The sequence below is a fragment of the Porphyrobacter sp. MBR-49 genome (genome assembly GCF_053628655.1).
Genome location: NZ_JBRJGU010000001.1, coordinates 337,799 through 394,864 on the forward strand (window position 1 = coordinate 337,799; position 57,066 = coordinate 394,864).

The 57,066-nt window shown below is 62.6% G+C and carries 49 protein-coding genes (1 of these 49 running past the window's edge); 25 read left to right on the forward strand and 24 right to left on the reverse strand.

What is annotated here, in order from left to right:
• The 3 genes in view from ACSSV3_RS01605 to glnE are tightly spaced (at most 8 nt apart) and all read right to left on the reverse strand, a layout consistent with a single transcriptional unit that may run on beyond the window.
• On the reverse strand, positions 1-141 hold the start of the coding sequence (locus ACSSV3_RS01605; RefSeq protein ID WP_354325947.1) for a ferritin-like domain-containing protein. The gene continues 651 nt to the left of window position 1, outside the view; only the first 141 of its 792 coding nucleotides appear in the window; it begins with the start codon at positions 139-141; its stop codon lies off the left edge, out of view.
• Between the two features lie 8 nt (positions 142-149).
• Positions 150-623 carry a peroxiredoxin gene (locus tag ACSSV3_RS01610; RefSeq protein ID WP_354325946.1) on the reverse strand — a complete coding sequence of 158 codons (474 nt, stop codon included), beginning with the start codon at positions 621-623 and terminating at the stop codon, positions 150-152.
• On the reverse strand, positions 620-3,382 hold the full coding sequence (glnE, locus tag ACSSV3_RS01615; RefSeq protein WP_354325945.1) for a bifunctional [glutamate--ammonia ligase]-adenylyl-L-tyrosine phosphorylase/[glutamate--ammonia-ligase] adenylyltransferase: 2,763 nt from the start codon (positions 3,380-3,382) through the stop codon (positions 620-622). Before glnE ends, ACSSV3_RS01610 begins: the two co-directional genes overlap by 4 nt.
• A 115-nt stretch (positions 3,383-3,497) precedes the next feature.
• Here glnE and ACSSV3_RS01620 point away from each other — a divergent pair, with 115 nt between their 5' ends.
• From ACSSV3_RS01620 to ACSSV3_RS01630, 3 genes are read left to right on the forward strand one after another with little or no spacing between them, the layout of a single operon-like run.
• Positions 3,498-5,198, forward strand: a complete 1,701-nt coding sequence (locus ACSSV3_RS01620; RefSeq protein WP_354326100.1) for a M28 family metallopeptidase — start codon at positions 3,498-3,500, stop codon at positions 5,196-5,198.
• 7 nt (positions 5,199-5,205) lie between these two features.
• Positions 5,206-6,207: an agmatine deiminase family protein gene (locus ACSSV3_RS01625; protein ID WP_354325943.1), complete on the forward strand. Its 1,002-nt coding sequence runs from the start codon at positions 5,206-5,208 to the stop codon at positions 6,205-6,207.
• 35 nt (positions 6,208-6,242) lie between these two features.
• The gene (locus ACSSV3_RS01630) at positions 6,243-6,365 is read left to right on the forward strand and encodes a hypothetical protein (protein ID WP_354325942.1); all 123 of its coding nucleotides are present in this window, start codon (positions 6,243-6,245) and stop codon (positions 6,363-6,365) included.
• Positions 6,366-6,398: 33 nt separating this feature from the next.
• Here the strand turns inward: ACSSV3_RS01630 and thrS are convergent, their stop codons facing one another.
• Entirely contained in the window at positions 6,399-8,384 is a 1,986-nt protein-coding gene (gene thrS / locus ACSSV3_RS01635) for a threonine--tRNA ligase (RefSeq protein WP_354325941.1), read from the reverse strand.
• Between the two features lie 352 nt (positions 8,385-8,736).
• Between thrS and ACSSV3_RS01640 the strand changes: the two genes are divergently transcribed.
• The 3 genes from ACSSV3_RS01640 to ACSSV3_RS01650 are packed head-to-tail and all read left to right on the forward strand — an operon-like array spanning position 8,737 to position 9,496.
• Positions 8,737-8,913, forward strand: coding sequence for a hypothetical protein (locus tag ACSSV3_RS01640; RefSeq protein WP_354325939.1), 177 nt, complete (start codon positions 8,737-8,739; stop codon positions 8,911-8,913).
• Positions 8,910-9,308 carry a hypothetical protein gene (locus ACSSV3_RS01645; protein ID WP_354325937.1) on the forward strand — a complete coding sequence of 133 codons (399 nt, stop codon included), beginning with the start codon at positions 8,910-8,912 and terminating at the stop codon, positions 9,306-9,308. Before ACSSV3_RS01640 ends, ACSSV3_RS01645 begins: the two co-directional genes overlap by 4 nt.
• Positions 9,305-9,496 carry a helix-turn-helix transcriptional regulator gene (locus ACSSV3_RS01650; RefSeq protein WP_354325935.1) on the forward strand — a complete coding sequence of 64 codons (192 nt, stop codon included), beginning with the start codon at positions 9,305-9,307 and terminating at the stop codon, positions 9,494-9,496. The genes ACSSV3_RS01645 and ACSSV3_RS01650 overlap by 4 nt, the downstream gene beginning before the upstream one ends.
• Positions 9,497-9,505: 9 nt before the next feature.
• Here the strand turns inward: ACSSV3_RS01650 and ACSSV3_RS01655 are convergent, their stop codons facing one another.
• Positions 9,506-11,200 carry an alkaline phosphatase D family protein gene (locus ACSSV3_RS01655; protein ID WP_354325934.1) on the reverse strand — a complete coding sequence of 565 codons (1,695 nt, stop codon included), beginning with the start codon at positions 11,198-11,200 and terminating at the stop codon, positions 9,506-9,508.
• Between the two features lie 50 nt (positions 11,201-11,250).
• Here ACSSV3_RS01655 and ACSSV3_RS01660 point away from each other — a divergent pair, with 50 nt between their 5' ends.
• The 5 genes from ACSSV3_RS01660 to ACSSV3_RS01680 all read left to right on the forward strand — a co-directional run bounded on the left by ACSSV3_RS01660 (position 11,251) and on the right by ACSSV3_RS01680 (position 20,079).
• Positions 11,251-12,000, forward strand: a complete 750-nt coding sequence (locus ACSSV3_RS01660; protein ID WP_354325932.1) for an alpha/beta fold hydrolase — start codon at positions 11,251-11,253, stop codon at positions 11,998-12,000.
• Positions 12,001-12,009: 9 nt separating this feature from the next.
• The gene (locus ACSSV3_RS01665; protein ID WP_354325931.1) at positions 12,010-12,888 is read left to right on the forward strand and encodes a tetratricopeptide repeat protein; all 879 of its coding nucleotides are present in this window, start codon (positions 12,010-12,012) and stop codon (positions 12,886-12,888) included.
• A complete protein-coding gene (locus tag ACSSV3_RS01670) occupies positions 12,885-13,880 on the forward strand; it encodes an LLM class flavin-dependent oxidoreductase (protein ID WP_354325929.1) in 996 nt (331 codons plus the stop codon). Before ACSSV3_RS01665 ends, ACSSV3_RS01670 begins: the two co-directional genes overlap by 4 nt.
• A gap of 127 nt (positions 13,881-14,007) precedes the next feature.
• Positions 14,008-18,732: an NAD-glutamate dehydrogenase gene (locus tag ACSSV3_RS01675; RefSeq protein WP_354326099.1), complete on the forward strand. Its 4,725-nt coding sequence runs from the start codon at positions 14,008-14,010 to the stop codon at positions 18,730-18,732.
• Positions 18,733-18,831: 99 nt separating this feature from the next.
• The gene (locus ACSSV3_RS01680; RefSeq protein WP_354325927.1) at positions 18,832-20,079 is read left to right on the forward strand and encodes an NAD(P)/FAD-dependent oxidoreductase; all 1,248 of its coding nucleotides are present in this window, start codon (positions 18,832-18,834) and stop codon (positions 20,077-20,079) included.
• 43 nt (positions 20,080-20,122) lie between these two features.
• Here the strand turns inward: ACSSV3_RS01680 and queG are convergent, their stop codons facing one another.
• Positions 20,123-21,229, reverse strand: coding sequence for a tRNA epoxyqueuosine(34) reductase QueG (gene queG / locus ACSSV3_RS01685; protein ID WP_354325926.1), 1,107 nt, complete (start codon positions 21,227-21,229; stop codon positions 20,123-20,125).
• A gap of 46 nt (positions 21,230-21,275) precedes the next feature.
• On the opposite strand from queG, the gene ACSSV3_RS01690 reads away from it, so the two are divergent.
• From ACSSV3_RS01690 to msrB, 4 genes are all read left to right on the forward strand, one after another.
• A complete protein-coding gene (locus ACSSV3_RS01690; RefSeq protein ID WP_354325924.1) occupies positions 21,276-22,286 on the forward strand; it encodes an ABC transporter ATP-binding protein in 1,011 nt (336 codons plus the stop codon).
• Positions 22,283-23,566, forward strand: a complete 1,284-nt coding sequence (locus ACSSV3_RS01695; protein ID WP_354325922.1) for an ABC transporter permease — start codon at positions 22,283-22,285, stop codon at positions 23,564-23,566. The genes ACSSV3_RS01690 and ACSSV3_RS01695 overlap by 4 nt, the downstream gene beginning before the upstream one ends.
• 103 nt (positions 23,567-23,669) lie before the next feature.
• Positions 23,670-25,010 (forward strand): cytochrome P450, encoded by a 1,341-nt coding sequence (locus ACSSV3_RS01700; RefSeq protein WP_354325920.1) that lies wholly within the window; start codon positions 23,670-23,672, stop codon positions 25,008-25,010.
• A gap of 100 nt (positions 25,011-25,110) precedes the next feature.
• Complete coding sequence (msrB, locus tag ACSSV3_RS01705) at positions 25,111-25,608, forward strand: peptide-methionine (R)-S-oxide reductase MsrB (RefSeq protein ID WP_354325918.1); 498 nt, start codon at positions 25,111-25,113, stop codon at positions 25,606-25,608.
• 45 nt (positions 25,609-25,653) lie between these two features.
• Here msrB and ACSSV3_RS01710 read toward each other — a convergent pair whose 3' ends face one another.
• From ACSSV3_RS01710 to ACSSV3_RS01725, 4 genes are all read right to left on the reverse strand, one after another.
• Complete coding sequence (locus tag ACSSV3_RS01710; protein ID WP_354325917.1) at positions 25,654-26,295, reverse strand: PilZ domain-containing protein; 642 nt, start codon at positions 26,293-26,295, stop codon at positions 25,654-25,656.
• A gap of 786 nt (positions 26,296-27,081) precedes the next feature.
• On the reverse strand, positions 27,082-27,732 hold the full coding sequence (locus ACSSV3_RS01715; protein ID WP_354325915.1) for a hypothetical protein: 651 nt from the start codon (positions 27,730-27,732) through the stop codon (positions 27,082-27,084).
• Complete coding sequence (locus ACSSV3_RS01720) at positions 27,729-28,727, reverse strand: type I restriction-modification enzyme R subunit C-terminal domain-containing protein (protein WP_354325913.1); 999 nt, start codon at positions 28,725-28,727, stop codon at positions 27,729-27,731. Before ACSSV3_RS01720 ends, ACSSV3_RS01715 begins: the two co-directional genes overlap by 4 nt.
• Positions 28,700-30,883, reverse strand: coding sequence for a type IV secretory system conjugative DNA transfer family protein (locus ACSSV3_RS01725; protein ID WP_354325912.1), 2,184 nt, complete (start codon positions 30,881-30,883; stop codon positions 28,700-28,702). The genes ACSSV3_RS01720 and ACSSV3_RS01725 overlap by 28 nt, the downstream gene beginning before the upstream one ends.
• A gap of 459 nt (positions 30,884-31,342) precedes the next feature.
• Here ACSSV3_RS01725 and ACSSV3_RS01730 point away from each other — a divergent pair, with 459 nt between their 5' ends.
• Positions 31,343-31,555: a hypothetical protein gene (locus ACSSV3_RS01730; RefSeq protein WP_354325911.1), complete on the forward strand. Its 213-nt coding sequence runs from the start codon at positions 31,343-31,345 to the stop codon at positions 31,553-31,555.
• Between the two features lie 183 nt (positions 31,556-31,738).
• Here ACSSV3_RS01730 and ACSSV3_RS01735 read toward each other — a convergent pair whose 3' ends face one another.
• The gene (locus ACSSV3_RS01735; RefSeq protein WP_354325910.1) at positions 31,739-33,214 is read right to left on the reverse strand and encodes a Fic family protein; all 1,476 of its coding nucleotides are present in this window, start codon (positions 33,212-33,214) and stop codon (positions 31,739-31,741) included.
• A 546-nt stretch (positions 33,215-33,760) separates the two neighbouring features.
• On the opposite strand from ACSSV3_RS01735, the gene ACSSV3_RS01740 reads away from it, so the two are divergent.
• The gene (locus ACSSV3_RS01740) at positions 33,761-34,453 is read left to right on the forward strand and encodes a hypothetical protein (RefSeq protein ID WP_354325909.1); all 693 of its coding nucleotides are present in this window, start codon (positions 33,761-33,763) and stop codon (positions 34,451-34,453) included.
• Between the two features lie 602 nt (positions 34,454-35,055).
• Here ACSSV3_RS01740 and ACSSV3_RS01745 read toward each other — a convergent pair.
• The 3 genes from ACSSV3_RS01745 to ACSSV3_RS01755 all read right to left on the reverse strand — a co-directional run bounded on the left by ACSSV3_RS01745 (position 35,056) and on the right by ACSSV3_RS01755 (position 37,412).
• Entirely contained in the window at positions 35,056-36,228 is a 1,173-nt protein-coding gene (locus tag ACSSV3_RS01745; protein ID WP_354325907.1) for a tyrosine-type recombinase/integrase, read from the reverse strand.
• Positions 36,229-36,563: 335 nt separating this feature from the next.
• Positions 36,564-36,845 carry an integration host factor subunit beta gene (locus ACSSV3_RS01750; protein WP_354326940.1) on the reverse strand — a complete coding sequence of 94 codons (282 nt, stop codon included), beginning with the start codon at positions 36,843-36,845 and terminating at the stop codon, positions 36,564-36,566.
• A 213-nt stretch (positions 36,846-37,058) separates the two neighbouring features.
• Positions 37,059-37,412, reverse strand: coding sequence for a GntR family transcriptional regulator (locus ACSSV3_RS01755; RefSeq protein ID WP_354326938.1), 354 nt, complete (start codon positions 37,410-37,412; stop codon positions 37,059-37,061).
• A 230-nt stretch (positions 37,413-37,642) separates the two neighbouring features.
• On the opposite strand from ACSSV3_RS01755, the gene ACSSV3_RS01760 reads away from it, so the two are divergent.
• The 4 genes from ACSSV3_RS01760 (at position 37,643) to ACSSV3_RS01775 (ending at position 42,995) form a co-directional block, all read left to right on the forward strand.
• A complete protein-coding gene (locus ACSSV3_RS01760; RefSeq protein WP_354326936.1) occupies positions 37,643-39,415 on the forward strand; it encodes a peptide MFS transporter in 1,773 nt (590 codons plus the stop codon).
• Positions 39,416-39,506: 91 nt separating this feature from the next.
• Positions 39,507-40,943 carry an amidohydrolase gene (locus ACSSV3_RS01765; protein ID WP_354326934.1) on the forward strand — a complete coding sequence of 479 codons (1,437 nt, stop codon included), beginning with the start codon at positions 39,507-39,509 and terminating at the stop codon, positions 40,941-40,943.
• Entirely contained in the window at positions 40,940-42,286 is a 1,347-nt protein-coding gene (locus tag ACSSV3_RS01770; RefSeq protein WP_354326932.1) for an amidohydrolase family protein, read from the forward strand. Before ACSSV3_RS01765 ends, ACSSV3_RS01770 begins: the two co-directional genes overlap by 4 nt.
• A gap of 25 nt (positions 42,287-42,311) precedes the next feature.
• A complete protein-coding gene (locus ACSSV3_RS01775; protein WP_354326930.1) occupies positions 42,312-42,995 on the forward strand; it encodes an NnrU family protein in 684 nt (227 codons plus the stop codon).
• Here the strand turns inward: ACSSV3_RS01775 and ACSSV3_RS01780 are convergent.
• Positions 42,982-43,779, reverse strand: a complete 798-nt coding sequence (locus tag ACSSV3_RS01780) for a crotonase/enoyl-CoA hydratase family protein (RefSeq protein ID WP_354326928.1) — start codon at positions 43,777-43,779, stop codon at positions 42,982-42,984. The genes ACSSV3_RS01775 and ACSSV3_RS01780 overlap by 14 nt on opposite strands.
• A 116-nt stretch (positions 43,780-43,895) precedes the next feature.
• Here ACSSV3_RS01780 and ACSSV3_RS01785 point away from each other — a divergent pair, with 116 nt between their 5' ends.
• On the forward strand, positions 43,896-44,936 hold the full coding sequence (locus ACSSV3_RS01785) for an MlaA family lipoprotein (RefSeq protein WP_354326926.1): 1,041 nt from the start codon (positions 43,896-43,898) through the stop codon (positions 44,934-44,936).
• A gap of 1 nt (position 44,937) precedes the next feature.
• Here ACSSV3_RS01785 and dxs read toward each other — a convergent pair whose 3' ends face one another.
• The 6 genes from dxs to rpe form a co-directional block, all read right to left on the reverse strand.
• The gene (dxs, locus tag ACSSV3_RS01790; RefSeq protein WP_354326925.1) at positions 44,938-46,902 is read right to left on the reverse strand and encodes a 1-deoxy-D-xylulose-5-phosphate synthase; all 1,965 of its coding nucleotides are present in this window, start codon (positions 46,900-46,902) and stop codon (positions 44,938-44,940) included.
• A 69-nt stretch (positions 46,903-46,971) separates the two neighbouring features.
• On the reverse strand, positions 46,972-47,442 hold the full coding sequence (locus ACSSV3_RS01795) for a Fur family transcriptional regulator (protein WP_354326923.1): 471 nt from the start codon (positions 47,440-47,442) through the stop codon (positions 46,972-46,974).
• A 98-nt stretch (positions 47,443-47,540) separates the two neighbouring features.
• A complete protein-coding gene (locus tag ACSSV3_RS01800; protein ID WP_354326921.1) occupies positions 47,541-47,864 on the reverse strand; it encodes a hypothetical protein in 324 nt (107 codons plus the stop codon).
• Between the two features lie 79 nt (positions 47,865-47,943).
• Positions 47,944-49,545, reverse strand: a complete 1,602-nt coding sequence (gene purH, locus ACSSV3_RS01805) for a bifunctional phosphoribosylaminoimidazolecarboxamide formyltransferase/IMP cyclohydrolase (RefSeq protein ID WP_354326919.1) — start codon at positions 49,543-49,545, stop codon at positions 47,944-47,946.
• A gap of 10 nt (positions 49,546-49,555) precedes the next feature.
• Complete coding sequence (locus ACSSV3_RS01810) at positions 49,556-51,436, reverse strand: heparinase II/III family protein (RefSeq protein ID WP_454184742.1); 1,881 nt, start codon at positions 51,434-51,436, stop codon at positions 49,556-49,558.
• Positions 51,436-52,098 (reverse strand): ribulose-phosphate 3-epimerase, encoded by a 663-nt coding sequence (rpe, locus tag ACSSV3_RS01815; RefSeq protein ID WP_354326915.1) that lies wholly within the window; start codon positions 52,096-52,098, stop codon positions 51,436-51,438. The genes ACSSV3_RS01810 and rpe overlap by 1 nt, the downstream gene beginning before the upstream one ends.
• 230 nt (positions 52,099-52,328) lie before the next feature.
• On the opposite strand from rpe, the gene ACSSV3_RS01820 reads away from it, so the two are divergent.
• Positions 52,329-52,886: a DUF2141 domain-containing protein gene (locus ACSSV3_RS01820; RefSeq protein ID WP_354326914.1), complete on the forward strand. Its 558-nt coding sequence runs from the start codon at positions 52,329-52,331 to the stop codon at positions 52,884-52,886.
• Between the two features lie 98 nt (positions 52,887-52,984).
• Here ACSSV3_RS01820 and ACSSV3_RS01825 read toward each other — a convergent pair whose 3' ends face one another.
• The 3 genes from ACSSV3_RS01825 to mnmA all read right to left on the reverse strand — a co-directional run bounded on the left by ACSSV3_RS01825 (position 52,985) and on the right by mnmA (position 56,189).
• Positions 52,985-53,908, reverse strand: a complete 924-nt coding sequence (locus tag ACSSV3_RS01825) for a hypothetical protein (protein WP_354326912.1) — start codon at positions 53,906-53,908, stop codon at positions 52,985-52,987.
• On the reverse strand, positions 53,905-54,954 hold the full coding sequence (locus tag ACSSV3_RS01830; RefSeq protein WP_354326910.1) for a diacylglycerol/lipid kinase family protein: 1,050 nt from the start codon (positions 54,952-54,954) through the stop codon (positions 53,905-53,907). The genes ACSSV3_RS01825 and ACSSV3_RS01830 overlap by 4 nt, the downstream gene beginning before the upstream one ends.
• A 65-nt stretch (positions 54,955-55,019) precedes the next feature.
• On the reverse strand, positions 55,020-56,189 hold the full coding sequence (gene mnmA / locus ACSSV3_RS01835; RefSeq protein WP_454184737.1) for a tRNA 2-thiouridine(34) synthase MnmA: 1,170 nt from the start codon (positions 56,187-56,189) through the stop codon (positions 55,020-55,022).
• Positions 56,190-56,489: 300 nt separating this feature from the next.
• Here mnmA and ACSSV3_RS01840 point away from each other — a divergent pair, with 300 nt between their 5' ends.
• Positions 56,490-56,750 (forward strand): hypothetical protein, encoded by a 261-nt coding sequence (locus tag ACSSV3_RS01840; RefSeq protein ID WP_354326908.1) that lies wholly within the window; start codon positions 56,490-56,492, stop codon positions 56,748-56,750.
• The gene (sciP, locus tag ACSSV3_RS01845) at positions 56,747-57,046 is read left to right on the forward strand and encodes a CtrA inhibitor SciP (protein ID WP_354326906.1); all 300 of its coding nucleotides are present in this window, start codon (positions 56,747-56,749) and stop codon (positions 57,044-57,046) included. Before ACSSV3_RS01840 ends, sciP begins: the two co-directional genes overlap by 4 nt.
• Positions 57,047-57,066 lie beyond the last annotated feature (20 nt).

Here is a 57,066-nt window from a genome sequence, read left to right on the forward strand (position 1 = left end):
CTGATCGGGCATGGGGACGTCATGCCGCCAAGCCAGCGCGCCCTTGCGCCAATCGCGTGCTACGCGGCGCGCAGCAAAGCATTTGGCGCGCGGATCTGGCGTCAGCAGCGCGGCGCGGATGGCATGGGCAACGCTTTCCACCGGCAGAGTCAGAGCGCCTTGGCCGCCGCCAGCACTTCCTCGGCATGGCCGGCGACCTTCACCTTGGGCCAGATGCGGGCGATTTTGCCGTCGGCATCCACCAGATAGGTCGCGCGCACCATGCCCATATAGGTTTTGCCGTACATCTGCTTTTCCGCCCACACGCCCAGCGCGTCGGACAGCCCGCCTTCCTCGGCATCGCTGGCGAGCGGGGCGGTGAGGCCGTGTTTGGCGATGAATTTCTGGTGCTTTTTGGCCGGGTCTTTGCTGACGCCGAGCAGCTTGGTGCCCGCCGCTTCGAATTCGCCCTGCAAGGCGGAGAAATCCTTGTTTTCAGTGGTGCAGCCGGGGGTGTCGTCCTTGGGATAGAAGAAGATCACCAGCTTTGATCCGGCAAAGTCCGACGGCTTCACATGGTCGCCATCGGGGGTTTCCATGGCGATATCGGGGATGGCGTCACCAATGCCTGCGAAATTACTCATCTTGTGTGCTCCTGTTGGTCGGGATCGATAATGTCTGTGCCCAGAATTTGTTTCCACACCCCCGCGACGATGTGCCGCGCCGTAGCAAACGCCTGCACCAGCGCATCATAGCTTTCGAACCCGCACGCCCGCGCCAAAACGCGCGCGCCCGATGGCGGCGGCTCCCGCCCGCCCGGTGCCAGCAGGCGTCCGGCGACCAGCATTCGCCGCATCAGCGCCAGCGGTTCGATCAGCGTGTCAGACAGCAGCCCGGCGCTGATCAGTCCCGCCAGCGCGGTTGCCAGATCGGGATCGAACGCTTGCGGCGCGACTTCGGCCAGCGGCGCGCCATCCGCCGCCTCACCTTTCAATTGCAGGTAGTGAATCACAAACTCGATGTCGACGAGGCCGCCGCGCGCCAGCTTGGCATCCAGCGGCCCGCCCGGCTGTTTGTGCTTCGCCATTTCGGCGCGCATCTCAAGCACCGCATCGCGCAATGCGGACTTGTCGCGCGGGGCGTGCAGCACTTCGGCCAGAACTGCTTCCAGCGCGGCGCGCGCATCGGGTGAGCCATGCAGCACCCGCGCGCGGGTGAGCGCCATGTGCTCCCACGTCCACGCCGCCTCGCGCTGATACTTGCCGAACGCCTCGCAACTGACCGCCAATGGCCCCTGATTGCCTTGCGGGCGCAGCCGCGTGTCGACTTCGTATAAGGCTCCCTGCGCGGTCGGCACAGACAGCGCGGCGCTGACCCGGCTGGCGAGGCGATTGTAATAGCGGGTTGCACCCAAAGGCCGCGGCCCGTCCGATTGCGCGGCGAAATCGCCCGTGAACAGATAGACGATATCAAGATCAGACGCATGGGTGAGCGCCCCGCCGCCCAGCCGCCCAAGCCCGAGAATCAGCAATTCGCTGCCCGCGATGCGTCCGTGGTTGATCGCAAATTCCTGCGCGGCCGCATCGGCGGCGAGGTTCAGCGCGGCCTCGGCGGTGCGTGACAGCGCGTGGGCGATGTCGAGCGGATCGGCCAATCCCTCGATCAGCTGAATGCCGAGCGCGAAGCGAATCTCGCCCGTCACCACCCGGATCGCGTCGAGCAGCGCCTCGTAATCATCGCGGATCGCCGCGCCGCGCATCCGCGCCATGATCGCGGCAATGTCACCGGGCAGATCGAGCGCATCCTTGTCGATCAGCGTGTCGAGCAATTCGGGCTTGCGCGCTAACTCATCCGACAGCGCCGGGGCCAGCGTCAGCGCGGCGACCAGCCGGTTCAGCAGATCAGGCCGTGCGTCGAGCAGGCGGAAAGTGGTGATCGCTGATGGCACGCTTTCTATAATCCGTTCCCAGCGGGTGATCGCGCGCATCGGATCATCGCTGTGTGCAATCGCCTGGATCAGCGCCGGGGCGAGCCGGTCCCACGCTTCCACCGCCTGTGGCGAACGGATCGCGGCGTGCCGCCCATCGCGCCAGCTTTCGATCCGTTCGGCCACCACATCCGGTTCGGCAAAGCCCCATGTGGCAAGCTGATGGGTAAGCGCGCTGGTCGGCATGGCCACCGCCACTGGCGCGGCTTCGGGTGCGCCGATCAGCTCTTCGTAAATGCGCGCGCTGCGTGCTGTGATTTCGGTGAGTTCCGCGACCAGCGCCGCGCCATCGGCCAACCCGTCAAGCCGCGCGACATTATCCAGCGCTGCGCCTTCGGGCAGCGCATGGGTCTGGCGGTCATGCACCATCTGCAAACGGTGTTCGATCATCCGCAGCCGGTCATAGGCATCGCCGAGCGTGGCGGCGTTGCTGGCGCTGATCCACCCCGCCGCCGCCAGCGCATCGAGCGCGGCGCGCGTGCCGCGCACCCGCAGCGATGTATCGCGCCCGCCGTGGATCAGCTGATGGGTCTGGGCGTAGAATTCGATTTCACGAATACCGCCGCGCCCGCGCTTGATATCGAAACCGGGGCCGGGGTCGGCCGGGCCTTCGTAGCTTTCACGAATACGCAAGGTGAGCGCGCGGATTTCCTCCACCGCACCAAAATCAAGCTGGGCGCGCCATACGAACGGCCGGATTGCGGTGAGAAAATCCTCACCCGCCGCAATATCCCCTGCGGCCGCGCGCGCGCGGACAAAGGCGGCGCGTTCCCACGCCAGCGCCGCGCCCTGATAATGCGCCATTGCCGAACCGACCGGCACAGCCAGCGGGCTGATCTCGCTCGCCGGACGCAGGCGCAGATCGACCCGCAACACATATCCATCCGCCGTGCTGGCCGATAGCAGCGACACCACCCGGCGGGCATAGCGCTGCGCCGCCTCCCCCGGATCATCGCTCGCCCGCCGCGTCAGACGATTACGGTCGAACAGCAGGATCGGGTCAATGTCGGACGAATAGTTGAGCTCCCCCGCGCCCTGCTTGCCCAGCGCCAGCGCGATGAAGCCATCAGCTGCGTCACTATCAGTGCGTTCGGCAATCGCGGTGCGGATTGCGCGGTCCAATGCGCGGTCGGCAAAGGCGGTGAGTTCGCCCACCACCTGCGTCAGCGCGAAGGCTCCGGCCAGATCACCCACCGCCAGCGCTGCTGCCAGCGCCAACCGCTCGCGCCGCAGCGCCACTTCGGCATCAGGATGCTCGCCCTGTGCCCGCGCCCATGCCAGCGCCGCGTCACCCTCGCCTGCGCTCAGCAAGGCGGCCAGATCGGGCTGGCGTTCCAATGCGCGGGCGAGGAAGGGCGCGTGGGTGCGGGCGCGGGTCAGCGCGCTGTCCCAATCGGCGTGTGCAGCATCGGTCATCGCCCGCCTGTCTGGCGCTGCGGGAGGCTTGCTGCAAGACCTGATGCTTGCGCGCCCGCGCTGGCTCTGCAATTGCACTGCCATGACACGGATCAGACACAAGGATGCGATGGCGATGAAACCACGGATCGGGGCGCTTGGCGCGGTAATGGCGGCGGCATTGGCGCTGGCGGGATGCGATGCGCTTGCGCCGAATGGCGGGATCGACGGGATGGATATTCCCGAAGTGGCTGACGGCGACATTTCCGAAGCCACCATGAAAGACGTCACCCGCATCCTGTCGAGCGACGAATTTGAAGGGCGGATGCCCGGCACTGTGGGTGAGGAAAAGACCATCGCCTTGCTCACCGAACGCTTCAAGGCGGCGGGGTTGCAGCCGGGCAATAATGGTTCGTGGGTGCAGGAAGTCCCGCTGATCGAGATTACCGGCAAGGATTACGCCCCGCTGACGATTGCGGGCAAGGGTGCGAACATCGCGCTCGATTTCGCCAACGACTGGGTTGGCGTGACCTACCGCGAAGAAGCCAAGACCACGCTGGCGAACAGCGAAATGGTGTTTGTCGGCTATGGCATCAACGCGCCCGAACGCGGCTGGAACGATTACGAAGGGCTCGACGTCAAGGGCAAGACGGTGGTGATCCTTGTCAATGATCCCGACTGGCAGGCGGATGGCCTTGACGGCCCGTTCAATGGCCGCGCGATGACCTATTACGGTCGCTGGACGTATAAGTATGAAGAAGCCGCAAGGCAGGGCGCGGCCGGTGCGCTGATCGTGCATCAGACCGAACCGGCCAGCTATGGCTGGAACGTGGTCGAAAGTTCGTGGAGCGGCCCACAAGCCTATGCCCAGCGCGGCGAAAACGCCCCGCCGCTGACCCAGATGAACGGCTGGATCACCGAAGATGCCGCGCGCAAGGTTTTGAAAGCCGCCGGACAGGATCTCGACGCGCTGACCACCGCGGCGCAGGCGAAGGGGTTCAAACCCGTTCCGCTCGGCCTGACTGCGGCAACCAGCTTTGCCAGCACCTTCCGCAGTTTCAAATCGCACAACGTGATCGGCATCCTTCCGGGCACCGAAGCGCCCGATGAATATGTGCTCCACACCGCGCATTGGGATCATCTTGGCCGCTGCACGCCTGCGCCTGATGGCGATGATATCTGCAACGGCGCGGTCGATAACGCCACTGGCACTGCTGCGCTGGTGGCGCTGGCCGAAGCCCATGCCAAGGCTGGGCTTGCACGGCGCAGCCTGGTGTTTCTCGCGGTGACAGCGGAGGAATCGGGCCTGCTTGGTGCAAGTTACTATGCTGCCAACCCGGTGTTTCCGCTCGACAAGACAGTGGGCGGGATCAACATGGATGCGTTCCAGGTGGCTGGCCCGGCGCGCGATGTGACGGTGGTTGGCCCCGGCAAGTCGCAGCTTGACGCCTTCCTCAACACCGCGCTCGAAGCCAGCGATCGCAGGATCACGCCCGATCCCAAGCCGGAGGCCGGGTATTATTACCGCTCGGATCACTTCGCCTTTGCCAAGCTTGGCGTGCCGATGCTGTATATTGATGGCGGCGTCGATCTGATCGACGGCGGGATCGACGCGGGCACTGCCGTGGCGAAGGACTATACCGAAAACCGCTACCACGGGCCGAAGGATGAATTCGACGAAAGCTGGGACTGGTCGGGCGTGATGGCCGATTTGCAGCTGTTCTTCCGCATCGGCCGGATGATGGCGATGAGCACGAGCTGGCCCAACTGGAATGAGGGGGACGAGTTCAAGGCGGTGCGTGACGAGGATTGCGCGGCGGCGGATGGGGGCTGCTGATCCGTTCATGACGATGATCATGCCGCCCGAATGGGCGCCGCAGGACTGGCTGTGGATCGGCTTTCCGCATCTGGCGGAGGAATGGCCCGGCTGGCTTGAGCCTGCGCAAGAGCAGATCGCCGCGTTCGCCAATGCCGTGGCCGAAAGCGGGCAGGACGTGCGGCTGCTGGTGCGTGATGACGCCAATGAAGCCCGCGCGCGCCAGCTTGTCAGCGCCAAGGTGATACTGGAGCGGCGCACCTATGGCGATATCTGGCTGCGCGACACCGGCCCGCTGGGGGTGTTTGACGGTTCCACCCGCACCGCGCGGCGGTTTGGCTTCAACGGCTGGGGCGGCAAATATCTGATGCCGGGCGATCAGGAAATCGGCGCGCAGCTGGCGCGCGATGCGGGCTTGGCGATCAGCACGTCGCCGATGATCCTCGAAGGCGGGGCGATTGACGGGGATGGCACCGGGCTGGTCGCCACCACGCAGCAATGCCTGCTTAATCCCAATCGCAACCCGGCGATGACCCGCGCCGACATCGAGGCGCAGCTGGCCGCGCAACTCGGTTTCACCCGCGTGCTGTGGCTGGGCGATGGGCTGATCAACGATCACACCGATGGCCATGTCGATAACCTTGCGCGGTTTGTCGGGCCGAACCGGCTGGTGGTGCCAGAGGCGACCGGGCGGGATGATCCCAACGCGGACATCTATGCCGATGCCGCCGCGCGCGCCGCTGATTTCGGGGTGGAGGTGGCGCGCATCCCCTCATCCGGACGCATCGAGCGCGATGGGGCGATCGAACCCGCCAGCTATGTGAACTTCGCCATCACCACCCATCTGGTGGTGGTGCCGACCTTCGGTTCGCCCCATGATGCCGAGGGCGTCGCCGCGATTGCCGCGCTGTTTCCCGACCGCGCCACGATCGGCCTGGCGGCAGAGGCAGTGCTGGCAGGTGGCGGCGGGTTCCACTGCGCCAGCCAGCAAATGCCCGCCGCGCCCGCCCCCGCAGCGACGGCGGTTTAACGATTCGTTAGCGGTTCGGCGCGATGATCGCCGGAATGAACCGCGCGCTTGCCCTTGCTCATCCGCTTATCGCTGCCACTGGGCGGAGTGACCCGTTCAATCTTGCGCGCAGCATGATCGTGCTCGGCTGTGCGGCAGCGCTGATCCTTGCGGGCTAGGGTCTGACCCTGGGCACTGCCGGTCTGATCGGTTCAGCCGCGCAGATCGGGCGGGGTCGCTTCGGCACGGATCAGCGCGATGGCATCGGCAAGGCTCATCACCCGCTGATGCTCTGCGCCCAGCGTGCGGATGGCGACGGTGCCTTCGTCGGCCTCACGTTTACCCACCACCAACAGGTGCGGAACCTTGGCCAGCGAGTGTTCGCGCACCTTGTAGTTGATCTTTTCGTTGCGCAGGTCGGTTTCGACCCGCAGGCCTGCCGCCTGCAACTGCGCTGAAACGTCGCGGGCGTAGTCATCGGCTTCAGACACGATGGTCGCTACCACCGCCTGCACCGGGGCGAGCCAAACCGGCATCCGCCCGGCAAAATGTTCGATCAAGATGCCGATGAAACGCTCATACGAACCGAAGATCGCGCGGTGGAGCATCACCGGGCGGTGCTTGTCGCCATCCTCACCGATGTAATGCGCATCCAATCGTTCGGGCAGCACCCGGTCGGACTGGATCGTGCCAACCTGCCAGGTGCGCCCGATTGCATCGGTCAGGTGCCATTCGAGCTTGGGCGCATAGAACGCGCCTTCGCCGGGGAGCTCCTCCCATTCGAGGCCGTTCGCCGTCAATGCGTCGCGCAGTTCCTGTTCGGCCTTGTCCCAATCGGCATCGCTGCCGAAGCGCTGTTCGGGGCGCAGCGCCAGCTTGATGTCATAGGTGAAGCCGAAATCGGCATAGACGCTATCGGCGAGCGCGATGAAATCCTGCACTTCGGCCACCACCTGGCCTTCGGTGCAGAAAATATGCGCATCATCTTGCGTGAACTGGCGCACCCGCATCAGCCCGTGCAGCGCGCCGTGGGGTTCGTTGCGGTGGCAGCAGCCCATCTCGCCCAGCCGGATCGGCAAATCGCGGTATGAGGTGATGCCCTGCTTGAATACCAGCACATGCGCCGGGCAGTTCATCGGTTTCAGCGCCATCCACTGCGCTTCGCCCGAAATCACCGGGCCTTCATCCTCGGTGTTGGGCACTTCGTCGGGAATCACGAACATGTTTTCGCGATATTTGCCCCAGTGGCCCGATTGCTCCCACTGGCGCGCGTTCATCACCTGCGGGGTCTTGATCTCGCGGTAGCCCGCGCCGTCCATCTTGCGGCGCATATAGGCTTCCAGCTCGCGCCAGATGCGATAGCCCTTGGGGTGCCAGAACACGCTGCCATGCGCCTCTTCAGCCAAGTGGAACAAGTCCATCTCGCGCCCCAGCTTGCGGTGATCGCGCTTGGCGGCCTCCTCCAGTCGGGTGAGGTGGGCGTTCAACTGCTTCTTGTTGAGCCAGCCGGTGCCGTAGATCCGCGTCAACTGCGCATTGTTCTGATCGCCGCGCCAGTATGCGCCCGCGACACGCATCAGCTTGAAGGCATCGGGATCGAGTTTCCCGGTCGACGGCAGGTGCGGGCCGCGGCACATGTCGAGCCAGTCGTTGCCGCTCCAATAGACGGTGAGTTCTTCGTTTTCGGGAAGTTCGCGCGCCCATTCGGCCTTGAAGCTTTCGCCATCGGCTGCCCATTTGGCGATGAGCTGTTCGCGGCTCCACACTTCGCGGCGCAGCGGCTTGTCAGCGCGGATGATCGCGCGCATCGCATCCTCGATGGCGGGCAGATCGTCCATGCTGAACGGCTCGCGGCCCTCGGGCGCCTTCACGTCGTAATAAAAGCCGTCGTCGGTCGCCGGGCCGAAGGTGATCTGCGTGCCGGGGAACAATGCCTGCACCGCTTCGGCGAGCACGTGGGCATAATCGTGGCGCGCGAGTTCGAGCGCGTCGGCCTCGTCACGGGCTGTCACCAGCGCGAGGTCGGCATCGCCTTCGAACGGGCGGGTCAGGTCGCGCAGTTCCCCGTTGACGCGCGCGGCAATCGCCGCCTTGGCAAGGCCGGGGCCAATCGCGGCGGCAATGTCCGCCGGGGTCGATCCGGGGGCCACTTCGCGCACCGATCCATCGGGCAGGCTGATCTTGAGCAGTTCGGTCATTGTCGCAAATCCGTCTGGTTTGGCCGCGCCTTAGGACAAGCAGGCGCGCACCGGAAGAGCGGTGTTGAACAAATCACGGTTGGAGGCAGAACACCGCGCCGCCCCGAACCGGGCGGCGGGCCTCGCGCTTAACGCACAGCCCCCCGCCCCCGGATAGTCCGGGTGGTGGTGGTTGTGAGCGTGGTCAGCAGGCGAGCCATGCGAGGTAGATAGCGAGCAGGAGTTGCGATGTCATTAGCAAAGCGGCGAGACGAAAAAATGGAAAGCACCCCACCCTTTATGGAAAGAACACTTGACTAAATTGCGAATCAATGACAAACACCCTTTCCATAAGAGAAAGGAAATTTGTCATATGTTGAATATCTGGAAAGCTGCTGTTTGGGCGATGCTGATCATCGCGGTCGCGCTTGCCGCGAGCGGTGGCGTATTTCCCCATAAGGCGGGCATGGTGCTGGTCACTGCGCTTCCCATACTCGCCGTGGCCTCACTCAAAGGACGTAACTGCTGCGGCGGGGGGGCAAAAACATGAAGCTGTCACCACAACGGCTAGACATGTTCCTTGTCCTGCCATTGGGCGCCAGCCTGCTGATGATCGGCGAGGCGGCCAAGGAGGGGACGGTTTCCCATATCTTTACGTCGTGGGAACAGGCGGGCCTGCTTGGCATTGGCACGCTTGTGCTGGTTTTCCTGGTCGCCAAGGCAACCGCATTCGATCGCCGGTGCAGCGAAGAATATATCTTCCAGTTGATGGCCAATGCGGCGCTGGTTGGCCTCGGCTGCATGGCAATTGTCAACGTGATTTGGCTTCTGGCAACCAAATTCTATGCCATACCCGAACTGACCGGACAGAACATGACGGGAATTGCGATGCTGGCATGGATATTGGCCTATTACTGGTACCGCATGCGTGGACTTCAGGAATGAACAACCGCCTCAAAGTCCTCCGCGCTGAACGCGACTGGAGCCAGCAGGATCTCGCCGAGCGGCTGGGCGTCAGCCGCCAGAGTGTGAACGCGATCGAGAAGGGCCGTTATGACCCATCGCTTCCGCTCGCGTTCAAAATCGCCGATGTGTTTGGCTTGACGATCGAAGCGATCTTCAGCCGTGACTAGGCCCTGCCCCTAAACCCCCAGCATCCCCGAACCTGCCTCGGTCACGATCCGTTTCGTCCCCGCCAGCCGGGTTGATCGCTGCTTCACCCCGCCCGTAAAGCGATATTCGGTCACGGCGCGGGTGGGGGTGAGGTCGATCACCATATAACCGCGCTGCGACGTGTCGGCCCATTTGAGCTGTTCGTTCTCCGCCACCAGCGCGCCCGCCAGCGTTTCGGGCGCGATGGACGAAAGGTAGCTTTCAAACCCCGGCGAGCTGACCGCACATACGCCCAGCTCCACCCCGACATTTGCGCCTTCGTGGCCGAGTTCAAACGCCCAGCCATTGTGGGTGTCACCCGCGAGTACCATGAGGTTGGCGTTGGCATTCAGCGCGGCCTTGAACAGTCGCTCGCGCGCGGCGGGGTAGCCGTCCCATGCGTCCATATTCAGCGGCAGGCCGACCTTGCTTGCCATGGTTGCGGCAGTCAGGCGCTGGCGGATGTAGGCGGGCAGATCATCGCCCAGCTGGCTGGTCAGACTGACGGGGCTTTTGAGGTTGCCGATTAGCACTTGTTGCACCAGCACCTGCCACGCGGTGCCGCCCGCAGTGGAGGCGGCGAGGCCCTGCGCCAGCCACCCTTCCTGCGCTGCGCCCAACAATTGCCGCGCGGGATCGGCCCATTCGCCGTCGCGGAACTTGGCCAGCGCCGCCACCATCGCTTGCGGATCGCTCTGCCCTTCGAGCACTTTGCCCAGATCAAGCTGTTCGTCGCGCCCTTCGATCCGGGTGTCGAGGCGGAACAGCGTGGCAAGATCGCCCACCTGATAGGCGGCATAGGGTTCATCGGACACCGGCATCCATTCGCGGTAGGCCTGCTTGGCCGCCGCCTTGCGAACCGCCCATTCGCCCTCGGTGTCCGGCTGATGGTTTTCCGCGCCGTCTTTCCAACTGTCATTGGCGGTTTCGTGATCATCCCACACCGCGATCATCGGCAGCACCTGATGCAGCCGCTGGCAATCAGGGTCGGCGCGGTAGGTGGCATAGCGCAGGCGGTAATCGGTCAGGCTGATGATCTCGGTTGCCGGGGCCAGCACCCGCGATGGATCGGCCTGGTTGGGATCAGGATAGGTGCCCGCGCCATATTCGTAGATATAATCGCCCAGATGCACCGCAAGATCGGCATCATTGGCCTCATCCGCGTGGCCATAGGCGTTGAACCAGCCAAATCCGTAGTTCGAGCAGGAAAACACCGCGAGTTTGAACTTTGCCGTCGGCCCTTCGGGAAGCGTGCGCGTGCGGCCCACCGGCGAGGTCGCGCCGCCCGGTGCGATGAAGCGGTAGAAATACCAGCGGTCAGGTTCAAGCCCGGTGGCGATCCCCTTGGCGCACCAGTCGCGATTGGGCGAAGCGGTGACTTCGCCTTCGGCAAGGGTGCGGGTGAAATCTTCGGTGGCGCTTACCTGCCAGGTCAGCGTGGTTTCCGCCTCGCCGACAAACCGCGTCCACAACAGCACGCTGTTCGCCGATGGTTCGCCGCTTGCCACCGCATGGGTGAAGCCGCTGCCAAATGTGCGCGCCGCCAGCGGGGTCGCGGCCAAGGCGGCAGACGCCCCGGCGAGGGTGAACAGATTACGGCGGGTCAGCGCCGTTTGGGAAGGGACGGGTTGGCCCGCAGGTGTGGTGATGTTCATGGCGGTGTGCGTAACCCTCTCTCTTGTCATTGCGATGACAATGGTTGCCTTTCCCCCGCTGCGCAAGGCATGGAGCGTGCATGAGCGCAATCATGCATCACACGCTATATGATGGCCGCCGGATTGCCTTTCGCCTGACGCAGGGAACCGGCCCGGCGCTGGTGTTCCTGCCCGGCTATATGTCCGACATGACAGGCAGCAAGGCGACCGCGCTGTTTGCTGAGGCTGAGGCGCAGGGGCGAAGCTGCCTGCTGATGGATTATTCGGGCTGCGGGCACAGCGCCGGGCCTGACATGGGCGGCGATTTTGCTGATGGCACATTGTCGCGCTGGCGCGACGAGGTGCTGGCGCTGATCGCAAGCTATGTCGCCGGGCCGGTAGTGCTGGCAGGATCGTCGATGGGCGGGTGGCTGATGCTGTTGGTGGCCGCGCGGCTGAAGGATCGCGTGGCCGGGATGATCGGGATCGCGCCTGCGCCCGATTTTACCCGCTGGGGCTATACCGAGGCGCAGCGTAGCGCCTTGGCGGCGGGCGAGACGATTTACGAACCCAATCCCTATGGCCCCGACCCTACCCCCACCCATGCGCGCTTTTTCGCTGATGCCGAATGCCATCTGCGGTTGGAGCGCGCGATCGACCTGGCCTGCCCGGTGCGGTTGATCCACGGCAAGGCCGATGCCGATGTGCCGTGGGAGATTTCCATGCGTTTGAAGGCGGCATTGCGTTCGGACGATGTACAGGTCACCCTGATAGAGGACGGTGACCACCGCCTGTCGCGCGAATGCGACATCGCCCTGATCAAGGCCATTGTGGCCCAGTTTTACGGATAGAACGCCCCAGTGCCCCTAACGTCCCTGTTTCTTGCCATGCTGCTTCAGGTTGGCCCCAATCCGATGGTCGGGGGAATGCCGACCGATGATCTGGTGCGCGACCGCCCGCCGCGCGATTCTGCCGTGAAGGGCGAATTGAACGCCAGCAGCGCATGGCACGCATCCTGTCTCGATCAACTCGCGGCTGACCCGGCGCGCGCGCACAGCATCGCGCAAATTCGCCGCAGCGAAACCACCGGGGTTGATCGGGTGCTGGCCAATCACTGCCTTGGCATCGCCGCGAGCGAGTTGGGATTGTGGGATGATGCTCGCGCCGCCTTTATCGCCGCGCGTGAAGAGACGCCGCCGGACGAAGTCCGCACCCGCGCGCGGTTTGCGGCGCTGGCGGGCAATGCCGCGCTGGCGGGCGGGGATGCGGCAGGCGCGCTTGATCTGCTGACGTTGGCGCAGACGGACGCACAGGCGGCGGGCGCAGCTGTGCTTGCAGCATTGGCCGCGATTGACAGTGCCCGCGCGCTGGTGACGCTGGGGCGCAGCGATGACGCACTGACCGCGCTGGAGGCCGCCACCACGCTGGCACCCGAACGCAGCGAGGGCTGGCTGCTCAAGGCCACCTTGCTGCGGCGGCTTGATCGGCTGGACGAAGCGCAAGCCGCGATTGAACGGGCAGCACTGCTCACTCCCGAAAATCCCGAAATCGGGCTGGAGGCCGGGGTAATCGCGGCGCTTTCCGGGCGGGACGATGCGGCGCGGCAAAGCTGGCAATCGGTGATCGATCTTGCGCCCCAAAGCCCGTTTGCCGCCACCGCGCAGGGCTATCTTGCGCAGCTTCCCCCTGAAGCAGACGCGGGGCCTGCCATGACAGTGGAACAGGGGCCGCAGTCATGACCCGGTTCTCCGTGCTCGATCTGGTGCCGGTGCGCGAAGGCGGCACTGTATCGCAAGCCTTCGCCGCCGCCACCGACCTCGCCCGCGCCGCCGAAGCGTTGGGGTGCGACAGGTTCTGGGTGGCCGAACATCACGCGATGGAAGGGATCGCGGGCGGCGCGACGTCGGTGGTGCTCGCCCATATCGGCAACGCCACCAACCGCATCCGCATCGGTTCGGGCGGGATCATGCTGCCCAATCACACCCCGTTCCAGATTGCCGAACAATTCGGCACCTTGGACGCGCTGTTTCCGGGGCGGATCGATCTGGGGCTGGGCCGCGCGCCGGGCGCCGGGCCGGAATTGCAGCGCGCTTTGCGCAAGAACCTGCATCAGGCGTCCGAATATTTTCCGCAGGACGTGGTTGAACTGCGCGCGCTGCTGACCGGTGATATCGACTTGCCGATCACCGCCACGCCGGGGCTGGGTGCCAAGGTTGAGCTGTGGATGCTGGGATCAAGCCTGTTCGGCGCGCAACTCGCCGCGAAACTGGGCCTGCCTTACGCGTTCGCGGCGCATTTCGCGCCCGATCATCTGGATGGGGCGCTGGCGCTGTACCGCCGCGATTTCCAGCCATCTGCCGCGCTCGATCGCCCGCATGTGATGGTGGCGATGAATGTGTTCGCCGCTGAAACCGAAGGCGAGGCGCGCCTGCTCGCCTCCAGCCAGCAGCAGAGCTTTGTGCGGCTGCGCAGCGGCAACCCCGGCAAGCTGCCCCCGCCGGTGGCCGATTTCACCAGCACTCTGCCCGCTCCCGCACAGGCGATGCTCGCGCATATCGGGCAGGCGGCGGCGGTTGGCACGCGCTCGCAGGTGCGCGACGGGATCGCCGCCTTCATCCAGCGCACTGGCGCGGACGAGATCATGCTGTGCGGCGCGACCTATGATCCGGACGCGCGCATCCGCTCGCTCGAATTGACGCTGGACGCCTGCAAAACCATGGCGGCGGTGTAAAACACGCAATCAACGCGCTTGCGCCGGATGGGGGTAAGCGCGTATCGCCAGCAACACGATTAAAACAATCCGGCACAATATAATTACAGGAAATTGATGCTGGATCGCAGGACGCCGGGAGCCAATGATGGGGCTGAAAACCACCACCGAAGCGACGCCCAAATCTAACGAGCGCGCGCTGATCAATGCCCTTAGCCTTCATTTGGGAGCCTCACAGCTGCCTGGCGACAGGCCCGTAGACAAGCCCGCGCTTGAGGCGGCGGCAGGGTATCTGCTGGCCGCCGCGCGCAATCGCGCGCCGGGGCAGCCGCTGGTGCAGATCGAATCCACCAGCGGCGAACGGCGCCATCTGCGGATCGCGATTATCAATGAAGACATGCCGTTTCTGGTCGATTCAGTAGCGGCGACGATCGCCGCGCAAAGCCTTGGTATCGATCTGTTGCTGCACCCGGTCATCGTGGTGGAACGCGATGCGGCAGGTGCGATCACCGCGTTGGGCAAGCCCGGCGAAAAACCCGTGTCCGGCAAGCGCGAATCGCTGATTTATTGCGAAACCCCGCGCGTCGATGCCCGCCAGCGGCGCGAGCTGCTCGAAGCCTTGCAGGCCACGCTTGGTGATGTGCACGCGGCGGTCAATGATTGGCCCGTGATGCAGGCCGCGATGGCGGCGGATCGCGAACAGGTTGACACTGTTGATGCCGAAGCGGGCGCGCTGCTCGACTGGCTCAATGGCGGGATGCTGACGCAGCTCGGCCACCTTACACGCCACCGCGATGGCAGTGAAACCGCCGTGCTTGGCATCTGCACCGGTTCGGCGCGGGAATTGCTGGCCGAAGTGTCGCTTGAGCGTGCCTTCGAATGGTTTGACCATCCCGATGCAGCGGGCAAGCCGCGGGCGCTGCTGGCGATCAAGTCCAACGTGCAATCACGCGTGCACCGCGCCAGCCCGCTGGATCTGTTCATTGTGCCGCAGCGCGAGCAGGGCAAAGTCACCGCGCTATCCATCCATGCGGGCCTGTGGACGAGCGCGGCGCTGGCTGCGCGACCGGGCGAAGTTCCGGTGCTGCGCGATGTGCTGGGCCGGTTGACTGCGACGCTCGGCTATGATCCGGCGGGGCATAATGGTAAAGCGTTGGTGCACGCCTTCACCTCGCTTCCCAATGATCTGCTGACCGCGTTCGATCCGGCCAAGGTGGTCAATCTGGTCACGGCCAAGATGGCGCTGCTTGACCGCCCACGCCCGCGACTGGTGATGGTGCGATCAAGCCTTGAACGCCACGTGTTTGCGTTTGTGTGGTTGCCGCGCGATCAGCTTTCCACCGATGTGCGTTTGCAGATTCAGGCGATGTTGCTGGCGACCCCCGGCGCGGCGCTGCTCGACTGGAGCCTTGAGGTTGAAAGCGGCTCGCTGGCGCTGCTGCGGTTTCTGATCGATGTGCGCGGATGCGATGATCTGCCCGATGACGTCGCGGTTGAGGCGTTGCTGGTGGATCTGCTGCGCGGCTGGAACGAGGCGGTGGCGACGCATCTGGCCACCCACGGAGAGGAAGGCCGCGCCGCTGCGCTGGCTGGTCGCTATGCCCCTGCGTTCCCCACGGGATACCGTCTGTCCTACGGTGCTGCAGAGGCTGCGCGCGACATTGCCAAGCTGCGCACGCTGGCCTTGGCCGAAACGGAAGCCAATCCCGCCGACCGCGCGGTGCGGCTCTACCGCCTGGGCGAGGATGGGCCGGACACGCTGCGGCTCAAGGTCTATGTTCTCAAAGGCGCGCTGGAATTGTCCGATGCGGTTCCCGCGCTGGAGAATTTCGGCTTCCGGGTCGCCGCCGAAGTGCCGACCTTCCTGACCGACCCGGCGTTGGGATCGATCCATGATTTCATCCTGACCGTGCCCGCCGGGCTTGAGGCAGGTGCGTTGCTCGAACGCTCTGGATTGATCGAAGATGCACTGGCCGATGTGCTGAACGGCCTGGCCGAAGATGATCCGTTCAACCGGCTGGTAGCGGCGACCGGGCTGGCCCCGCAGGCGGCAAACTGGATGCGTGCGGTTTATCGCTATCTGCGCCAGACCGGGGTGAGCTACACGATTTACACCGTGGTCGATGCGCTGGTCGGTGCGCCGCAGGTGACGCGCGCGATGGCGGCGCTGTTCACTGCGCGCCACGATCCGGCCTTTGCCGGTGGGCGCGGCGAAGCGATTGCCGCTGCGCAAACTGCATTCACGCGCGGGCTGGCGAAAGTCAGCGCGATCAACGATGACCGGCTGCTCAGGCTCTACCGTGCGGTGATTGATGCGGTGCTGCGCACCAATGCCTTTGCCCCGGTGGCGGGTGAGGCGTTGGCGTTCAAGATCGACAGCGCGCTTGTCCCCGGCCTGCCCAAGCCGCTGCCGTGGCGGGAGGTTTTCGTCTATTCGCGCCGGGTCGAAGGCATTCACCTGCGGTCTGGTGCGGTGGCGCGTGGGGGCCTGCGCTGGTCTGACCGGCGCGACGATTTCCGCACCGAAGTGCTCGGATTGATGAAGGCGCAGCGGGTCAAGAACGCGGTGATCGTGCCGACCGGGGCCAAGGGCGGGTTCTATCCCAAGCAACTCCCCTCGCCCGCGCTTGATCGCGAAGCCTGGGCCGCAGAGGGCCGCGCATCTTACGAAATTTTCATCCGCACGCTGTTGTCGATCACCGACAATATCGTCGGCGGCAAGGTTGTGCATCCGCAGGCGGTGCAGGTGCTTGACGGCGAAGACCCCTATTTCGTGGTCGCCGCGGACAAGGGCACTGCGACTTTCTCCGACATCGCCAACGGGATCGCGCAGGCCCGCAATTTCTGGCTCGACGATGCCTTCGCCAGCGGTGGTTCCAACGGATATGACCACAAGGCAATGGGCATCACCGCGCGCGGCGCGTGGGTTTCGGTGCAGCGCCACTTCCGCGAAATGGGGATCGACGTGCAGTCGGATTCCATCACCGTGGCGGGTTGCGGCGATATGTCGGGCGATGTGTTCGGCAACGGGATGCTGCTATCCAAGGCGATAAAACTGGTCGCCGCGTTTGATCACCGCCACATCTTTATCGACCCTGCGCCCGATCCGCTGGCCAGCTGGAAAGAGCGCAAACGCCTGTTTGAACTCCCCCGGTCAAGCTGGGAGGATTACAACGCCAGCCTGATTTCCAAGGGCGGCGGAGTGTTTTCGCGCGCTGCCAAGCAGATCAAACTGCCCAAACAGGCGCGCGAATTGCTTGGCATCCAGGCCAAAGAGATCGAACCCGAAGCGCTGATTACCGCGATTCTGCGCAGCCCCGTTGATCTGATGTGGTTCGGCGGGATCGGCACCTATGTCAAAGCTCCGCAGGAAAGCCACATTCAGGTTGGCGATCCGGCCAATGATGGCTTGCGCGTCGACGCCACCGAGGTGCGCGCGCGGGTGATCGGCGAAGGCGCCAATCTTGGTATCACGCAGGCCGGACGCATCGCCTTTTCGCTGGCAGGTGGGCGGATCAACACCGATTTCATCGACAATTCCGCCGGGGTCGATTGTTCGGATAACGAGGTCAACATCAAGATCGCGCTCGCCGCAGCGACCGCGTCGGGCAAGCTGACCGCGAAAAAGCGCAACACGCTGCTCGCCGCGATGACCGATGAAGTTGCCGCCATTGTGCTTGAAGACAACCGCCTGCAGGCGCTGGCGCTGTCGGTCGCGGAAAGCCGCGGGCCGGAGGCCATCCCCGCCTATATCCGCCTGATTGAGCGGCTGGGCGAAGTCAGCGATTTCGACCGCCGCACCGAAGGGTTGGCCGATGGCGAAGCCTTGTCGCGCCGCGCCGCTGACGGGCGTGGGTTGACGCGGCCTGAACTGGCGGTGTTGCTATCTTCGGCCAAACTGGCCTTGCAGGCCGCGATCGAAGCGAGCGCACTGGCCGATGATCCGGTGCTGGAACCGCTGCTGATCGCACGCTTTCCTTCGGCCATGCGCAAGACCTATGCCGCCGAAATCCGCGGCCACCGGCTGCGGCGCGAGATGATCGCGACCAGCCTTGCCAATCGCATGGTCAACCGGCTGGGCATGGTGCACCCGTTTGAGCTCGCCGAAGAAGAAGGCGTTGGCCTCGCCGAAGTTGCGGGCGCTTTTGTGGTGGCGGAACGGCTGTTCGCGCTGGAACCGCTATGGCGCGAACTGGACGAGGCGGCGATCCCCGAAGCTGCGCGCCTTGCGCTGTTTGATCGGCTGGCAGCGGCGGTCGGCAATCTGATGTCCGATGTGTTGCGAACGGCGGCGGGCAAGGCTTCCGCTGGCGCGATGATTGGCGAATTGTCGCAGGGCGTCACATTGCTGACTGCGGCGCGTGAGGAATTGCTCAGCGCCGAACCACGCGCGCGTTCGCTGGAACTGCGGCAGGGGTTTGTCGCCGCCGGTGCGCCCGATTCGCTGGCGGCGCGGGTTGCCAACCTGTTTGACTTCGATGGCGCGGTGGGCCTTGCGCGGTTGGCGCTGGATAGCGAAATCGATGCAAAGCTACTGACCCATGCCTTTGCCGGAATCGGCACGCGGCTGGGGCTGGACTGGGCGCAGGGGGTGGCAGCGCATATGTCACCGTCTGACGTGTGGGAACGGTTGCTGGTATCGGGCCTGGCGCGCGATTTCCAGCAAATGCGGATCGAATTCCTGCGGCGGCTGATGCGGCGCAAGGGCGGCAAGGATGACCCGCTCGGCGCGGTTACCGAATGGGCGACGTATAATGCCGCATCGGTCGCGCAGTTCCGCAACATGATCGCCCGCGCGCAGGCCCGCCCGCCGGTGGGCGCAGCAATGCTGGCGCAGATCGCCAGTCAGGCGCGCAATCTGCTGGAGAGATAGGCGGCACGTCTCGCCTCTATCCCGTTTCTGGCAGCTTGACCCTTCGGCAATTTGCGGCAAGTCAAAGGCCGCAGACAGCCGGAAGGGCATAGGCACGCTATGACAGCATCTACTATCGACCACGCTGACGTCGTGATCGTCGGCACGGGCCATGGCGGCGCGCAGGCGGCGATTGCCTTGCGCCACCACGGCTTTGACGGGTCGATCCTGATGATCGGGCGCGATCACGCGCCGCCTTACGAACGCCCGCCGCTATCAAAGGAATACCTTGCCGGGGACAAGGGGTTTGAACGGATCATGATCCGCCCCGAAAAGTTCTGGGCGGACAAGGAAATTGCGCTCAGGCTGGGCGCGGCGGTGACGGGTATTGATGCGCGCGCGCGCCGCCTTACCCTGTCGGACGGCGGCAGCGTCACCTATCGCAAACTGATCTGGTCGGGCGGGGGCGATCCGCGCCGCCTGCCGGTGCCGGGTGCAGTGCTACCCGGCGTGTTCTATGTGCGCGACAAGGGTGATGCCGATGCGATGATGGCCGCGCTGGCGGGCGGGGCAAAGCGGGCCGTCGTGATCGGCGGCGGTTACATCGGGCTGGAAGCGGCCGCTGTGCTGCGCAAGCTGGGCTGCGAGGTCACGCTGGTGGAAATGCTCCCCCGCCTGCTGGCGCGGGTGGCAGGCGCGGAGATGTCTGACTTCTACGCCGCAGAACATCGCCGTCAGGGCGTTGACGTGCGCTTGGGCGAAGGCGTGCGTGCGGTTCTGGGTGAGGATGCAGGCCGAGTAACCGGGGTGATGCTGGACAGCGGCGAAGAAATCGCCTGCGACATGGTGGTGGCCGGCATCGGCATTGTGCCCGCCGTCGCGCCGCTGATTGCTGCGGGCGCTGCCGGGTCTAACGGGGTCGATGTCGATTTCTGCTGCCGCACCACTCTGGATGACATTTACGCCATCGGAGACTGCGCCGCCCATGCCAATCCCTTTGCCGATGGCGCGGTGATCCGATTGGAATCAGTGCAGAACGCGCATGACATGGCAAACACCGTGGCACGCGCGATCATGGGCGAAAAAGAACCCTATCACGCGCTGCCGTGGTTCTGGTCGAACCAGTATGATCTGAAATTGCAGACCGCCGGATTAAGCCTTGGCTTCGATCAGACCGTGCTGCGCGGCGATCCTGAAACCCGCAAGTTCACGGTGGTGTATCTGCGCGATGGCAAGCCGATTGCGTTCGATTGTGTGAACACGATGAAGGATTACGTGCAGGGCCGCAAACTGCTCGAAAGCGGGGTCGGCAAGGTCGATCCGGCGCTGCTCGCCGACCCTGAAATGCCGCTCAAGGATTTGCTCTAATACCAGCGCGCTAAGATGCTGACGCATCACGCGCTGGAGATGCTCAAGCGCCGCACGGGCTTATACCAAAGTTCGATGAGTCAGGCTCATCGAACTTTGGTATAAGCTGGCGCAAAGCCCATCCGGCGGCCTCGGCCACCACCGGGTCAGGGTCTTCGGTTAGCGCCTGCACCTGCGGGATCAGTGCATCATTGCCGCTATTCCCCGCCGCATAGAGGCAATTGCGCACAAACCGATCCCGCCCGATGCGCTTGATCGGGGAGCCGGAAAACAGCGCGCGAAACCCCGCATCGTCCAGCGCCAGCAATTCACCCAGACGCGGCGCAACCAGTTCGGCGCGGGGGAGGAATTCGCGCAATCCTTGTGCCTGATGGGCAAACTTGTTCCACGGGCAGACGGCGAGGCAATCATCGCAGCCATAGATGCGGTTGCCCAAACCTGCGCGCAGCCCCTCGGCCACCGGGCCCTTGTGTTCGATGGTGAGGTAGGAAATGCAGCGCCGCGCATCGAGTCTGTAGGGCGCGGGAAAGGCATTGGTGGGGCAGGCATCCAGACAGGCGCGGCACGATCCGCATTGGTCGCGGTGTGGCTGCGCAAGGGGCAATTCCAGCGTCGTGTAGATCGCGCCGAGAAACAGCCAGCTACCATGTTCGGGGCTGACCAGATTGGTGTGCTTGCCCTGCCAGCCGATTCCTGCCGCCTCACCCAGCGGTTTTTCCATCACCGGGGCGGTATCGACGAAAACTTTCACCTCAGACCCCGGTTCGGCTGCCACCAGCCACCGCGCGAGCGCCTTTAGCCGCTTCTTGACCACATCGTGATAGTCCTTGCCCTGCGCATAGACCGAAATCCGCGCATGGTGGGACGACCCCTCCAGCGCCAGCGGATCATGCGCGGGGGCATAGCTCATGCCCAGGGCAATCACACTGCGCGCGGCGAGCCACAGCCCTTGGGGGGAGCGGCGATGGTCAAGCCGCGCTGCCATCCATTCCATGCTGCCATGGCGGCCTTCGCCCAGCCACGTCTCCAGCCGCGCAGAGCGCAGCGGGTCTTCGCCCGCGCTGGCAAACCCGCAGGTCGCAAACCCCAATGCTGCCGCCTGCGCGGCAATCTGCGCCGCCAGATCAGGTATTGCCGGGGGGTTAACCATATTTCGAGAGGCTCCCGTTTAATCCTGCCGCCTAACCGCGTAAGGCATGGACATGGCGGTAAGCGAACATCATCGGGCGGGCAATCACACAGCAGGCGGGACTGCGGCGACAATCGACGCCCGCCTTCTCGCGATCGAAGCGCGCGGGCTGGTCAAAAGCTTTGACGGCACCCGCGCGGTTGACGGGGTGGATATTTCTGTCCCCGAAGGCGCGATATACGGCATCCTTGGCCCTAATGGCGCGGGCAAGACCACGACCTTACGAATGTTGCTCGGCATTATCGACCCCGACGAAGGCGTGCGCCGCGTGTTCGGGCATGATCGCCCGCACGATATCGGCCGGTTGATCGGCTATCTGCCCGAAGAACGCGGGCTGTATCCGGCGATGAAAGCGATTGAGGCGATTGCGTTTATGGGTGCGTTGCGCGGATTGCCACTGAAAGAAGGCCGCGCGCGCGGAGCTGAGTTGCTCGAACGTCACGGCCTTGGCCACGCGGCTGACCGGCAGATCAGGCAGCTGTCCAAAGGCATGGCGCAAACCGTGCAATTGCTCGGCACGCTGGTGCACCGCCCGCGGCTGGTGGTGCTGGATGAACCCTTTTCAGGCCTCGACGCGATCAATCAGGGCAAGCTAGAGGTGATGATCCGCGCGCTGGCAGAAGATGGCGTGACGGTGATCTTTTCCACCCATGTGATTCACCATGCCGAACGGCTGTGCGAAGGCGTTGCGATCATCGCCGGGGGCAAGGTGCCCTATGCCGGCAGTGTCGAGGCCGCGCGCGACCGGATCCCGGCGCAGGTGCGGCTGGAAACCCGCGCGCGTGAAGGCGCATGGCTGGCCGCGCTGCCCAAGGATGCCAGGCGCAACGGTGATTTCTTCCAGTTCCCGCTCCCCGAAACCGGGATCGAACCTTTGCTGCGGCAATTGATCGAAGGCGAGGCAGGGATTCTGTCGCTGTCAATCGAACGGGCGGGCCTGCACGATGCCTTCGTCGCCATCGCGGGTGAGGCCGCCGCTCGCCAGCTCGAAGCCGATTCGGCGGAGGTGCAGGCATGACCGAAGGTTCCGCCCCGATCCGCCCACGCCTCAGCGCGCTTGAAGCAGCGTGGGTGATCGCCCGGCGCGATTTCGTGGCGGTGTTGTTCAGCCGTGCCTTCCTGTTCTTCCTGCTTGGCCCGCTGTTTCCGGTGATCGTCGGCGGGCTGGCGGGCAGCATCGGCGGGCAGGTGCAGCGCGGTGCGGTGAGCATCGAGGTTGGCCTCGCCATGTCGGCGGCCGATAATGCCGCGATGATCGCCGCGCGCGAACGGATCGCCCCGCAATTGGGCGGTGCACTGCCAGCCTTGCGCGAAGTGCCCCAGGCGGCGGGCGACCCCGCGTTTGACGCACGCGCCTTCATGGAGGCGCGCCGGGGCAATTACGCTGCGATCATGACCGGCACGCCAGTCGCGCCCGTGCTGACCGGCACCGAAGGCCAGATCGCCCGTTGGCAAGGCCCGGTCGGCCTGATCGCCGCGGATGCGCTGTCGGTTGAACCAGCCAGCTTCCCCGACATCGCCGCGCAGGTGGTAACCACCAGCGCCGCATCGGAACGATCAACCCGGATCCAGACCGCGCAGATCGCGCAGATGCTGCTGTTCCTGCTGACGATGCTGCTGGCGGGGATGGTGTTGTCCAACCTCGTCGAGGAAAAGGCCAACAAGATCATCGAAATCCTCGCCGCGGCGATCCCGATGGATGCGGTGTTCACGGGCAAGCTGTTTGCGATGCTGGGCGTGTCGTTTGTCGGCATTGCGGTATGGGGCGGGGCGGCATGGGGGCTGTGGGCGCTGGGCGGCGATGGCATCACGCAGGCCACCGGATTTGACCTTGCCCGCCTGCCCGCGCCTGCGGTCGGCTGGCCGTTGTTTATCGCGTTGGGGGTGGTCTATTTTGCGATGGCCTATCTGCTGCTTGGCGCATTGTTCCTGACCATCGGCGCGATGGCGAACACCGTGCGCGAAGTCCAGACGCTGTCGATGCCGGTCACGATGATGCAATTGATGGTGTTCTTCCTCGCCGCCTACACCATCAACCATCCCGGTTCGGGCATGGAGATGGCGGCGATTGCCTTCCCGCTGTCATCGCCCTTCGCGATGCTGGCGCGCGCGGCGATGGAGCCTGCCTTGTGGACTCACGCGCTGGCGCTGGCGTGGCAGGCGCTGGCCGTGCTGGCGCTGGTCAAGGGCGGATCACTGTTGTTCCGCAAGCGGGTGATGAAATCGGGCGGAGCCGGACGGGTGAAAAAGGCATGGTTCACACGGCGCGCGAAAGGCACGCTTGAACCCGCCGAATAAGTCCTGAAACGCAACGCACTATTGACAAGCCTGTCAGTTACGGCAGGATGCGGTTCATACGAGAGCAGCCGCAAACCCATCGGCTGCCCGGCGGGAGAGAATAATGGCCACCATCGCCCCACCCCAGCGCCCGCAAGTGCGCCGCGAACCGACCTCATACGAGGCGCTGAAAGCACATTTCGCCGCCCATCCCGAAGAACGCCCGCAGCACCCGCACAAGTGGGATGTCAGCCGCTCGGACATCTATTTCAATGACACCTGGCAGCCGATCTTTGCCGAAATGCGCGCCGCCGGACCGCTGCATTACATCCCCGAAAGCCCGTTCGGCCCCTATTGGGCAGTGGTCGGCCACAAGGCGATTCAACATATTGAAGCCCTGCCCGAAACTTTCTCATCCAGCTGGGAATATGGCGGCATCACTATCCTTGAACGGCTGAGCGAGGAAGAGGCTGCGGCGGCCAATATTTCGACTCGCGAACTGCCGATGTTCATTGCGATGGATCGCCCGCAGCACACCGGCCAGCGCCGCACCGTCGCGCCCAAATTCACCCCCACCGCGATCACCGACATGGAAGCGGAAATCCGCGCCCGCACCGGTGAACTGCTCGATTCGCTGCCGCGCGGGGAGGTGTTTGACTGGGTCGATACCGTCTCGATCGAACTGACCACCGGGATGCTCGCCATCCTGTTCGGCTTCCCGTGGGAAGACCGCCGGTTGCTCACCTTCTGGTCGGACTGGTCGGGCGATACCGAACTCGCCACCGTGCGCGAGCTGGACGAACTGCGCTGGAGCGTGTTGCAGGAAATGGCGGCCTATTTCCAGTCGCTGTGGATCGAACGCACGATGGACAAGGAACCGGGCAATGATCTCATCTCGATGATGCTCCATTCCGAAGCGATGAACCAGATGCGGCCCGAAGAATTCATGGGCAATCTGGTGCTGCTGATCGTCGGCGGCAATGACACCACCCGCAACACCATGAGCGGCATCATCCACGCGCTCGACAAGTTTCCCGATCAGCGCAAATTGTTCGAAGAACAGCCCGAACTGATCCCCAACGCGGTGCAGGAATGCCTGCGTTACCAGACCCCGCTCGCCCATATGCGCCGCACCTGCACCGAAGACACCGAACTGTTCGGGCAGACCATCAAAAAGGGCGAAAAGGTGGTGCTGTGGTATCTATCGGCCAATCGCGACGAAGAGGTGTTCGATAATCCGGACAAGCTCGATATCACGCGCGAAAATGCCCGGCGGCATCTTGCGTTCGGTTACGGCATCCACCGCTGCGTTGGTGCGCGGCTGGCGGAATTGCAGCTGAAGGTGCTGCTCGAAGAAATGCACAAGCGCCGGATGCGGGTGCACGTCGCGGGCGATGTTGAGCGCGTGCGCGCCAATTTCGTCCACGGCTTCCGCAAGCTGGAGGTGGAAATCACCACCTTCTGATTCGGCCAGAGAATGCAAAGCGCACAGGCGTGAAACCATCGCGGCGATTCGCGCGTAACATCAGGGTGAGTTGCCGCCCCCGATGACGAAGGATCGCCCGATGCGCCTGCCCCTGCTTCACCGCCGCACTGTGATCGCCGCTGCCGGGATCGGTGCTGCGCTGCCGTTTCTGGCGTCCTGCGGCGCGGCACCGGCGGAGGCCAAGAGCTTTCCCAAGGCCAAAAGCGAAGCCGAATGGCGCCGGGTTCTGACGAAAGATCAGTTCCATGTGCTGCGCCAGGGCGGGACGGAACGCGCCTTTACCTCGCCCCTCGATAAGGAAAAGCGCGCGGGCACATTCGTGTGCGCGGGTTGCGGCAACGCGCTTTATGCCTCGGCGCATAAATACGACAGCCGCACCGGCTGGCCGAGTTTCTGGCGGGCCATAGACAAGGGGGCGGTTGGCACCAGCACCGATTACAAGATCGGCTTTCCCCGCACCGAAGTGCACTGCGCCGATTGCGGTGGGCATCTGGGGCATATTTTCGGAGATGGGCCGAAACCCACGGGCAAACGCCACTGCATCAACGGGGTGGCGCTGACATTCGTTCCCGCCTGACGCATCACGCGCTGGGAATGCTCAAGCGCGGCACGGGCCTGCGAATTATTCTCTTAACAGCGCCGGGGCCTGCAACCGCGCTGCAAGACGCGCGAAATCGCCAAGCGCGAAGGTGTCGTCGAACACCACGCCATAGTGCGAATCGCGCCGCCACCGCACCTTGGCGCGCACTTCGCGCATTTCGCCGTTCACGGTCGGCACCTCGATTCGCACGCTCTGATCAATCGCCAGCAAACCGTCGCAGGCAATTCGTGCGCCCTGCTGCGACAGGTTTTCGACCACGCCCTCCAACCGCTGAGAAAGCGAGGCGATCGTCACCGGGAAGCACAGGCCCAGTCGCAAGCCGCGCTTGGGATATTCGCCGGATTCGCTGATCAACTGTTGCACGGCGACTGTGTTCACAAAGGTGAAGCCCGCTTCGTTGCCGCGCTCCCAGACCTGGGTGAGCTCATAGGTCGCGCCCCCAGCCAGGTGCAGCGCGAAATTCTTGCAGCCGGGCAGCGTATGGAACAGCCGAACGCTCACCCCGGTTTCGGACACGTCGCGGATAACGCACACGAATTCGCCCTGAGCAGAGATCAGTTTGGCCGCGCGGATCAGCAAGGTAAAGCGCGGTGCGGCGCGCATTTCCTCACCCGTGATGGGCGGTTGCTGATCCAGCTTTGCTGTATTCGCAGCCTTGTCCATGCCGTGTTGTCCCAACCCGCCACGCACCCTGCTGGGCCGCTGACGGGACGCGGTTGCCCCATGATTCTTTGCGAGAATTAGGGGTAAGGCGTTAAGGCGGAGCTAATCGCGGTTAGGGGTGGTGCGTCGCTTGCGCTTGGGAGTAATCCGGCCAACCTTTTCGCCGGAAAGGGTTGAAGCGCGGATTACTGGTGCGGGTGACTGGACTCGAACCAGCACGATCAAAGATCAGGGGATTTTAAGTCTGATAGGGGCTAGGTTAAGCCATTGAATTGAATGGACCATTTAGCCGATGATGTGATTTTGTGCTAAAGCTTGTGCTAAACGGGCTAACAACTCAAGATTACAATTCCACGATCTCGAGTCCCTGTCCACCAAAAATCCGATGCGTCTGAAGTTTGATTTTCCGCCGTTTGCAAAGGGTGCGGCGGCGGGTGCACGGCGGCAGCCGTGGGGAGGGTTAGGTTCGGTTCCATTGTTCTGCTCCATTGGGCTTGGGTTTCAGGTCGCGCTCTGAAACCCTGCCTCGTGGCGAACAGCGGAGAGAGAGGGGGCAAGGTCTGGTGCCGGTGGGTGGTGCGGGCGCAGCCGAAGGCGAGCCACGGCCACCAAAGCATGGCCTTGCAGGGAGAGAGAGGCAGAGCCATCTTTCCCTCGAAGAACAGAAATAGTTCGGCCCATAAGGCCGTCAGCTATTCAAGCGTCAGGGATCGTCACCCGAATTGGCGGAAACCGCGAGGCGGGTTTCGTCGCGCCAGCGATAGAGCACGGCCCGAAGGGGGATGCTCAAATTATTGTATAAGGTTGATGCCCAATTATCTTACCATTGCTGGCCTTGTCGAGCTCATCGGAGATTGAGAGGCTTCTCGGAGATTTTGTATCGACGCCTTTCAAGCCATCGTTGTTCGCTGCGAGGATAATCATGTAAGTGGATCGATCTGGAAAGACAGCTTTTAGAGCGTCTCGTAAATCAACGATGCCTACAGTGGCCTGCTCGTAGTCAGCTTTTGTCGAAAGCTCGTTGCACCTTACTCTGCCACCATCACGCGTGATGTGCGTAAGCAAATCGCTCAATAGGGTATTGAGCTTGCTCTCAGAGGCGGCGTTCGGGTCAATAAGTACGTGGGCGTGGATGTGCCTTACATCCTTACTAATTGCTTCCAGTAGGCGAAATTCTATGTTTGGGATTAGAAGTTTTTGGCTATCAGGATATGCAGTTATATATGCATTTCGTACAAGGAAGTAGCTGTCGAATGAAAAATAGTCTGTGATGCCGAAACCGTGGACGTCAGATTTTTCGAGAGTGTCTACATATCTTTTAAGGCCCGCTTCGTCGGGGGATCCAAAACCACTGGACAGTTTGGTGCCTGGTGCATGAAGATGCAAATCCCACCTGCGCCATATTGATCCAGAGAAGTTTTTATTTGGGTTCCTCACGCAGCCGCCCTCCCGCTAACGTCATTGAGAACTTGCACGATCCGCCGCACGTCGGCTTGCGGGAAGACGCCGCTGACACCCTGATCGTCGAAGTCGGTAAACGGACTTTCGTAAAGACGTCGTGGATCCATTGCACCGCGCTCGGTCAGGTAGTCGATGATCAGGTTGATGAACTCAATCTGGTTCGCATTGAGGTTCTGTCCTGCGAGAACCTCTGCAAAGGCATCCTTTGCCGCATCACGATCAAGGCCAATCAGCGAACGGACAAACAATCCTAGTCCGCCTTCGCTCGTTATAACTGCTAGGTCCGCGTCGCTCGCCTCTGTTTCTTCGCGTAAGATCCGCTCCAGCTCTAACAAATCCTGCGGGGTGAGCTGTTCGTTGCGGCGCAACTTCTGAACGGTTATGTGATCGAGGTGCTGCTTCAGGAAATGGCGCACTTTCATCTGGAAGCGCGCCTTATCGGTTCCCACGCTAACGTCGGGAAGGTCGATTTTCGATCCTGCACCGATCTCGTCTTCGAAGTCTGTATAGACGATGTGGCGTTCGTCACTTTCGATCAGCTTTATCAAGCCGCGCAGGCGGCGACGCATCTGTTCCAGCGACCACGCGTCAATGTCCTGCCAGTATTCATCAGTCTGCAACTCAAGGATCAAAGCCATCTCGGCAGCGACCATTGGCACGTTGCCAAGCGTTTCCAGCTTGGCGGCAAGCGCGGTCACTTTCTCCCTGCAACGGCTGAACGCTGCCTCGTTGCGCAGCAAGGCAAGCTGGCCGGACAGGACGATATAATCGAACTGCTTGGCTGCGGTGTCATTGTCTTCCAGCGCCGAGGGCAGCCCCGCAACATCGGCAATCAACGCCTCGCGGTCGTCGCCTGAAAGGGTTTGCCATGCTGCGGGCTGCTGGAAATGTTCGACCGACTTTCGCTTGGCACGGACAAGGAAGTTGTCGAGGCTCATGCCGTTCACTTCGTCGAGCAGGCGTGCGCGCACATCGCGGTTGAGGTAGCCAAGGGTGCTTGCGTCAGCACGCCCAGCTTGTCCTCGGACAAAAGCGCATTGCGCTTGTCGTCCAGCGAATAGCCATCGGCCTGCATGTCGTAGACCCCTTTCCCTAGCTGCATGACTTCTTCCGGCATCAGGAGGGGACGAGCCATTTCGCCCATCGTGGTGCTGCCTCCGCCCCCGCTCCCGGTCGTCTGGCTAAAGCTTTCGACCGTTGTCGTGCCCAAGGCCGAGCTGACGTATTGGGCCGTCTTGAGGTCTTGGACGTTACAAAACCACTTCCAGCCGCAGTTGCTCAGGATGGTGTCGGCTTCCTCGCCATAGAACTTCCTAAGCCGTCCGAGATCCTGAATGACTATCGTAAGGTCGAGCCCGTATCCGCGCATGAAGGTGAGGTCTTCTACGATCTGGTCGACACGGCCCAGCACGAGAAACTCGTCGAGCAGGAACATACCCCGACGCCCTTTCGAGGCGGGAGAGTGGCGCCTGAACGTGCTGGTGACGGATGCCAACAGGAGCCGGACCCAAACCGACTGTGTCTTAAGCTGCTCGGTAGGGATGACGAGGAATACCGTCGTGTCCGCACGGGTCAGATCGGCAATGTCAAAAGTGGAGTGGTCTGTCGCCGCTACCAACAGGTCGTCGACCAGGAACTGGAGCGCCTCCGTCAAATTGAAGATGATGCCGGTGTAGGTTTCGTTGGCAAGGTGCGGGAGCTGGCCGATAGATTTGCGCATCGCGCCCTTGAATGAAGAACTGGCAATCATTTGCGGCAGCAGCGTGGTGCGCAAGTCGCCACCTGTTTCACCGCCGCTGACAAGATCGGCGACACGGCCCAAGGTTTTGCTCTCGCCGGGTTGGTCTGTCACCCACAGCAGAATCGAGGCCAATAGCCCTGCGGCATAGTTCTGCCAGATGGGGTTCTTATCATCGGGCCTGATACAGATTGCGATGGCGATGGCCCGCGCCGTGGCGACGACGTTTGGGTCGTTGCGGTCCAGTGCATCGAGTGGATTGAGGGTAGCAGGACTGAAACCGTAGCTCTTGAACAGGTCGGCCAGTTCTCCCCACGGGTTCAGGATATGCACCTTGTGGCCCATTTCGTCGCGGCGATAGCGGGCCGTTATCGCCGCGTTTTCGCCCTTGGGGTCAAAGACGATAAGCGATGGCTTGTAGAGCATGAGCGTGGGCACGATGACGCGCGTGCCTTTGCCTGAGCCTGATGGCGCTACAATCAACGTATGCGCTTCTTGGGTGGTTAGGATCGGGCGGCCCACCACGGCGCGCGCGTCACCAAGCCGGTGGCTGAACCCGAGGAATACTCCGTGATGGAGGCTTCTTGGGTCATCCGGCATCCCGAACTGCATTGATGCGAATTGCGCGCTGCCGTGCCGCGTAGATGGACCCGAACCGGCCCTGTTCCTGATCATCCGAAACAGGATGTTTCCAACGATCAATGCACCCGCCAAGAACAAGGCAGAGACGATGATGGATGGCAGGGAGCTAGGGGCCGAGGGCACTGTTGGCTGGCTTGCTGCCGGAGCCGGACTCCGTGTCCCTCTGGAATCGGTCACGTCGATAAAGCGCGCGCGCTGGCTCTCGGGCAGATAGAGATTTGCTGCTTCCGTGGCGGCCTCAGGGCCGTATCGGTAGTCACTCGAAATCTGAAAGAACTCTCGGCGTCTGCAAGGCCCGCGCTCAGGACAAGTGTCCTCAAAGCGGGGAGTCTGGCGGTCTCTGGTGTCGAGATAGTGGGTCAGATAGGCGACGCGTCGTGCCTGAACGTCAAGCGGCATTCGGGCGTCGTAGATGGTGTCCGCAAAATCTGGCAGCGCGGCATTGAACATCAACAGGTGTCCTGCCTGTCGAGCGGCGATCACAAGGTCGCTCTCCCCCCGGCTTCGTGCGGCAATATCGGCCTTTATCTTCATGGGGTCCGGCCATGACCGCAGCCAGCCGGTGCTGGTGCCCGCTTGGAGGATGCGGCGGCCATACCTTTCGGCTTCTTGGCGGATACCGGGATCGGCAGCGGCCAGTCGCTGCCGGGCAAAATTCAGCGTCGAAGCCGCGAAATTGTCCGGTACATCGGCGCGCCTTCGCTCGCGTTCGATGTAACCGATCTGAGCAGCGTCCTTCCCGAGCACCAGAGCAGTGGCCTCCCGCTGGGGTACATCTGGCGGCGTGAAGGTCGCACCCGCCGGAACGGCAAGCGCAATTGCAAGCGCAGCGACAAAGGCCAGCAGAGAACGAATAGACCCTCCTGCTTCACGGAAGGGACTGGCCAGGAAGTCGCCACTGTCAGCGCATTCGTGCTGCCCCCAAGCGAGTCTTTACCGGCAACGGTTGATTTTGTCAGCGGGTAGTCTTCGTTTGCCCGGTCGGACCTCAATCAGGCGCGATGGGGACTACAGATTTCTCCCCAAGCAACCGCGAGTCCAGCGGCCCTTCTTATGAGCATCCTCGCATCGGTTCGTCTTCCTGCCGCAAGCCTGTCGGCTTCTCCACTGCGTTTCGCCCAAGGTGCGGCCTAACGAACGCGCTGCTCCCTGTCTGCGCATGAAGGTTCCGCGATGGTCGCGGCCCAAGCCACAGGGAGAAAATCCATGTCTCAGTTTATCGCCCCAGCTGATCTCAGCCACCTCAGCGAACAGGAACTGCGCACCCTCTACGCCCGGATCATGCAAGACCTTGCCCGTATGGGCCAGACGGCTGAAAGCTGCCCTCATATTGGTGCTACCTTGCGCAACATCGAAGCTGCAATCCTGCGCCTCAAGCAGCGCAGCGTTTTTCGCCCGCCCGCAGGGCCGAAGTTCTGACGGCTCTCAAGGTCGGCGGCGTTGCCGCCGGTCGCGTCAGGGATCGTCACCCGGATGGGCCGAAACCCCGCCCGTTAAGGGCTTGCGCGGTGCGCGGGGGTTTGGTGGCCGTGAGGCCATAGAGCCCGACCCGAACCGCCGAAGCCTTGGCGACGGTGAGAGGGGGACGCCCAACAGGCTGATCTATTTTCTATTGTACTTGAGCTTAGCGTCTTCGCCTTCCGCAAAGGCATTGGTATCCTCCAGCATGGCACGGGCACCCTCGAAGGTGCTCCAGTCAATCATGCCTGTGTAGTTCTGTGCGATATCGAGCATACGGATGAGCGGCGTGGTGAGGCCGTTCTTGGAAAAGGCCTTGAGCGCGCCGAGGTAATCGGTGCGGTAGGCCGTGGGGATGATGATGCGTTCCTGCCCTGCCGCTACCAGTTCGGCGTTCATCATGATCCGGGCGGTGCGCCCGTTGCCGTCTGCGAAAGGATGCACTTCGCTGACGATGATCATCATGAACACCGCGCGCTGGAAGGGTTCTTCCAAGGCACGATAGAACTCGAAGCCACGCTCTAGTGTCCCGTTCACAAGCTCGGGTGTGACAAAAACGGTATTGCCCGCCTGGTTGACCTTGGTCTTATAACCACCGGGGTTCTTGTCTGGCCGCGCTTGCATGATCGTGGCGTGACGACGGCGCAGGAGCGCTTCAAATTCCTCGCTGCTCGTTGGCAGGGTGCTCATGTCCTGCGCATCGGAAACGATGCGGAACGTGCCGAGCACGTCATGGGCATCCTCTGGCCGTTCCGTGGGGATCGCGCCTTCAAAGACGATTTCGCGCGCCTCCCCGACGCTGAACTCGGTGCCCTCAATGAAATTCGAGAAGTAGGCCTCGAAGAAGGCCAGATTGGTGGCGGCTTCGCCTGCCGCTGCCGACGCGATGCGCGGGGTGGGAATAGCTTCACGCAGCGCCCCAAACAGCGTCTCAAACAGCGCAACCCGGTCGGGATCATAGGGATGTCCTGCGGCCCGTGCTTTGCCGACGGCGCTTTCGGTCTTGGCTTCCCGCGTGCCGAGGAAGGCACCGATCAAGTCGTTCAGTGCTTCGCATTCAGCCTCAAGCTCAAGGTTTGGCGCAATAGCGCGCGCGTCATCGCGCAGCTTGTTGAGGGCACCTTCACCCTGACCGCGCAAAAGCGCATCAAGGCGCTGTTCCAGTTCTTCGCGCGTCAGTGTGCGCGGCACACGTCCACCGCGCGCGCGCGACGATTTCATGTTTTCAAGATAGGCGCGCGGCGTTGATGCGAGCCGTGCGCCACCGATAAAGGGCTTATCGGTGTCGATCGCACCCTTGCCCTGACGGGGACGCAGGGTCAGGCCGGGAAGCTGTGTCTCGGTCGTCTTGGTGGAGACAAGAAAGACCGAGCCATCCTCGGCGGGCTTGTTTTCAAGCGCGGTGCGATCTGTGATCAGCGCGTCGGGGTAATAGCTGGTGATCAGGTGATACCAGTTGCGACGTACCAGTCGTTCCGGATCTTCGGTCAGATTGCGGGTGTAGAGGCGCGAGCCGATCTTGCGCAGCTCGCCTCGCTCGACAGCCTCATACACGGCCTTGGATATGGCCGTGTTTGAAACGAAGACTTCTGGGTAGGTGGCGGCGGAAAATTCGGACATTAAGGGTGCCTTTCTCCCTCATCATACCGAATTTTCTTACCTTAAGGAAGCCGGGTTCCGAAAAATACCACGTTAAGATCGCCGAGGGCGAAGCGGAATCTCGGATAAGCATTCATCTAACAGGCTCAAATCCGAATTTTATCAAGATAAGAGCGCAAAAATCCGAAAAACTGAAGCTTATCCAAAAGGCGACGGTGCTGGGTGGATATGGGTCTCGCGGCGATTGTAGCAGCTATACCGAATCTGGCAGATTGTTCCTCTAATGTTCTCATGGGAGGCCAGATGCATTTTTTGAAGGGCACAGACCCCGGCGACCGAGAAAGGGGCCACCGTCATTCGGCGGTCTTGACGGTGCGGAGCTGGCTGACAGGCCGGTCGCATCTGCCACGCGATCTGGTGGCAGCTCTTAACAGCTTGATCCCGGAGCTCGCGCGAGATGGGAAGGCCGACAGCGCACCTCATGAGGACGACACCTGAAATCTTCTGTTGGTCACGGGGGCAAAGACGTGCTAGATTTCATGAAGTTTGAATAACTTATGGCGTGTCATGTATGCACAAAAAGGCAATGCTTTATTTCTGATATTGATCGCAGTCGCACTCTTTGCGGCGCTGTCCTATGCCATCACCACTTCAAGTCGGGGTGGCTCAAACTCTAACCGCGAAAACATCCTCATTAGCGCAGCAGAGATCACGCAATATGCGGGCGCGCTTCAATCCGCAATTACACGAATGCGGTTGGTAAATGGCTGTGCTGACACTACCATTAGCTTCTGGACAGATACAAATGGAGATGGCGCAGCAACTGCTGCCGATACCTATTACAACCCAACTGCGCCGACAGATTTTAGCTGTCATGTTTTTCATCCTGTAGGCGGAGGCGTAGCTCCACAGAGTGCTCCGGCCTTAGCCAGATTGAGCGACGACTTTTCTTACAATGGCGGGCACCCAGTGATTGATGTACCGACACCCACCCCGCCTAATACGGCAGAGCTACTTTTGGCGCTCCGCGACATAAATCGAGATGTTTGCTTAGAAATAAACAAAGCTGTAGGAGTCCCACTTTCTGCTGGCGATGCTCCACAGGAACCCGACCCCGACTTCTTTACCCAGAAATTTATCGGAGTGTATGTTACAGGTAATCATATTACGTCCGCTAATATGAGAGGAAGACGAGAAGGTTGCTTCAAAAATCCTAGCGGAATGTATTTCTACTTTGCGGTACTGATTGAGCGCGCTTGATCAGGCGTATAGTCGTCAGTCAAGATCACACACGACCAATCTAGGGGCGTAAGCGATGGCCGTCTCCCGTTCGGAAGACCGAAGGGCCAACGGCCCGCCTGTTCAGGCGCGCCTTCGCGAATAAGAAGCCAGGTCGCCGGTTCCGGCTTGACTGGCAGACGATCCGCCGTTCGGCGGACTGATCGGAAACGAAGGTGGTGCGGGCGGCCGGACTTGAACCGGCACGGGCAAAGCCCGACGGATTTTCTTACCAGCTACGACTTTCGTCGCCGCCCCAAAGGACGTTTGTGGTCTGGACTATCCCTTCACCCTGCCCCGAAGATCGGGGGTTAGGCGCTGCCCGTCTAGTCTCTACACCTTCCCTCTTGCGAGGGCTTGGCTCGGGATTGCCATTTGAAAGGTTTCCCCGAATTTGAGCAGTTCTGCACTGGGGGTTTCCCCCCAGGCACTCATTTCCTTAGCTTAAGTCCGTTGCGTCTACCGATTCCGCCACGCCCGCAAAGCCACATCTTAGTCTAGGCGGAACGTGGCGGGCTGCCAAGGACGGAAGAGGAAAGCTGCTTCCATAATCTTAGGGGCGTCCGTCGCGGAGGCTCCTGTCCTCATTTTTTCGGTCGCCGGGTGTTGATGGCCCCGGCGTCGATCATGTCCTTGATGTGAGAGGCGTAGTATTTCTCGATCATTTCGACGCTGGTGCGGCAGTTTTTGGCCACCTGATAGATGTCGGCCCCTTCCATGAGCCGGAAGCTGATGTAGGTATGGCGAAGGCTGTAAGTCGTGCGGGCGTTGCCCTCACGGTCCTTCTTCATATCGAGTTCGTCGAGGATAGTGTTGAACAGCTCGCGCTGGATAGTCGGGAAAAGCAAATCGGTCGCCTTTCGACCATGCCGCTTCACGACGCGCTGGAACGGTAACACCGCGCCGGGCATCGTCTTGCAATAGCCGACGCCGCGCTTGCCGCGCACGGCGATATGAAGAATCTTTTGCTTATCTGGGCCGTCGATTGCGATCTCCACGTCGCGCACCTCGATGCGCCGGGCTTCGTCTGGGCGAAGCCCGCTGTTCACCATGAACAGGATGTAGTCGTGGAGATCTTCGCAAGCCGACCGCCACCGCTCCTTCTTAGGGTTCTTCGCCCGGTCGCCGGTCGCCTTATAGAGCTGCTTATACTCCTCCGGCGAAAACCATGCGCGGTGGCTGATTTTCCCTGACGCCTTGTAGGGTGCAGATATGTTGGGGAGGTAAGCCAGCCAACCGTGCCGCTCGGCTGTCTTGAGGACGTGCCGTAGCGTGATGATTTCTTGATGCAGGGTGTTTCGCGCCGGTCGCTGGGGTGTCTTCTTATCCCTTGCGACTCCGGTCTTCATCCGGTGGGCACGATACTCCTGCACGAGTCCGGGGGTGATTTCCTCCACCATCTTGTCCCCAAAGAAGGGGATCAGATGGACTCTGAGTCGGATGCCATGACTCTTGATATATTGGGCGTTTCGCTCGCCTTCCATGATCGCACCGTATTCGGCGAGGAAATGGTCGGCGGCTTTCGTGAAGGGTGTGCCTTCCCTGATTTCGCCTTGGCGGTATTTGCCAAGGAGGCCGAGATACCAGTCCCGCGCAACGTCCTTGGCGCGGGCAAGACTCTCTTCCTTGGTCGTCGTTCGCTTCTGTCGTCCTGCGATCGTGCAGGAGCATTGCCAATGCGGACTGCCAGCCCGGATATAGAGTTGGACTTTGCCATCGAGCATCTTGTGGCGAGCGGTAATATCAGCGGTCGTCATGGTGGGCACCATATATGAGCGTTTTGTGCTAGCAATGTGCTAGGCGCTCATCCTTCTATTGTGCCTCTATCTAACTGATTTTGCTACATATATTTTGTAAGTCGTTGGATATTATGTGCTTTTAAGTCCCCGGCGTCTACCATTCCGCCACACCCGCAAGATGCGCGACGGCTCATGGCACATCTTGCCTGCGCAATGCCAGAGCCTGCCGGCGCGTGGCTGCGCGGTGGCGGGTAATTTGAACAATGGGATGCACAGTTGCGGTGTGCGGGGCGCCAATGTTTCACGTGAAACATTGGCGCCCCGCGACTCCGTTACCGCTTTCCGTGCAGCGCTTACGCTTTGTTCAAGCGCTCGCGGATTTCCTTGCCGGCCTTGAAATAGGGCACACGCTTGGACGGCACGGGCACCGTTTCACCGGTGCGCGGGTTGCGCCCGCTGCGCGCTTCGCGTTCGCGCGTCGAAAACGCGCCAAAACCGCGCAATTCGACTCGACCTCCCTCGGCCAATCGCTGAGCGATCTCGTCAAAGAAGATATCCACCACCTGCTCGACTTCGTCGGCGCGCAGTTCGGGATTGTCTTTGTGTAATGCCTGCAACAACTCGGATCTGATCATGGTGATCTCCCGGTGCCCATGGGCGGTCTGGCCGCCATATCACACCGTAAGCGGGTTTGACCCCGCGGTTTCCCTCAACTCGCCTCCGACCCGTAAGGCGCCCCCATTAATCGCAGCGCGCAGCCGGATGCAATCCCGCAACGTCTGACAATGAACAGATTGTCATAAATCGGGAAAACGCGCAACTTCCACGCGTGTCAGCAGGCGAATAATTCAGTCGGCCAGCATCATATCGGCGGGGTTGAGGCCGAGCCGTTCCATCCTGGCACGGATTTCGGGCCATTCCTCGCGCAGGAAAGCTTCGCGATCGGCCGCGCGCAGGCGTTCTGCGGCACCGCGCACCACATACATGCCAACCCCGCGTTGCACTTCGACCAAGCCATCATTCTGGAACTGCTGATAGGCTTTGGCCACGGTCAGCGGATTGGCCCCCTGCTCCGCCGCGAGCGCGCGCACCGATGGCAGCATCGCGCCTTCCGGATATTCGCCGTCGATAATCGCCGCGGCAATCTGATCGCGCAGCTTGAGATAGACGGGCCGGTTGGCGCTTGGGCGGTTGGCGTTCATGGTGATGGGCTGTCCCTTACGAGGTGCATCAGTGCCATAATACAGCCACGCGGTCAAGGCGAGGGGGTGGTGGGGGCGGCGGCAAGGGGGTGGCGGGGGCGGTCTACGTCGTGCCAAAGCACATCCTGAACAATCACGCGCAACAAAAGCTTCACACGCGCAAATGATACGCTAGGTTGCGTCCCCATGGGATCGCGCCGGAGGGGCGCGCAAAAGGGATATCTGCATAAATGGCAACGCAAGAGCTTCCGCACGGGGACAGCGCCGGGACTTTTCTCGGCCACCCCAAGGGTCTGTTCGTCCTGTTCTTCGCCGAGATGTGGGAGCGCTTTTCCTATTACGGGATGCGCGCACTGCTGATCTTCTACCTGACCAAGCACTGGTTGTTTGACGATAGCCAGGCGGGGGTGATCTACGGCGCATATACCGCGCTGGTGTATATCACTCCGGTGCTGGGCGGTTATCTGGCGGACAAGTATCTTGGCCAGCGCAAGGCGGTCACATTCGGCGCAATTCTGCTGACTTTCGGCCACTTTCTCATGGGCTTTGAAGGCAGTGGCGGACAGGATGCGGCCAGCCTCAATATTTTCTGGCTGGCGCTTGCCTTCATCATCGTCGGTTCCGGCTTTCTCAAGGCCAACATTTCGGTGATCGTTGGGCAACTGTACCCGCGCACCGACGTGCGCCGCGATGGTGCCTATACGATCTTCTACATGGGGATTAACCTCGGCGCTGCACTGGGATCGATTTTGTGCGGATATCTGGGTGAGACCTATGGCTGGGCCTACGGCTTTGGCGCGGCCGGCTTTGGCATGTTGCTTGGCCTGATCGTGTTCACGATTTTCAAACCGCTCCTGCTGGGGCGCGGTGAACCGAGCGATCCGGCAAAGCTCGCCGGGTCGGTGATGGGCATCAAGCTCGAATGGCTGCTTTATGCAGTTGGCCTGATCGCGGTGATCACGTGTTGGTGGCTGGTGCAGAATCAGGCCGTGGTTGGCACCTTGCTCGGCGTGGGCGGCACGATCCTGATCCTCTATGTGCTGGGTGAGGCGACCTTCCGCTTCGTGCACGGCTCCTACGCTGCCTCGCCGACACTGCCGCTCGCGATTTTCGGGCTGGGCGGACTGCTGGCGATTGTCGCCTTCATCGGGATGTTCCTTGGCAGCATATCCGAAACAGGTGCGCTCAATCTGACGCTGGCTGGTTTCGGAGTGTCGCTGCTGGTGGTCATCTGGCAGTCAATCATCAACCGCAATCAGGACCGTGACCGCATCTTTGCCGCGATGTTCCTCATCCTCGGTTCGATTCTGTTCTGGGCCTTGTTCGAACAGGCGGGGTCATCGCTCAACCTGTTCACCGACCGCCATGTTGATCGCTCGATGCTGGGTTTCGACGTGCCGGCTTCAATGTTCCAGTCGATCAACGCGATCTATATCGTGCTGCTTGCGCCGTTCTTCGCGTGGCTGTGGACGTCGCTGGGCCGCCGTGGGCTTGAACCTTCGACCCCGGCCAAGTTCGGTTTGGCCTTGATGCAGCTTGGTGCTGGTTTCCTGGTGCTGGTGGCAGGCGCTGCGACCGGTAACATGACCCCGGTCATCTTCATCTTCCTGATCTATCTGCTGCATACGACCGGCGAATTGTGCCTTTCGCCGGTGGGCCTGTCGGCAATGAACCGCCTTGCCCCTGCCCACATGGCGTCGCTGATCATGGGGACGTGGTTCTTCGCTTCGGCCACCGGCAATTTTGTCGCGGGCCTGATCGCGGCTGCAACAGGTTCCGAAGCAGCGTCGGGCGAGGGTGCGGGCAAGCAGGTCGTGCTCGACGTTTACAATCAGATCGGCTGGCTGGCGATTGCCGTTGGTGTTGGCGTGATTGTGATCAGCCCGCTGATCAAGAAGCTGATGCACCTCGACACGCTCAAGGATGATGGTCTGGCAGGCGAAGCCGAACTGGGCGAAGCTGCCGCAGCCGGGATCCACCCCGCGACCCGTCCGGCTGAATAGTCGCAGGGTTCGCACGAAAACTCGTCCAGCGGCATGGACAACCCTTCGTTTCCTCGGCACACTTCGCGCCGGGGAAACGGAAGGGTTTTCGATGATCTCAAGACAAAATCTGCGTGCGCGCATCGGCGCATTTGCCACTCTCGCCAGCGCGCTTGCGCTCAGCGCCTGCGCCACAACCGGGAATGCTGGCGGGAACGCTGGCGGGGGCGATGTTGCCAGCACCAAGGCGGACGACAAGAAATTCGCCGCCAAGGTTGAATCCGACGGCGTATTCCTCTCGACCTATAAGCCCTACCCCAACATCGCCACTGCGATCCGCGGCGCGACCATCTATGACGGCAAAGGCGGCACAATCGAGAACGGCGTGGTGTTCATGAGCGGGGGCAAGATCACCTCGGTCGGCGGGCCGGACACCCCGATCCCGGCGGATATTGCGGTGTTTGATGGCAGTGGCAAATTCGTCACCCCCGGCATCATCGACATCCACTCGCACCTTGGCGATTATCCCTCGCCCAGCGTCAACGCGCATTCGGACGGGAACGAGGCGACCAGCCCGACCACGCCCGAGGTCTGGGCCGAACATTCGGTCTGGCCGCAAGACCCCGGCTTTACCCGCGCGCTCGCCAATGGCGGGATCACGGCGCTGCAAATCCTGCCCGGCTCGGCCAACCTGATGGGTGGGCGTTCGGTCACGCTGAAAAACGTCGCCGCGCGCACGGTGCAGGGGATGAAGTTCCCCGGCGCGCCTTACGGCATGAAAATGGCCTGCGGGGAGAATCCCAAGCGTGTTTATGGCAGCCGTGGGCGGATGCCTTCGACCCGGATGGGCAATTTCGCGGTCAACCGCGACACCTGGCTCGATGCGATCGATTACGCCAATGACCCTAAGGCCAAACGCGATCTCGGCAAGGAAACGCTGGTCGGCGTGCTCAAGGGCGATATCCTGATCCACAACCATTGCTACCGCGCCGATGAAATGGCGCTGGTTTTGGATATGGCCAAGGAAATGGGATACAAAGTCAGCGCCTTCCACCACGCGGTTGAAGCCTACAAGATCGGCGATCTGCTGCGTGAAAACGATGTGTGCAGCGCGATCTGGGCCGATTGGTATGGCTTCAAGATGGAAAGCTATGACGGCATTCTCGAAAACGCGGCCTTCCTGCAACGCGAAGGCGCCTGCGTGGTGATCCATTCGGATGACAAGAACGATATTCAGCGATTGAATCAGGAGGCTGCCAAGGCGCAGGCGGCGGGCCTCAGGCTCGGCATCGACATTCCCGATGCGACCGCGATCCAGTGGATCACCTATAACGCCGCCAAGGCGATGGGGATCGAAGACATGACCGGCAGCCTCGAAGTCGGCAAGATGGCCGATGTGGTGCTGTGGAACGGCGATCCGCTGAGTGTGTATTCAAGGCCCGAAAAGGTCTGGATCGACGGCGCGCTGATGTTTGATGCGACCAACCCCAAGATGCGGCCCGTCAGCGATTTTGAACTGGGCCAGCCCGGCGAAGGAGATGTGAAATGAACGGCGCAGCAAAAACGCGGCGCCTGCGACCGCTCGGCGCTTTGGGAATTGCGCTTGGGCTTGCCGGAGCCTTCGTCGGCTACAAGGCCAGCGCGCAGGATGTTACCATCACCAACGCCCGCGTCGTAATTGGCGATGGCGGCGCGCCGATTGACGGCGGCACCGTGGTCGTGCGCGGCGGCAGCGTGGTCTATGCCGGGCCTGCCAGCGGCGCGCCCACGGGTGGGGCAAGTGTTGATGCGGGCGGAGCATGGGTGACACCCGGCCTGTTCGCCACGGTCACATCGCTGGGCCTGTCGGATGTTTCGGCGGTGAGCGAATCGAACGATATTTCCGCGCGCGGCACCCCGTTCAGTGCGGCATTGGATACCTCCACCGCGATCAATCCGGCTTCGCAGCACATCCTTGTCCACCGCGCTGCCGGGATCACCCGCGCGGCCACCACCACCATGCCCGCCGGATCGATCTTTGCCGGGCAGGGCGCGATCATCGATCTGGACGGCGATGCCAACCCGGTGATGCAGGCGCGCGCGTTCCAGATGATCAATCTGGGCGAAGGCGGGGCGCAGCGCGCAGGCGGCAGCCGGGTTGCGGCCTACGCCTTGCTGAGCGCGGCGTTGCGCGAAGCGCAGGCACTGGTCGGCAAGTCCGGGATTCCGCAGACCACCGAAATCACCAAGGATGATGACGTGCTGCTCACCCGCTTCGATGCCGAGGCGCTGGTGCCGGTGGTGACGGGGCGGCAGAAACTCTATGTCGCGGTAGAACGGGCGGCGGATATTCGCGCTGTGCTGGGGCTCAAATCGCAATACCCAAGGCTTGATATGGTGCTGGTCGGCGCGAACGAAGGGTGGCTGGTGGCCGATGCCATCGCCGCAGCGGGCGTGCCGGTGATCGCCGATGGGCTGACCGACCTGCCCGAAACCTTTGAACAATTGGGTGCCACCCAAAGCAATGCCGGGCGGCTGGCGCGCGCCGGGGTGAAGGTGGCGATCAATGCGTCAACCATGCAGGATCCGCGCCGTTTGCAGCAGGTGGCAGGCAATCTGGTCGCGCTGACCCGGATGCCCGGCGCGACGGGCATGGATTGGGGCAAGGCCTTTGCCGCGATCAGCTCTGTCCCCGCCGATATCAGCGGCATGGGCGGCAAGGCAGGTGTGCTGAAAGCAGGCGCGCTGGGCGATGTGGTAATGTGGGATGGTGATCCGCTCGAAGTCGGCTCTGTGCCGACGCGGGTGTTCATCGGCGGGGTCGAACAAAACCTTGAAAACCACCAGACCGGCTTGCGCGACCGCTACCGCAACCTTGATGAAAGTGCGCGGCCCAAGGCTTACGACTGGTAGGCGAGACCTAACGGAGGATGCACGCATGGACGGATCACTTGTTGCGCTGATCGCGGCGAATATCGCCTTTGTCGGCACGCATTTTACCATGTCGCATCCGCTGCGCAGCACGCTTGTGAAGGCCTTGGGCGTGGGAGGCTTTCAGATCGTCTATTCGCTGGTGAGCTTTGCGACGCTGGCGTGGGTCTATATCGCGTTCAAAGCCGCGCCGCCTACCGACCTGCCGCGTTCGGGCGAGATCGGTTGGATCATTGCCACGTTGCTGACCCTGCCCGCGATGATCCTGCTGGCCGGTTCACTGATCGGCAACCCCGCGCTGCCGACCCCGATGGCGCAAACGCAAGCGCGCGCTGAGCCTCGGGGCGTGTTCCTCGTCACCCGCCATCCGATGATGTGGGGTATCGCGTTGTGGGCGCTCTCACACATCGTGCTGTGGTGGAGCACCCGCACGCTGATCACCGCGCTGGCGATGGGCGTGCTCGCGCTGGTCGGCGCGCATTTGCAGGACGCCAAGAAACGGGCGCTGATGGGCGATGCCTGGGCGACGTGGGAACAAAGGACCAGTTACTGGCCGCGCTGGGGCAAGTTTTTGTCGGTCGGCGCGGTGCCGCTGGTCGGGGGCGTTGTGTTGTGGCTGATCGCCAGCTGGCTGCATTTCTACGTCGCAGGCATCCCGGCGGGGCTGTGGCGCCTGATTACTCTCCCGTAAACACCGCGCCGCGTTTTTCGATCAGCGCGGAGACGCCTTCGGCATGGTCGGCGGTGGTGTGCATCATCGCCTGCGTGTTCGCCGCCATTTCCAGCGCAGAATCATAGCTGATCTGCTGTCCCTGACGCAGCAGGTTCTTGGTCTGGCGCAGCGCGTGCGGGGGTAGCGCGGCGATTTTGGCGGCGAGCGCGCGGGCTTCATCCATCAGCGCATCGGCTGCGACCACCCGGCTGACCAGCCCCCAATCCTTCGCCGTTGCCGCGTCGATCACGTCGCCGGTGTAGAACAGTTCCGCCGCGCGGCTCATCCCGATCACGCGGGGAAGAATCCAGGTGCCGCCATCGCCGGGGATGATGCCGAGTTTGAGGAACGTCACCCCGAACTTCGCGCTTTCGGAAGCAATGCGGATATCGGCGAGGCAGGCGACATCGCAGCCCAGCCCGATCGCCGGGCCATTGACCGCCGCGATTACCGGCACGCGGATGCCATAGAGCGCGCGCAGCATCAGGTGGATATTATCGCGATAGCCGTCCGAGATCGCGGGCGCGGTGCCGCCAAACGTGCCCGCCTTGTTCTGCATCGCCTTGATATCGCCGCCTGCGCTGAACGCCCGCCCTGCGCCGGTCAGGATTACCACCCGGCATTCCATATCGCGGTTGATCGCATTGACGACCGCCACAAACGCATCCCCGTCGCCCGGCGCGCCGAGCGGGTTCATCGTTTCCGCCCGGTTGAGCGTGAGAATGGTGACGGGGCCTTCGCGGGTGATCTGGATCAGCGACATGGAAACCTTGCACAAATGCGATAGACGGTTAAGCGGAGGTATAGCGAGGGTGGATAAAGAGCAACAAGTGTCATGATGCCCATCGCCTATGCGCAAAGGGAAAGCGGAGAGTTATAATGCCGGGCCTTTTGCTGATTTCCGCACCACCTGCGTTGTTTGGCGCTGCTCTGTCAGCGGCCGGGCCGGTGCCCGCGACGCCGCCCCAAACATACCTGCCCGTGACCCCGATCATGTGGAGTCTGGCAGCTGTGCAGGATAGTGCCCCGCCTGCCGATGCTGACCCCGCCACGGCGCCAAGCGAGGAACAGGATGATGATGCGCAGGGCAATGAAATCATCATCGAAGGCACCTATGGCCCGCCTGCAAACGACCCGGTCGAGCGGTTCAATGCTGAAAGCTATCGCATCACGCAGGCGGTTGATCAGGCGCTGGTTGAACCGCTGGCCTATGCCTATCGCGATGGCTTGCCCGAGCCAATCCGCGATGGGTTGGGCAACGTCGTGCGCAATCTTGCCGAGCCGAGCAATGCGCTCAATTTCCTGCTGCAAGGCAAGGTTGGCAAGGCGTTTGAAACGCTTGGGCGGCTGGCGATCAATTCAACCTTCGGATTAGGCGGGCTGATTGATATTGCTGGCAAGCCCGGCATCGGCCTGCCTTATCGCCGCAATGGGTTCGCCAATACTTTTGGCTATTACGGGGGTGGGTCGGGGCCGTATCTCTATCTGCCGATCACCGGCGCGACGACGGTGCGCGACACGGCGGGCGGCCTGCTGGATCAGGCGCTGCTGCCGTTTGTGGTTGGCAAGCCGTTCAGCAAGATCGAATTCGCGGCGACCTATTTCGTGGTCAACGGTCTGGATTCGCGGCTTGAATTCGATGCCGAGCTGGCGGAAATCCGCGAGTCCGAGGATCCTTACGGAATGCGGCGCGATACCTACCTTGCCCGGCGCGAACGCGAAATCGCGGCGCTGAAGGGTGAAGTGATCCCTGAACCCGAGCCGGAACTTGAATTGCAAACCGAGCCGGAGCTGGAGGCAAACCCCGAAACTGCACCCGAAAACGCCCCTGAAATCACCAATAACACGGCCCCGCAGAGTAACCCCACGCTGACCGAACGCGTGCAAATCACCGCCAGCACCGCGCCCGCCGGACGTTAGGTCACGCCCGCGCGCCCTCGGCAGAATCGGCGGTGATCCCGGCGCTGTTGTGCTTTAGCGCCTTCAGCACCGCATCGACAATCTGCGGCGCGTTAAGGCCCGCCTGATCATATTGCTTGGCGGGATCATTATGATCGATGAAACTATCGGGCAGGCGCAGCGTGCGCACTTTCAGCGCGCCGTTGCCGCTGTCGCCATCGGTCAGGCCTTCATCGCTGGCAAAGGTCAGGACATGCGCGCCCAACCCGCCGATTGATCCTTCTTCCACCGTCACCACAACTTCGTGGGTGCGCATCAAGCGGGCGATCAGATCGTGATCCAGCGGCTTGGCAAAGCGCATATCGGCGACCGTGGTGGAAAGCCCCTTGGCCTCCAGCACGTCGGCGGCTTTCAGCGCCTCGGCCAAGCGCGCGCCCAATGAGAGTATCGCGACCTTGGTGCCCTCTCGCACCAGCCGGCCCTTGCCGATTTCCAGCTTCACCGGAACGTCTGGCAGCGGCACCCCGGTGCCATTGCCGCGCGGGTAACGGAAGGCGATGGGGCCATCGTCATATTCGGCGGCGGTGTAGGTCATGTGCACCAGCTCGGCCTCGTCAGCGGCGGCCATCACCACCATGTTGGGCAGGGTGGCAAGATAGGTCACGTCGAACGATCCGGCATGGGTTGCCCCGTCCGCGCCGACCAGCCCGGCGCGGTCAATCGCAAAGCGCACCGGCAGATTCTGGATGCACACATCGTGCACCACCTGATCATAGGCGCGCTGGAGGAAGGTGGAATAAATCGCCGCGAAGGGCCGCATTCCTTCTGCCGCCAGACCCGCCGCAAAGGTCACGGCGTGCTGTTCGGCAATGCCGACATCAAACGTGCGGGTCGGGTGCGCCTTGGCAAATTTGTCCACCCCGGTGCCCGAAGGCATGGCGGCGGTGATCGCGCAGATGCGGTCGTCAGTTTCAGCCAGCTTCGCCAGCGTCAGGCCGAACACGTCCTGATAGGCGGGCGGGCCTGCTGCACTCTTGCTCTTTTCGCCGGTGATGACGTTGAACTTGGGAACGCCGTGATACTTGTCAGCGCTGTTTTCGGCCGGTGCGTAGCCCTTGCCCTTTTCGGTGACGACGTGGATCAGCACCGGGCCTTCCGATGTGTCGCGCACGTTTTCCAGCACCGGGAGCAGGTGATCGAGATTGTGCCCGTCAATCGGGCCGACATAGTAAAAGCCCAGTTCTTCGAACAAAGTCCCGCCGGTCACCATGCCGCGGGTGAATTCCTCCGCCTTGCCGATGGTGTCGTGCATCCGGCGGCTCATCTTCTGGATCACGCGGGAAGCCAAGCTGCGGAGGCCGAGATATTCGGATGATGACACCATCCGCGCCAGATAGGCCGAAAGCCCGCCTACCGGCGGCGCAATCGACATGTCATTATCGTTGAGGATCACCACCAGCCGATTGCCTGCCTGTGCGGCGTTGTTCATCGCTTCATAGGCCATGCCCGCGCTCATCGAACCATCGCCGATTACCGCGATGCCGCGTCCCGGCCGGCCTTTCAGCTTGTTGGCGATGGCAAACCCCAGCGCCGCAGAAATCGAGGTGGAGGAATGCGCCGCTCCGAACGGGTCATATTCGCTCTCGCTGCGCTTGGTAAAACCGCTCAGCCCGCCGCCCTGCCGCAGCGTGCGGATACGGTCACGCCGCCCGGTGATGATCTTATGCGGGTAGCATTGGTGGCCCACGTCCCACACCAGCTTGTCATCCGGGGTGTTGAACACATAGTGGATCGCCACGGTCAGTTCGACCACGCCCAGCCCCGATCCCAAATGCCCGCCCGAGGTGCTGACCGCATCGATCATCTCGCTGCGCAGTTCATCGGCGAGTTGGCGAAGTTGATCGGGCTTCAGGCGGCGCAGATCGTCGGGAGTGTCGACCAGATCCAGCAGTGGGGTGTTTGGGGGTGTGTGCGGCAGTTGCGTCATAGCCCAAGGCCTTACACTTCGAATTGGGGCCTGTCGATTGAACGCTTGATCGAGGTCAATGCGCGCCGATCAGGCGCAGGCTTTGCACAGCCCGCGAATTTCCAGCACCGCGCGCTGCGCCGTGAACTGGCGCGCGGCGGCAATGGCGCGCACTGCGCGGCTGACATCCTCGTCATCGACATGGGCGGCTTCCCCGCATTCATCGCATACCAGAAATATGCAATCATGCGCGCAGCCGGGATGGGTATTGGCGAGGTAGGCGTTGGCGCTTTCCACCCGCATCGCGAGGTTGTTCGCCACGAACACGTCAAGAATGCGATAGACGCTGTTGGGCGCCACCCGCTTGCCGCGCGCGGCGGAGAGATTGTCGGCAATGTCGTAGGCTGAGACCGGGCGTTCGTGCCGGGCGAGTTCGGCAAACACTGCCTCGCGCATCGATGTCCACTGTTCGCCCGCCGCCGTCAGAGCGCGTGCAGCCTCGGCGATCAGGTCGTGACCGCTGTGTTCATGGTGCGAATGGCTGATGGCGTGCTGTCCCATAGGCCGGATATAGGCGATGCGGACAGCTTTCGCCAAGCGGTTCGGGCGATCAGATGGCGTTGCGGTGAAAGTCTGTCCGATAATCGGTGAAAAGCGCGTTAGCGGGCGATCACGAATTCGGCAGAGGGAGCGGGCGCTTTGAGCGTTTCGGCGGCCTGCGCGGGTGAGGACAGCTTGCTGCCCCAGCTATCGGCATTGGCTCCGGCGACCAGCAATGCACCGCCGACAAAGCCGATGGCAAAATTGCGAAACAGGTCGGTAGCAAACAGGCGCATGGGATAGCTCGTGATTCGAATGAATGTTGCCCCGGCCTCTGCCCGATGCTGAATTGCCCCGGGATGAACACAGGATTCATAAAGTAATTCTGTTGGAAAGCCGTTTTGGTTACGAATGGTCTGAGAAAAAGTTACGATGCCGCCCATATCAGCCGAACCGCTCGCAGTATGCGGTGAAGCGCAAAGCAAGCAACGCCCTCAAGAGGGGCAGCGGTAGGGCAACAAATCAATGCCGGAAATGCCGCATCCCGGTGAACACCATCGCAAGGCCTGCGGCGTCGGCGGCAGCGATCACTTCGTCATCGCGGATCGATCCGCCCGGCTGGATCACCGCAGTCGCGCCAGCCTCGGCAGCGGAAATCAAGCCGTCGGCAAAGGGGAAGAACGCGTCGGATGCAACCGCACTGCCGATGGTGCGAGGGGCGGGCCAACCATGGGTTTCGGCGGCTTCCTGCGCCTTGATCGCGGCGATCCGCGCCGAATCGCGGCGGTTCATCTGGCCCGCACCGATCCCGGCGGTTGCGCCGTCCTTGGCATAGACGATGGCATTGGATTTGACGTGCCGCGCCACCGTCCAGGCGAACAGACAGTCCTGCAATTCCTGATCGGTGGGTGCGCGTTTGGTGACGACCTTGAGACCGTCCAGCGAAACCGCGCCGCCATCACGCGACTGGATCAGCACCCCGCCTGCGATGGTCTTCATCGCAAGCCCGCCGCGCCGGGGATCGGGCAACGTGCCGCATTCGAGCAGGCGCAGGTTCTTCTTTCTGGCGAAGATTTCGCGTGCCTCGGCGCTCACAGAAGGAGCGATCACCACTTCAGTGAATATCCCCGCAATCGCTTCGGCGGTCGCGCCGTCGAGCTCGGTATTGACCGCGACAATCCCGCCAAATGCCGAAACGCTGTCACACGCCAGCGCCGCTTCCCAAGCCTCCAGCAGCGAGCCGCCTTGCGCCACGCCGCAGGGGTTGGCGTGTTTGACGATAACGACAGCGGGCGCGCCGCCTGCAAACTCCGCCGCCAGTTCCAATGCGGCATCGGCGTCGTTGAGGTTGTTGTAGCTGAGCTCCTTACCCTGCAATTGCGCCGCCTGCGGCACACCGCGCGCGCCCACCATTAGCGGGACATAGATCGCGGCGGATTGGTGCGGGTTTTCGCCATAACGCAGCGTGTCTGCGCGCTTGAAGGCGAGCGGCAGGGTTGCAGGGAACAGCGTCGGTTCGTCGCTCGCGGTGGGCGAGAAGGCGAACCAATTGGCAATCGCTGCGTCATAGGATGCGGTGCGGGCATAGGCCTTGCCCGCCATGCGGATGCGGAATGCGTCTGACGTCGCGCCATTGTGCGCCGCCAATTCCTCCAGCAGCGCTGGGTAATCCGCCGGATCGGTCAGGATCGTCACAAACCCGTGGTTCTTGGCGGCTGATCGCACCATCGAAGGCCCGCCGATGTCGATATTCTCGATGATCTCGGCCCGGTCAGCGCCCTTGGCCACTGTCGCTTCGAACGGGTAGAGGTTGACCACCACCAGATCGATTTCGCCAATCCCATGCGCCTCCATCGCGGCGACGTGTTCGCCATTGTCGCGCAGCGCCAGCAGCCCGCCATGCACAGCCGGGTGGAGCGTCTTGACCCGCCCATCCATCATTTCGGGAAAGCCGGTGAGGTCGGACACGTCGCGCACGGTAAGCCCTACGTCGCGCAGCGCCTTGGCAGTGCCGCCGGTGCTGACCAGTTCAACGCCGCGCGCCGCCAATGCCGTGCCCAGTTCAGCCAAACCCGTCTTGTCGGACACTGACAGCAGCGCCCGCTTGATCGCCTTGTTGGTCATGGTCGAAAATCTACCCTGTTTTCCTCAGCAGCCACGAGAATTGCCCGCCGCTGCGCAATGCCAGTCCTTCGATCACCAGCTGTTCGGTGGCGTGCGGGCGGCCATCGCCATCAACCCACAGGCTATCCTCGGCAGCGAGGGTGATCGCGCCCGCGCCCGCCCTATCGCCGCGCAGGCGGAATTGCCACAGGCGTCCATCGGGCAGCAGCAGGCTCGCCCCGCGCTTGTCGCCCGATAACTGCACCTCAACCCCGCGTCCGAGATGGAACCGCAATGCAAAGGCGATCTTGCCGCGCTTGCCGTTTTTGGCGCTGGGGATCAGGATATCCTCACCCGCCAGTTCGGTGCCATCGCCGCTGAGGGTGAGAATGCGCTGATGGGTCAGGCCGAAGCGCGCGGCATAGCCATCATGCGCGGCTTCGATCCGGGTCGCCTCACGCCCGCGCCCCGCCACCATCCGCCGCTCAACCGCGACCGTTTCGACGCCCTTGCCAAGCTGGCCGTGGAGCAGCACCGCGGTCGAATTGGCATTGTCGAGCACCAGCGTCGAAAAGGCAGCGGTGGCGCGCAGCCCCTGCCCGATGCGCGCGGGCACCTGCCCTCCTGCCAGCGCCGCGCCGCCGCAGTTGACGATAATCCGCGCCGGGCCATCCGACAATTCAAACGCCAGCGTCGAAGCACAGCCGACCCGCGCATGGCGTGAGCGCGGCGGCGGGGCAGTGTCGAATTGCAGCAGCGTATCGCCCGCGCGGATGCGGTGATAGCCCCAGTTGGCGGTGTTGGTCAGCGGGCGGGTACGTATGCCCGAGGCTTCGATCACGGCGGCCACGCGGTCGGCCGGAATTGCGCCTTGCCCCTGCCAACTGCCAAGCGCGCCGTCCCCGTGCCGCAAGGCCAGCAGCGGCGGCACCAGCAATTCACGCATCACATCGAGCGCGGGAGGCGGCGAGACGTCGACCGCTTCGTAACAGGCGAGAAGGTCGGTCAGCAGCCGGATCGCGTCCAGCTGCGCCGCCGGACAGCGCGACAGCACGCCGCCATCTTCACCCACCATGTCGCCAAGCGCTTTTACCAGACCCGCTTCGCCAAACAGCCGCCGCGGCTTGCCGTGAGGCAGCAGCAGCCCTGCGGCAACGATCCCGGCCCAGCCGGCGACCTGTCCGAAGCCCGCGCCCGCGCGCGGAGCCTTCTTGTCGAGCCACGCGGCGGTTTCGGCAATCGCGGACAGCAGGCGCGATTTCAGCGTCTTGTCATGGCCCGCCAGCACCAGCGGGGCATGCACCAGCCACGCGACCAGCCGCAGCCCGGCGTGTTCAACCTCCCACGCTGGCCCCTTGCCCGGTGCGCGATTGGCGTGGAGCCATTGGGTGGTGATCCGTTCGGCCACCACGATGCAATCGGCGCGCGGGGCGCTGGCAGCGAGGTCGGAAAGCCAGCTGAAACTGTGCAGCGCCCGCTCTATCCCCGGCGCATGGCGCGCAGCGGGTGCGAAATCGAGATTGGCAATCGGCAGGCGCGCGCCGTGGATCAGGAAATGTCCTGCGCGCAGCGCCGTGCCCGCCGCGCGATCACCGCGATTGGGGCTTTCCACCGTCGCCAGCACGCGCAGCGGCGGCGGGCGGCGGAACGGCGCGGCCAGCGCGTGTCCCGGCACGCCGATGCGGTAGGCCAGCCGGATCAGCGCCTCGCCCGGCCCGGCCTGCACAGCGATCATGTCACTGAGCGCGAGCGCGCGCGAGGGTTCTTCGGGCTGCGGTTCGGGCGCAAGCTGTGGGCGCTGGATCGTCCCCGGCTCGGCCCCGTTAGCCAGGCCCAGCACCGGATTATCCGCCACCCGTTCAACCAGCGCATCGGCGCGGCGGCCAGCGGGCGTGCGCAGCAGCGTCGCCATCATCGCCCTCCCTTGAGCGCGGCAATATTGGCGGCGTAATGATCCGGCCCGCCCTTGAACGTGGCAGAGCCTGCGACCAGCACATCGGCCCCGGCCTCCACGCACATCCGCGCGGTTTCGGCATTGACCCCGCCATCGACCTCAAGATGAATCGTCCGGCCCGAACGGGTGATCATTGAGCGGATGCGCGCGATCTTGTCGAGCTGCGAGGGGATGAAGCTCTGCCCACCGAAACCGGGGTTGACGCTCATCACCAGAACAAGGTCAGCCAGGTCCATCAGATTGTCGAGCACTTCGACCGGGGTACCGGGGTTGATCACCACACCCGCTTTCTTACCCAGCGCCTTGATCGCCTGCAGCGTGCGGTGGATATGCGGCCCCGCTTCGGGGTGGACGGTGATAATATCCGCACCGGCGTTGGCGAATGCCTCAAGATAGGGATCGACCGGGGCGATCATCAGATGCACGTCGAATGGCCTGTCGGTATGCGGGCGCAGCGCCTTGACCACGTCCGGCCCGATGGTGATGTTGGGCACGAAATGCCCGTCCATCACATCAATATGGATCCAGTCCGCCCCTGCTGCGTCCACGGCGCGCACCTCTTCGCCCAGCCGTGCAAAATCGGCCGAAAGGATCGAAGGCGAGATCAATGGTGCTGGCATGGCGCGGCGCAGGCCCTTTCTGAGGCATTATGTGCCATACGGGAGCCGCGAATCGACGGACAAGCGCAAATCACACCTTTTCCACGGTGGTGTTTCTTTCCCAAAAACCGCAACGCGTATCAATTAAGCCCCAATTCAGGCGCGCCTTGCAACAAAGATGTAACGACTGACTGCTCAGTTGACGAACCGCTGTTAGTGAGTTGCTCCCTTCCCATTTTATTGAGACGCCCATGACCGGTTATGCTTTTCCTTATCGACTGCCTGATCTGCCGCATATTGTGGGCAGAACGATGTTGCCGATTGCGGTGGCGGGGTTGGCGCTGGCTGGCGTCGGAGTCAGCGCGCCGCTTGCCGCGCAGGCCCATACCTATGCGCGCGTCGGCCCCAACGACATGAGCCTTTGCGCGCCCGGCAAAGGCCCGGCGGTGCGGATCACGGTGAGCGGTATGAAATCGTCAACCGGCCACCTGTTCGTGCGGACCTATCCCGCCAACAAACACGACTGGCTGAAGAGCAAGCGTTATATCATGAAGGTTGAGGCCACCCCGAACGAAGGCGGCGTCGCTGTGTGCGTGCCGCTGCCATCGGCAGGCGATTATGCGATTGCGATCCAGCACGATATCAACGGCAATCGCAAAACAGATTTTTCGACCGATGGGGCGGGAATGTCGAACAATCCGACGATCTCGACGTTCCTCGGCATCCCGCGACCGCCTGCGCTGGAAAAGGTGCGCTTTACTGCGGGCGAGGGCGTTACCCGGATGGCGATTGCAATAAGATACCTTTAGAGCATCGTGCTGAAAAGCGGGAACCGGTTTTCAGCTTTTCACGATGCGACAACAAAGGCTTGAGCGGACGACCTGCGTCAGATTTAACGCAGTCCGCCCTAGGCTTGATCGTGGATTGATCGCTGGCGGCAGCGATGCCGCCATAGATTCCACAACACTTGCGGCGCGGCGAGCAGCGGGAAGCGTTCGCGAAACGGGGTCAGCGCTACTGCCATGCCGGTATGGCGTTCAATCTTCCACGCGGCATAGCGCGCTGCGCCGTCAAAGGTTGTGCTGGCCTTGACCAGCCGGATAAAGTTGAGCGGCTTGCCCAGCCGCCGTCGCCGTTTCCACCAGCCCAGGATCGCGCGCCGTTCATTTGGGGCAAGGCGCGGGGTGAAGATTGCGCCCTGTTGATCGGTCGCGATTCCCGCAGCGTTGAGTGCCAGCGGGAGCAGGCCGCTGAAATGATCGGCGTTGACCGAGAGAATGTCGTTTTCCCGCCCCTGCTTTTCGACCCGGAATTCAGCCTTGTAGGTGGCGCGGAACAGGGCGCGCCAATACTCTTCCGCCGTGCCGCTTTTGGGGCCGAGCGCCGCAGCCAGTCGCGCAGCCGTGATGCAAGCGGCATCAATCGCGGCGATCACTTCGCCGCGCGCGGTATCGTCTGCGGTCCAGACCAAGGCGCTCGGCTGAACGAAACGCGCCCAGATTGTGGTATCGGTCAGCTCGCCAGTGGCCGCGCGGGCGAAGGTGGCCAGCCGCATGGTTGCGACCTTGGCGCGCAGCGTAACGCCGTCATGCGCGCGTTCGTGATAGCTGACCGTCGGCCAGATCGCCGCTTCCTGCGTGCCGGGCAGCAGGATGTAGAAATCCAGCACCCCGTCAAGCGAGCCGGTTCTGAGGTTCGATCCATAGAACAACACCGCCCGCGCGCCCGCCTGCTGCGCCAGCGCCTCGGCAAAGGTTGCAACCGCAGGATCGACCGGTGTGGCAAGGCGGGCGGCGATCCGTTCGGCCAAGGGGCCGGGGTTGGTATTCATGGCGTGACGAAAGCGAGCTCCGGCCCTTGTTCGACCAGGTAATCGCCGGCGGGAAAAGCCTCGCCATCCATAATGAATTGATCACCGATCGACAGGCTGAACTGGGTTGCTGTGATCTGGTGGATGCCGCGTTCACGCAGCCCGTGGCTCAGCTTGCCCATCAGGACCAACGGGACCAACGCCGTGGCGCGCCGCGAAATCTGGTCAACCGCAACCAGTTTCAATCCCTTGCGCAAGGGTCCGAACGGGCGGATGCCAGCCGGAAGACGTTCAAGCGTGGAGGCAAACAGCAATTGCCGCATTTCCGGATCGCCATGCCCGCTATGCGCCATCGGCGCTTCGGCAGCACCCAGACCAATGCGCATTGGCGCACCCTTGCGCCATGGGTTTTTGCGGCTCGCAAACAGCGATTGAAATAGCGCCCACAACCCCGTGACAGCCACCACCATGCTATTGAACGCGCCCAGCTTATGCGCGTCTTGCCCGGCCTGGATTGCTTTTGTGAACGAACCGGCACCCAGAATAAAGCCTGCAACCTTCGGTGTATCGGCAGCCCTGCCGCCATCCTCCTTCGAGGATACGATCATTGGGCGCCGCCAAGCGTGGCTGCCATGATCAAGCGCATCAATCGCATCCTGCAACGTCCAGTCATGGGGAACGCCCAGATCGACCGTCAATGCATTGGTTTTGCCTTTGGGCAGCACCGCAATCGCAGGCCAATTGTCCCCGAAAATCGCCTGTCCGCAGGTCAGCACGTCGCGCACGGTGCCATCGCCGCCGTTGATTACCAGCAAATCGATCCCGCGCGCTGCGAATTCAGCCAGCGCTTCGGGCAATTGCGCACGGGCGCTGGGCTGGGCAATATGGACGTGGGGGCATAGGCCGCAATCGAAATCCGCGCCCTGGTTGCGATAACTGCGCGGGTTGTAGATCACGCCAACGGATGGTGCCTGCCGCGTATCGCGAACCGGCAGTGCGCGCGCCTTTGCGGTGGAGGCAGATTCAGCTCGCGGGGTGTGCGCAAATTCGTAGATCGGCGTTGCCATGATTACCCTATACGTGTCGGGTACTCGATTTTCCACTGCCATCTTTGCCCGGAACTTTGCGAAAATCAGGCCGGAACCTTCTCGGTCGAATCGATCCAGCCGCCGCCGATTACCCGCTCTCCGGCATAGATCACGGCAGCCTGCCCCGGCGCGACGCCATATTCGGGGGCGGCGAAGCGGATTGTGACCGCGCCGCCATCGCCCAGTGAGCCATCAAGCACGATCGGCACCGGTTTGGCGAGGCTACGCACTTTTGCCGTCAGTGGTTCATCACCCAGCGGCCCGATGCGGTTGGTTTCAGTCACCCGTGCGGCATTGACCGCCAACATCCGCTTTGGCCCGACGCGCACTTCGCGTGCTGTTGCATCCAGCCCGATGACATAAAGCGGTTCGGGCTGGCCGCCGATCTCCAGCCCCTTGCGCTGGCCGACGGTGAAATGGACGATGCCTTTGTGCGTCCCCAAGGTCTCCCCGGTGGCAGCGTGGACGATCGCTCCCGGCGCCGCGCCTTCGGGCCGCACCTTGGTGACGATCTTGGCGTAATTGCCATCGGGCACAAAGCAGATGTCCTGGCTGTCAGGCTTGGCCGCGTTGCGCAATCCTGCCGCTTCGGCGAGTTCGCGCACCTGCGGCTTGGGCATCCCGCCTAGGGGGAAGCGCAGGTAATCGAGCTGTGCTTCGGTGGTGCCATAAAGAAAATACGACTGGTCGCGCGCCGGATCGAAGGCGCGGTGCAGTTGCGGGCCTTGTGCGGTCATCACCCGACGGACATAATGCCCCGTCGCAAGGCAATCCGCGCCCAATTCGCGCGCCATGCGGAACAGGTCGGTGAATTTCGGCCCCATGTTGCAGCGGATGCAAGGCACCGGGGTGCGCCCCGCGAGATATTCGTCAGCGAATTGTTCGACCACCTCTTCGCGAAAGGCGCTTTCATGGTCGAACACGTAATGCGCAATGCCAAGTCGATCCGCCACCGCGCGGGCATCGCGGATATCGTCGCCTGCGCAGCACGCGCCCTTGCGCCCGGTGGCCGCGCCATAATCATACAGCTGGAGCGTAATTCCGATCACTTCCGCCCCGCTGGCAGCGGCAAGCGCGGCGACCACCGACGAATCGACCCCGCCGCTCATCGCGACAACGATCCGGCAATCGGCGGCGGCGCGGGGCAGGTCGAACAGGGCGGCAGCATCAGGCCCGGTCAGCGGGCCGGCTTCGAGGAGCGCGGGCATGATCATGGAGATGACGGGCCATATAGCGACCTCCTGCGATCTTCGCCAGAGGTGTGAACAGGCGGCAGGGTTGCCGCACAGGCCAGCACTATTCCTAAGGCCAGGTAAATGGCGGCTTTACCCGATCTTGACGCACTGGCCTTATGCAGGGCGGTGATGTTCGAGAAAGCAAACTCCATTTCCACCCCCTACCGCGCGTTTGCGGGCGGCGTTCGGGCTGATGAAGGTGCACGCGTGCACCGCGTTGTGCAGGCGATGTCGGCAGCGCGATTCGAATCGCGCGGGCCCCGGCGCGCAGGCGATGCGTTGCGCGCGGTCGAATGGAGCGAAATCACCGCCCGGCTCAATGCCGCACGTGACCTCAGGCTGCTGCTGCGCAACGAAGTGCAAGCCCTGATCGAAGGTAGCGCCGCGAGCTTTGGCGATGCCGCCGCCAGTTATTTTGCACTGCTCGAAGATAACGAACCCGACGTTAACCATGATGCTTTAGAGCAATCTAAAGCCTTGGATGACATGCTCGACTCCAATGATGCAAACCGTTCAGGCGATGCGAAAGAAATGCAATGATTGAGAACCAGGACATCCGCCCCGCACAGGTAATCGGCCCGCTCGGCGAGCCGCTGACCCTTGCCGACCTGCCTTCTCCCGACACCCGGCGCTGGGTGGTGCGGCGCAAGGCCGAAGTGGTCGCGGCGGTGAATGGCGGCCTGCTGACGCTCGACGAAGCGCTGGCGCGCTATGGCCTGACGCTTGAGGAATTTGCCTCGTGGCAGCGCGCGGTTGATCGTTCGGGGATGCATGGCCTCAGGGTCACCAGAATCCAGCATTACCGCGACCTTTACGAACGCCAGCTGAAATATTGAATCCAGCGTAACGCTATCCT

Coding starts and splice junctions, on each gene's coding strand:
- queG (WP_354325926.1), bottom strand. CDS start 21,229: ATGGTTAACCCCCCGGCAATACCTGATCTGGCGGCGCAGATTGCCGCG.
- ACSSV3_RS01820 (WP_354326914.1), top strand. CDS start 52,329: ATGACCGGTTATGCTTTTCCTTATCGACTGCCTGATCTGCCGCATATT.
- ACSSV3_RS01765 (WP_354326934.1), top strand. CDS start 39,507: ATGATCTCAAGACAAAATCTGCGTGCGCGCATCGGCGCATTTGCCACT.
- ACSSV3_RS01785 (WP_354326926.1), top strand. CDS start 43,896: ATGCCGGGCCTTTTGCTGATTTCCGCACCACCTGCGTTGTTTGGCGCT.
- ACSSV3_RS01800 (WP_354326921.1), bottom strand. CDS start 47,864: ATGGGCGGCATCGTAACTTTTTCTCAGACCATTCGTAACCAAAACGGC.
- thrS (WP_354325941.1), bottom strand. CDS start 8,384: ATGACCGAACTGCTCAAGATCAGCCTGCCCGATGGATCGGTGCGCGAA.
- ACSSV3_RS01825 (WP_354326912.1), bottom strand. CDS start 53,908: ATGAATACCAACCCCGGCCCCTTGGCCGAACGGATCGCCGCCCGCCTT.
- ACSSV3_RS01795 (WP_354326923.1), bottom strand. CDS start 47,442: ATGGGACAGCACGCCATCAGCCATTCGCACCATGAACACAGCGGTCAC.
- ACSSV3_RS01810 (WP_454184742.1), bottom strand. CDS start 51,436: ATGGCGACGCTGCTGCGCACGCCCGCTGGCCGCCGCGCCGATGCGCTG.
- ACSSV3_RS01660 (WP_354325932.1), top strand. CDS start 11,251: ATGAGCGCAATCATGCATCACACGCTATATGATGGCCGCCGGATTGCC.
- ACSSV3_RS01745 (WP_354325907.1), bottom strand. CDS start 36,228: ATGACGACCGCTGATATTACCGCTCGCCACAAGATGCTCGATGGCAAA.
- ACSSV3_RS01760 (WP_354326936.1), top strand. CDS start 37,643: ATGGCAACGCAAGAGCTTCCGCACGGGGACAGCGCCGGGACTTTTCTC.
- ACSSV3_RS01680 (WP_354325927.1), top strand. CDS start 18,832: ATGACAGCATCTACTATCGACCACGCTGACGTCGTGATCGTCGGCACG.
- msrB (WP_354325918.1), top strand. CDS start 25,111: ATGCGCCTGCCCCTGCTTCACCGCCGCACTGTGATCGCCGCTGCCGGG.
- ACSSV3_RS01755 (WP_354326938.1), bottom strand. CDS start 37,412: ATGAACGCCAACCGCCCAAGCGCCAACCGGCCCGTCTATCTCAAGCTG.
- ACSSV3_RS01670 (WP_354325929.1), top strand. CDS start 12,885: ATGACCCGGTTCTCCGTGCTCGATCTGGTGCCGGTGCGCGAAGGCGGC.
- ACSSV3_RS01830 (WP_354326910.1), bottom strand. CDS start 54,954: ATGGCAACGCCGATCTACGAATTTGCGCACACCCCGCGAGCTGAATCT.
- ACSSV3_RS01690 (WP_354325924.1), top strand. CDS start 21,276: ATGGACATGGCGGTAAGCGAACATCATCGGGCGGGCAATCACACAGCA.
- ACSSV3_RS01645 (WP_354325937.1), top strand. CDS start 8,910: ATGAAGCTGTCACCACAACGGCTAGACATGTTCCTTGTCCTGCCATTG.
- ACSSV3_RS01710 (WP_354325917.1), bottom strand. CDS start 26,295: ATGGACAAGGCTGCGAATACAGCAAAGCTGGATCAGCAACCGCCCATC.
- ACSSV3_RS01735 (WP_354325910.1), bottom strand. CDS start 33,214: ATGTCCGAATTTTCCGCCGCCACCTACCCAGAAGTCTTCGTTTCAAAC.
- ACSSV3_RS01675 (WP_354326099.1), top strand. CDS start 14,008: ATGGGGCTGAAAACCACCACCGAAGCGACGCCCAAATCTAACGAGCGC.
- dxs (WP_354326925.1), bottom strand. CDS start 46,902: ATGACGCAACTGCCGCACACACCCCCAAACACCCCACTGCTGGATCTG.
- ACSSV3_RS01640 (WP_354325939.1), top strand. CDS start 8,737: ATGTTGAATATCTGGAAAGCTGCTGTTTGGGCGATGCTGATCATCGCG.
- ACSSV3_RS01730 (WP_354325911.1), top strand. CDS start 31,343: ATGTCTCAGTTTATCGCCCCAGCTGATCTCAGCCACCTCAGCGAACAG.
- purH (WP_354326919.1), bottom strand. CDS start 49,545: ATGACCAACAAGGCGATCAAGCGGGCGCTGCTGTCAGTGTCCGACAAG.
- ACSSV3_RS01620 (WP_354326100.1), top strand. CDS start 3,498: ATGAAACCACGGATCGGGGCGCTTGGCGCGGTAATGGCGGCGGCATTG.
- ACSSV3_RS01770 (WP_354326932.1), top strand. CDS start 40,940: ATGAACGGCGCAGCAAAAACGCGGCGCCTGCGACCGCTCGGCGCTTTG.
- ACSSV3_RS01630 (WP_354325942.1), top strand. CDS start 6,243: ATGAACCGCGCGCTTGCCCTTGCTCATCCGCTTATCGCTGCCACTGGG.
- ACSSV3_RS01610 (WP_354325946.1), bottom strand. CDS start 623: ATGAGTAATTTCGCAGGCATTGGTGACGCCATCCCCGATATCGCCATG.
- mnmA (WP_454184737.1), bottom strand. CDS start 56,189: ATGATCATGCCCGCGCTCCTCGAAGCCGGCCCGCTGACCGGGCCTGAT.
- glnE (WP_354325945.1), bottom strand. CDS start 3,382: ATGACCGATGCTGCACACGCCGATTGGGACAGCGCGCTGACCCGCGCC.
- ACSSV3_RS01625 (WP_354325943.1), top strand. CDS start 5,206: ATGACGATGATCATGCCGCCCGAATGGGCGCCGCAGGACTGGCTGTGG.
- rpe (WP_354326915.1), bottom strand. CDS start 52,098: ATGCCAGCACCATTGATCTCGCCTTCGATCCTTTCGGCCGATTTTGCA.
- ACSSV3_RS01775 (WP_354326930.1), top strand. CDS start 42,312: ATGGACGGATCACTTGTTGCGCTGATCGCGGCGAATATCGCCTTTGTC.
- ACSSV3_RS01740 (WP_354325909.1), top strand. CDS start 33,761: ATGTATGCACAAAAAGGCAATGCTTTATTTCTGATATTGATCGCAGTC.
- sciP (WP_354326906.1), top strand. CDS start 56,747: ATGATTGAGAACCAGGACATCCGCCCCGCACAGGTAATCGGCCCGCTC.
- ACSSV3_RS01695 (WP_354325922.1), top strand. CDS start 22,283: ATGACCGAAGGTTCCGCCCCGATCCGCCCACGCCTCAGCGCGCTTGAA.
- ACSSV3_RS01655 (WP_354325934.1), bottom strand. CDS start 11,200: ATGACAAGAGAGAGGGTTACGCACACCGCCATGAACATCACCACACCT.
- ACSSV3_RS01650 (WP_354325935.1), top strand. CDS start 9,305: ATGAACAACCGCCTCAAAGTCCTCCGCGCTGAACGCGACTGGAGCCAG.
- ACSSV3_RS01700 (WP_354325920.1), top strand. CDS start 23,670: ATGGCCACCATCGCCCCACCCCAGCGCCCGCAAGTGCGCCGCGAACCG.
- ACSSV3_RS01750 (WP_354326940.1), bottom strand. CDS start 36,845: ATGATCAGATCCGAGTTGTTGCAGGCATTACACAAAGACAATCCCGAA.
- ACSSV3_RS01780 (WP_354326928.1), bottom strand. CDS start 43,779: ATGTCGCTGATCCAGATCACCCGCGAAGGCCCCGTCACCATTCTCACG.